Source organism: Pseudomonas sp. UBA5706, assembly GCF_002419965.1.
In the GTDB taxonomy this organism is placed as follows: domain Bacteria; phylum Pseudomonadota; class Gammaproteobacteria; order Pseudomonadales; family Pseudomonadaceae; genus Aquipseudomonas.
This window is the reverse complement of sequence record NZ_DIHC01000029.1, coordinates 1-56813: the sequence shown is the minus strand read 5'-3', so window position 1 is coordinate 56813 and position 56813 is coordinate 1. Positions and strand designations below refer to the sequence as shown.

The following is a 56813-nucleotide window of genomic DNA, read 5'->3' as shown; positions in this document are numbered from 1 at the left end:
ATGGTGCTGAACAAGAACGTGGATAACTTCTTCCAGGAAACCGAACAGGTGGCCATGGCACCTGCCAACGTCGTGCCGGGCATCGAGCCTTCCGAGGACAGGCTGTTGCAAGGTCGGGTGTTCTCCTACGCCGATACGCAGATGTATCGCCTGGGCGCCAACGGCTTGAGCCTGCCTGTTAACCGGCCGCTGGTGACGGTCAACAATGGTAATCAGGACGGTGCGCTCAATAGCGGCCACACCAGCGGAAGCGTGAATTACGAGCCAAGTCGCCTGAATCAGCGGCCGGCCGATGACAACGCGCGCTATAGCCAGATGGCCGTGAGTGGCAAGACCCAGCAGGCGAAGATCCAGCGCGAGCAGAACTTCAAGCAGGCCGGTGACCTGTACCGCTCCTACTCGCCCAAGGAGCAGCAGGACCTGATCAACAGCTTTGGTGAGTCCTTGGCCGATACGGATACTGAAAGCAAGAACATCATGCTTTCGTACCTCTACAAAGCCGACCCCGCCTACGGGACGGGCGTGACCAAAGTCGCCAAAGGTGATTTGGCCAAGGTCAAGCAATTGGCCGCCAACCTTCAGGATTGATCCCTGCGCTCACCGGCCGTGTAGCCACGGCTGGTGATCTTCTACAAGGAAATGGCTATGCGAAATCTCATCCTTGGGATGCTGTCAGCCCTGTTGGCTTCAACCGCCATGGCGGATGACATGCCTGCTCCCGATACCCGCCAGCAACTCCAGGCGTTGTATTTCGAAGCTGCTCGTGAGGGCAGCACCGATCGGCTGGGCGCTTTTATCGATGCTCACTATGACTTGGACACCCGCGATGAAAACGGCTACACCGCGTTGATCCTCGCTGCCTATCACGGCCAACAGGCTGCCGTGGAGCAACTGTTGCAAGCCGGTGCCAACGCGTGTAGTCAGGACAAGCGTGGCAACACTGCGCTGATGGGCGCCATTTTCAAAGGTGAAGTCAGCATCGCGCGCCGGTTGCTCAACGCCGACTGCGCCACCGATGAACGCAATCATTCAGGCCAGACGGCGGCCATGTATGCCGCGCTGTTTCAGCGCAAGGACATTCTTGATGCGTTGGCCGCCAAGGGCGCAGACCTGAACGCACGCGATGCGATGGGCAACGATGTGCGCTCTCTGGAGCAAGGTCGTTTCAGTCCGCCGCCCGTGCGTTGATACACCTACAACGGCCATCGATTTCGCGACTAGCGCCCAGCGTTCCAGGTGAGCGATTGGCTGTGTTTAGAGCCCCAGCTCAGACAAACCTGGATGCTCATCGGGACGGCGCCCCAGCGGCCAGTGGAATTTGCGCTCCGATTCCTTGATCGGCAGGTCGTTGATGCAGGCGAATCGGCGGTGCATCAGACCGTCTTCGGTGAATTCCCAGTTTTCGTTGCCGTACGAGCGGAACCAGTTGCCTGAATTGTCATGCCATTCGTAGGCGTAGCGCACGGCAATGCGGTTGTCGGTGAAGGCCCACAGCTCTTTGATCAAGCGATAGTCGAGTTCCTTTTTCCATTTGCGAGTCAGAAATTCCTTGGCATCTTCGCGGTTGCTGGCGAACTCGGCGCGGTTGCGCCATCGGGTGTCGAGGGTATAGGCCAGGGATACTTTTTCCGGGTCTCGGCTGTTCCAGCCATCTTCGGCCAGGCGGATCTTTTCGATGGCCGTTTCGCGAGTGAAGGGGGGCAGTGGCGGGCGAGTCTGAGCATTGGACATGGCGGAGCCTCCAAGGAAGTTGGATCGTTAAGTAAAGCGTTCTTGAAACTCAGGCTTTTAAAGCGGTGCCTGTTGCAGCAACAACTGTGCAACGTCCCTTGCGCTGTCGGCGGCGCTGTAGTCGCCCATTACGCGGGCGGTGGTGATCGCGCCTTCCATCAGAATCAGCAACTGTCTGGCCAGTGCTGTCGGTTGCTCGATGTCCAGTTGCTCGGTCAGCTCAACGGTGTAGTCGAACAACTTCTGTTTGTGCCGTTTGGCGATCAGCCGGATCGGGTCATCCGGATCGCCAACCTCCCCGGCTGTATTGATGAAGACACAGCCGCGAAAGCCTTCTGATTCGAACCAACTCTTGAGCACGGCGAACATATTCAGGATGCGCGCGTGAGGCGTATCGGCCTTGTTGGATTCGGTCCTGAACCACTGCATCCAGCGCACATCCCGGGCATTGAGCGCCGCGGCAGCGATTTCGTCTTTGGTCGCGAAGTGGCGATAAATGCTTTTTCTGGCGACGCCCGAAGTCTTCACCAACAGGTCCATACCCGTGGCATGAATCCCATTCTGATAGATCAGTTGCTCGGCGGTTGCGAGAATTTTTTCGCGGGTATCGTGGGTTTGTGTGCTCATGGCGCTTACGGTAGAACGATCGTTCTACCGCGTCAAGCGGCATCCAAAAACAGCCGTGTACGTCGGTCGGGGCGCATCGATATGCATTCAGCTTTGCCTTACAGGCGAACTTGCGGGGCGAATATCGATCAGTTTCTCTGGGCCTTGATTCCGCCGTCCCTCATGACTGAAAGGAGTGACCTGCGTTTTGTCGAACTTCAAATCTGTCCTGCTGCTGTGTGTGATGCTCTGCTTCGGCAGCTTCACCGTCCAAGCGGCTGATGCGCCTGCGGCCAGTACCGCACAATCAAGCGCACCGGCTGATCCGCCACCGGCCACCGAGCCTGCCAAACCGGAGATTCTGGTCAAGGGAGGATTGCTCGGCGCCATCAGTTCCAGCATCGATAGCGTGCAAGACAAACTGGATCTGAACGGTCACTTGCTCGATTCCTGGCGCTTGCGTGCCGATCGCGCGGCCGACGAGTTGGGCGCCTTGGTCAACAAACCTTCCGCCCGCTCGCCTTGGGCCATCGCCGGAGATTTCCTGATTCTTTCGTTCGTCTGGATCGGCGCATTCCTGATCCTCAACCGGATTGGGGGATTCGTAGCCAAACGTTTGGCCGGCTATCACCTGTTCCAGAAGTACGGCCGTATCCAGGGCGTACTGGATTATGTGCTGCCATTCACCGTGCCGGCCTTGATCTGTCTGCCCCTGACCTTGTATGTCAGTCATTTCATACCGACATCGGTTGGCCGCGCATTAGCGCTGTGCCTGGCGTACTCCACCAGCAGCGGCATATTTTCTACGTCGGTGCTGATGTCACTGGTCATGCTGTTCAACTCCGGACACAAGCGGCCAGCGGTTCGCATCATTCGTGAGTACGCGCCCCATCCGCTGTTCATCGTGGGATTTTTCGCGGCCTTGAGTGATGCACTTACCAGCCCGCAGATCGTCCGGCAACTGGGTGGCAATGTGACCACCAGTGTCGCCGTGTTTACCGGATTGATGGCCTCCACCATGTTCTGCATGGTGGTGATCCGCATGCGTCGGCCGGTGGCGCACCTGATCCGCAATCGCCCGCTGGACGCTCGGCTGGCGCGACCGGCGGTGCAGCAGACGCTGAAGATTTTCTCGAGCCTGTGGCATCTGCCGATTCTGTTGATGATTCTGGTCTCGGCCGTCAACCTGATCGGGGCAGGCGAGGACAGCCAGGAGGCACTGCGCTGTGCCATTCTCACGACGGTGCTGCTGATCGGGGCGGTATTTCTCAGCACCCTGTTCCAGCACATGTTCAAACCTGCCGAAGCTCACAGCTCAAGTGTTTACAAAGAGCGCCTGCTCAGTCTGCTGCATGCGGTGCTGCGCATCGTGCTGGCGGTGGGTTTCATTGAGTTGCTGGGCAGGATCTGGGGCTTTTCGATGTTTGAGTTTGCCCAGCGCAATGCCTTGGGCAAGGTGATCAGCGATTCGCTGAGCAGCATCGGGATGATTTTCCTGGTGACCTGGCTGCTGTGGGTGGTGATGGATACCGCGATTCAGGAGGCTCTGAAACCCCCGACCAACCATCGCTCCTCACGCCAGCCCAGCACTCGGGTAAAGACCATCCTGCCGCTGCTGCGCAACGCGATGAAAATCGTTTTGGTGGTGATTTGTACGATCACCACCATGGCCAATCTCGGGATCAATGTAGCGCCGCTGTTGGCGGGTGCCGGTGTCGTCGGCCTGGCCATCGGTTTTGGTTCGCAGCAGTTGGTACAGGATGTCATCACCGGCCTGTTCATCATTATCGAGGACACGATTTCCATCGGCGATTGGGTGGTGCTCGATTCCGGCCATGCCGGTACGGTGGAAAGCCTGACCATTCGCACGCTGCGTCTGCGTGACGGTAAGGGTTTCGTGCATTCGGTGCCGTTCGGGCAGATCAAGGCGGTGACCAACCAGTCCCGGCAATTTGCCTATGCGTTCTTCTCGTTCCAGTTCACCTACGACTCGGACGTGGATGCGGCAACTTCGCTGATCCGCGAAGCCGGGCAGGCGATCAGTGACGATTTCCTGCTGGCGAGCAAGCTGCAAGGGCCGCTGGAAGTCTTCGGGCTCGATCGCATGGACATGAACGGGATAGTGATCACTGCTCAATTCCGTACATCGTCGGGCGGGCAGTACGCGGTGAGCCGTGCCTTCAATGACAAGCTCAAGCGCCTTGTGGATAAATCCGACAACGTGAGGTTCGCGCAGACTTATCCACAGTTGATCATGAGTCCTCACAACGGGCAGGCGCCGTTTATGGATGAAGGGGAAGCGCAGCAACCGGTTCCTGGAAAGGCAACCCTGGTCAATAAGGATGGGTCGGAAAGCCCGGTTCGAACGTAGGATTTATTGATCGCTTCGGGCATCTGTAGGCGCGAGCCTGCTCGCGAAAGCATGGGTTCAGACACGAAATCGATGACTGACCCAGCGCACTCGCTAGCAAGCCCGCTCTCACAGATTCGATATTGACTACAGGAGGCGGTTATCTGAACAACCGGTCTCGCACCTGCAACATCATCCCGGCATCCAGCTCGCCCCAATACTGGGGTTTGCCCGCCACGATTGCGGCAATGGGTACGCCGTCGCGGTACACCAACCGATTGCCCACCACTGCCGCGACCTTTGCGCCCGGCAGCAAAGTACCCGCCAGATTCAGCGGATCGACACCACTTACCGCGATCAGGCTGCCATCCAGAGGCCGTTTGCGGACCTCTCGCAAAACCGGAATCGCCTCTGGCAAGGCGAATTGCTCACCGGCAAGCCCGGCGATGAATCGCCCGCCACGAATGTCACCTCGCGCCTCCAGGCGATGGAAAGTGCGCAGCAACTCGCGCCAGCTCGGCAACCAGTCCGCTTCACGCTCCAGCAGGCGCCAGAACACCACGCCATAGCGGCGCAGCAATGTCATAGCGATATGCTCCAGCGTATCGCTGTCCAGCCTTCGCGGCGATGTGGTCTCGGCAGGAGGCGCTCGACGCAACAAGGCCCAACGTCCCGCGTCGTCCATTCCTCCGATGAACGCTCCGCGATTGCGCCGGCTGGTATGGGTAGCGCGCTTGCTGGCGGGGGTGATCAGGGCGCGCAGTCCGGCAAAGCTGTCGGCGTTCACCAGGCCTGCGCCGACCAGCTCCTGCAATGCGTTCTCCAGTTCGGCGCGTAGCAGATGGGCTTCGCTCGTCAGTTCATCGAAGAACATCGCGCCTTGTGTCGCCAGCACTTCGTGAACCCGTTGGGCGCGCAAAGACAATTCGGTGGGCGCCGGTTGTTCGGTCAGGCCGCTCCACAGGCGCACCTGCGAGCGGGGTAGCAAAACGATGGGCGTACTGCGTAATGCAGCGCTGCCCACCTTGCTGCGATTAGTCAGACGCATCCACACCACTTTGCCGGACCGGCACAGGTCATCCAGCCAGTTCTGGGAATAATCCTTCAGCCGCGCCGGCAGAATATCGCTGTCCCATGCGCCCGCTGCTGCCGAGAAGCCTTCCAGCTGATCGACGACTTGCGGCAATGCCGCTTTGCCCTGGCTCTGTGTCGAGGCAGACAGATGCTGCCAATCGAATAGAAAACGCATGAAATCCTGCAGGGAGACAGGCTCGATTTCCCGACGCAGGCGCTTGACCGTGTAGCGATGAATGCGCGACAGCAGATGCCGTTCACACCATTGTTCTTCGTTGGCGCCGGGGCTGAAACGCCCGCGCAGCACATAGCCTTCGCTTTCCAGTCGGGCCAATGCCTGTGCGACATCCAGGGGGGCCAGCCCCAGCGGCTGCGCGATGTCCGGCAAGGTCAAAGGCCCAAAGCCGCTTAGGCGGGCGCGGACGATTTCAACCTTGGCCTCGTCTTCGCTCCAGACTTCATCGAAGCCTGGCAACACGACCAGGGGCGGATGCATTTCAGCGGCGGGATAAACCGCCTGCAGGCAGGCCAGACGTTCCAGAGCGATCCACAGCGCCTGCTCGGGCGTGACTTGCAGGCGTGTGGCGCGCCCGGAACGGGCCAGGCTCTCCAGCCACTTCATCCACTCATTTTGGTCACGTGCCTCCGAGCCGCTGACACATCCCAGGCTCATCAGCGCTTCGTGCATTTCATCGATGTTCCGGGGTTGGGGCCAGGCTTCGTCGGCCACCGCAACGATGGCCTCCGCGTCCAGCGCGCCCAGATCGTCGGTCGACTCCGGATCGCTCCAGCGGCGATTAAGCACAGCTTGAGTGCGACGTTCTTCCAGCGGCGCATCGTCAAGGAAGGTGTAAGGTTTTGCGTTGAGAATTTCCGCCGCCAGCGGGGAGGGCGCGGGCAGGTCGCGGGCGATCAGGCGCACCTGGCCGGTTTCCATGCGCCGCAGCAGCGTCAGCCAGCCATCGGCGTCCATGGCTTCATGCAGACAGTCGTCCAGGGTCTGTTCGACCAGCGGGTGCTCCGGGATTTCGCGTTCCCCGACGAGGTTTTCCAGGCAGGCGATCTGATCCGGGAATACCGTCGCGATCAGGTCTTCGCTCTTCATGCGTTGCAGTTGGGGCGCGACCTTCCGCCCGCCCGCGTAGCGTGGCAGGGCCAGCGCGACGCCAGCGTTCCAACGCCAGCGCACGTTGAACAGCGGCGCATCCAGCACTGCTTGAATCAGGATGTGCTCGGCGCTGTTGGAATGCAGGTGACGCCAGACTTCATCCAGCGCAAAGCTGTGGCTGGTGGACAGCGAGAGCACGATAGCGTCTTCACTGGCGGCGGCCTGCAATTCGAAATTGAAGGTGCGACAGAAGCGCTTGCGCAGCGCCAGACCCCAGGCGCGGTTGATGCGACTGCCGAATGGCGTGTGGATCACCAATTGCGTGCCGCCGGACTCATCGAAGAAACGCTCCATGACCAGCGTGTCCTGCGAGGGCAAAGCGCCGAGGGCCGAGCGCGCTCGCGCCAGGTATTCGACCAATTGCTCGGCGCTGTCCAGCCCCAGGCCCAAGGTGGTCATCAGCCAGTCAACGCAGGGCCGCAGATTGCCAGGATGCTCGCCAAGCTGCTGATCGATGTCGGCCTGTAAACGAGCGACCGCAAACGAAAGCTCATCGCTGCGTCCTGGCGCTTCGCCCATCCAAAACGGGATATTTGGCGGGACACCTTGCGCATCCTCGACCCTCACCCGGCCTGATTCGATGCGCAGGATACGATAAGACGTATTGCCTAACTGGAAGACATCACCCGCGAGGCTTTCCACGGCAAAGTCTTCGTTGACCGTGCCGATGTTCAGCGCTTGCGGTTCAAGCACCACGCTGTAATCGGCATTGTCCGGAATCGTGCCACCGCTGGTGACGGCGGTGAGTTTGCTGCCGCGCCGCCCCCGCAGCGTACGGGTCACGGCGTCGCGATGCAGATAAGCCGCGCGCACGCCCTGACGCCCGCTGTAGCCTTCGGCAAGCATGCTCAACAGGGCCTGATAATGGCCTTCGTCGAGTTCGGCGTAGGGCGATGCCTTGCGAAACATCGCCAGCAGCGCCTGTTCTTCCCACTCCTGGCAACTGACCTCGGCAATGATCTGTTGCGCCACGACGTCCAGCGGCGCCTTGGGAATCACCAAGGTGTCGAGCTCGCCGCGGCGTACGCAATCGAGCAATGCGGCGCATTCGATCAGGTCATCACGCGAAATGGCGAATAATCGGCCTTTTGGCGTGCCGCCCACATGGTGGCCGGAGCGACCCACACGCTGCAGGAACGATGCGATGGAACGCGGTGAACTGATCTGACAAACCAGATCGACATCGCCGATGTCGATCCCCAGCTCCAACGAGGCAGTGGCGATCAGCACTTGGAGATCGCCGCGCTTTAGCCGCTGCTCCGCATCCAGCCGCTGTTCCTTGGCCATGCTGCCGTGGTGCGCGGCCACAGCCTCTTTGCCCAAGCGCTCGCTGAGAAAGCGCGCCATGCGCTCGGCCAGACGCCGGGTGTTGACGAAGATCAGCGTGGTGCGGTGTTCGCGCGCCAGTTCCGCGAGACGATCGTAAACCAGTTGCCATACATCATTGGCCATGACCGCTGTCAGCGGCACGGGAGGAACCTCAATGGCCAAGTCCCGCGGTCGGGCATGGCCGATATCGACAATGGCGCAAGGCCGGCAGACCGGGTCACTGCCGACCAGAAAGCGCGACACCCGCTCAATGGGTTTTTGCGTGGCCGAAAGCCCGATGCGCAACAGCGGCGTGTCACACAATGCCTGCAACCGCTCCAGACTCAGCGCCAGATGACTGCCGCGTTTGCCGCCGGCGATGGCGTGGATTTCATCGATGATTACCGTTTGCGTACTCGACAGCATGCGACGACCGGAGTCCGAGCCCAGCAGCACGTACAGTGATTCGGGGGTGGTGACCAAAATGTGCGGCGCGACCTTGCGCATCGCATTGCGCTCTTTCTGCTGCGTGTCACCGGTGCGTACGGCAGTACTGATGCGCAACCCCGGCAGGCCCTGTTGCTCAAGCTGCGCGGTGATCCCTGCCAATGGGTTCTGCAGGTTGATCTGGATATCGTTGGACAGCGCCTTAAGGGGTGAAACATAGACCACGAAGGTCTGATCGGGCAGCTTGCCCTCCATTTCCAGACCCTGGTGCACCAGATCGTCGATCACCGCCAGGAACGCGGTCAGGGTTTTGCCAGAGCCGGTGGGCGCGGCGATCAGCGTGGACTGACGGCGCTTGATCAACGGCCACGCCTGCGCCTGGGCTGCGGTAACGGCCGGGAACGTCTGCTTGAACCAGGCACTGACGGCTGGATGAAAGTCGTCGAGCACTGGCGCGAGAGTTTGGGTAGGGTTCATGAGCCTGTTTATGAGGGTGAACGGTAAGGGATGCAAGGGCCGGTGATCGGCGGTGGTCTCAAGGGCGGGTTATTGGGCCAAACGCATACAACGTGTTATGTTTGCGACCGTTTTTCACCTATTTTTTCAATTGAATTCCAAGACCGAGCCTGCTGACTCTATGCGAATGCGCCTTATGTTGTTGGGCGGCGGGAATGCCCTTGGGCAGGCGTTGATCCGTCTGGGTGCCGAGGAGGACATTGGCTTCCTCGCACCGCGTCCACCGCAAGACGGGTGGGATGCGGCAAGCCTGACGCAACTGCTCGATGACACCCGCCCCGACGCCTTGATCAACCTTGCGTACTACTTCGACTGGTTTCAGGCACAGCGTGTGAGCGCTGAACGACTGGACTCCCAGGAACGCTCCGTCGAGCGTCTGGCCGAACTGTGCCAGCACCACAATATCGTTCTGGTTCAACCTTCCAGCTATCGCGTATTCGATGGCTCGCGGGCAACTGCCTACAGCGAGAAGGACGAACCCGTGCCCATGGGCTCTCGTGGTCAGGCGCTTTGGCGCATCGAACAGAGTGTGCGCGCCGCTTGCCCGCAACATGTGCTGTTGCGTTTCGGCTGGCTACTCGATGACAGCGCCGACGGTGTGCTAGGACGATTCCTGACCCGCGCAGAGACCACCAACGAATTGCTCCTGGCCGATGACCGTCGGGGCAATCCGACCCCCGTGGATGACGCCGCGCGGGTGATTATTTCAGTGCTCAAGCAGCTCGATTGTGCGGCGCCATTGTGGGGCACCTATCACTACGCAGGTCACGAGGCCACCACGCCGCTGGCGCTGGGCCAGGCGGTCCTCACGGAGGCGCGTCTGGCGCGCACCCTGGCCATCGAAGCGCCGACCGCGCAAGCGCACGCCGCCAGCCCCGATGCCGCCGAAGAGCCGCAAAACGCCGTGTTGGCCTGCAAGAAAATCCTCCATACCTTTGGTATCAAGCCCCGCGCATGGCGTGCCGGTTTGCCCAGCCTACTGGATCGCTATTACCGTCATGTCTGAAGCTCCTGTTCTCATCACCGGCGGCGCCGGTTTCATCGGTTCGCATCTGGTTGATGCGCTGCTTGCTAAAGGCTACGCAGTGCGCGTGCTCGATGACCTGTCTGCCGGTAAGCGCAGCAACCTGCCGCTGGACAATCCTCGGGTCGAACTGATTGTGGGTGATGTGGCCGATGCGGCATTGGTGGCGCGGACTGCGTTGGGGTGCCAGGCGGTGGCGCATCTGGCGGCCGTGGCCTCGGTGCAAGCCTCGGTGGATGACCCGGTCAAAACCCACCAGAGTAACTTCATCGGCACCTTGAATGTCTGCGAGGCCATGCGCCACGCCGGCATCAAGCGCGTGGTGTTCGCCTCCAGTGCCGCGGTGTACGGCAACAATGGCGAAGGTGAAGCCATTACCGAGGACACGCCCAAAGCGCCGCTGACGCCCTACGCGTCGGATAAACTGGCCAGTGAGCACTATCTGGACTTCTACCGCCGCCAGCATGGCCTGGAGCCGGTGATATTTCGCTTCTTCAACATTTTTGGGCCTCGTCAGGATCCTTCTTCGCCGTATTCCGGGGTGATCAGCATTTTCGCCGAACGTGCCGAGAAGGGCCTGCCGATTTGCGTGTTTGGCGATGGCGAGCAAACCCGGGATTTCTTTTACGTCGAAGATTTGGTCGATCTTGTCATGCAGGGATTCGAACTGCCCGTCGTCGAGGAGGGCGCGGTCAATGTTGGCCTGAACGCCACCACATCGTTGAATGAGTTGTTGGCAGCATTTGGCCGAGTGGTGGGAAGTGTGCCGCCGGTGACGTATCTGCCGGCGCGCTCGGGGGACATCAAGCATTCCCGTGCTGACAATCAGCGTTTGCTCACACGCTTCAAGGTGCCGGAGCCGACGCCCTTGGCCGTGGGCCTGGCGCGCCTGATGGGACGCTGAAACAAATTAATGGGCCCGACGCTGATCCCCTGGACCTCCCTTTTAGCGCCTCTTATCGACTGTCCGGCAACTGGGTGGCTTCCCCCGAATTGACAGTGGAAAGCAGCACCCCTGATTGTCGAGCGCTCTGGCTTCGGGCTGCCCGCCGCGCATGGGCTGAACTTCCCAAAGAGCCACAATGCCGCGCCTGAAAGGGACGCGGCAAGATCGTTGCAGCACACCTTGATCAACCGATGACCCATGGTTATCGACGCGGCTCTGGCTTTTACAAACCAGAAAGCCCGACATGCGTCGGGCTTTTGATGTTCACGCCACAGTGATCTGGCGTTGCGCCAGCTGCTGTTCGTTCAGGCTTTTAGAACTTGTAGCCAACGCCGACCATGTATACCCAAGGATCGATATCCACATCCACCTTGGTCTTGCCGACGCTCAGTGCCGACGGGCCGTCGACGCTGGCCTTGGTATCGATATCGACGTACCAGACCGAGGCGTTGAGCATGATGCGATCGGTCAGCATGTAGTCCATGCCAACCTGGCCGGCCAGACCGACTGAGTCCTTGAGCTTCAGGTTGCTGAAGCCCTGGTCCTTGCGCTCGCCGCTCAGGTCAGTGTCAAAGAACTTGGTGTAGTTCAGGCCGACACCGGCATAAGGCTGGAACTTCGACGAGGCGTCCATCGGGTAGTACTGCAGCGACAGGGTCGGCGGCAGCTGTTTGACGTCTGCGAGTTTGCCGTCGAGCCCTGGGCCAAGGCCCTTGACGCCGATGGTGTGGCTGAAAGGCGTGGCGGCCAGCAGTTCCAGGCCGACGTGATCGGTCAGCATGTAGGCGAAGGTCAGGCCCAATTGTGTCGAGTTGTCGGCAGTGGCTTTGGTGCCGGACACCTTGGTCCCGTCGAGCTTGATATTGCCGCTGTCTTCGTTGGGGTTCACCCGCGCCGCGCCTGCGCGCACGATAATGTCGCCAGCCGTGTGGGCTTGAGCGGCAATCGGTGTGCAGAGGGCCAGCGCAACGAGAGATGCACCAAGCAGGGACTTGTTCATGGAGGGCTCCGAAAGGGCGTTTAAAAGTGATGCCCTATGTTACGAAGCGTCTGGAACCAGGGTTTTGACTTGGCTCAATGAAAAGTCGATCAGATGGAGGTCTTTGGAACTTTGTCGACCGCAAGCTCGTCCCGATCCCGGTTGTGGCCGGACCATACGCATGATCGATCAACAGGCCTGTCGCCCTGCTGCTGCAGATCGGACATCCGATCCAGACGCTTGGCTACTGATCCGGTAGCTCATAGACCAGAATCTTGTCCGCCTCCATCTGATACCCGGCGTCGGCCAGTTCGCTGGTGCTGGATTTGACCTGCATCGGCCCTTCGATCCAGTACGGCTGGTACAACTCGTCCACCTTCACCCCAAGCCCGCTGGTGACGTGGACGATCTGGTTCGGCGGCGGAGGCGGCACGTGGATACACGCGCCGAAATACGGCACCAGCAAAAACTCGGTCACGCGGCCTTCTTCACTGACCTCCAGCGGGACGATATAGCCCGGCAGGCGCACCCTCTCACCGTCCAGGGATTTCACCACCGGAGCGTCAGGCGCCAGTTGATGGGCGGCAGGCGCCGATTCCACCGATAAAGCGTCGGCCATGTTCGACAGATCGTGGATAGGCGCGGTGATCAGCTTTACCGGCGGCGCGTCCGGCGGGATCATTTCCTGCCACGTCAGCACCCGTAAGTCCTGCCCCCAGGCGCTGGACGCAATCAGCAGGGACAGCATTACCCACAACCTGCGCATCACAACGCCCTCATAAGCGAATCGACAGACCATCGGCCAGCGACTGGCGATAGGCCCGCCAGGCAGGCACGACGCCCATCAGCAGCGCTGCGCAAAGAATGCCGCCGAGCAGCGTCCATTCGTAAGCGCTGGGCAGTGACAGTGGCAGGTACAGACCGTAATTGGCCTGCACGTAACCCTGCGCGGCAGCGATGCCGATGTACAGCAGCGCCAGACCGCTGACCGTACCCGCAAGCGCCAGGGCAAATGCTTCAAGGATCAGCAGGCTCGCAACATGCCAGGGCCGTGCGCCGACCGAACGCAGAATGGCCATTTCCCGACGCCGTTCGTTGAGGCTGGTGAGAATCGCGGTGAGCATGCCGATCAACCCTGTCAGTACCACGAACAGCGAAATCACCAACAGCGCGTTTTCCGCCGTGCCCATCAGGCTCCACAGCTCCTGCAAGGCCACTCCCGGAAGGATTGCCAGCATCGGCTCGCCGCGGAACTCGTTGATTTCGCGCTGCAAGGCGAACGTGGAAATCTTGCTATTCAACCCGAGCATGAAGGCCGTGATGGCGGTAGGCGTCAGGTCCATGTTGCGCGCCTGATCGGCGCTGATACGTCCGTCGCCCCAGGCCGGCACGCCGTTGTGCCAGTCGATATGAATCGCTTCCATGCCGCCGAGGCTGATATGCAGCGTGCGGTCTACCGGAGTGCCCGTGCGCTTGAGAATACCCACTACGGTAAATGGCTTGTCGTCGTGCTTGACCAGGCTCACCACGGCCACGCCATGGGCCAGCACCAGCTTGTCGCCGAGCTTGTAATGCAGGGCGTCGGCGACTTCGGCACCGAGTACCACTTCGAAAGGATCGCTAGCGAACGGGCGCCCATCGGCCAGCTCCAGATGCTGCTGGCGCCCGTACTGATAGTGCTCGAAATAGGCTTCGCTGGTGCCCATCACCCGATAGCCGCGATGGCTGTCGCCTAGGGAAATCGGAATCGCCCACTTCACCTGCTTGCTGCTGGCGAAGTGTTCGAAACTGTCCCAGCGGATATTGTTGGTGGCATTGCCGATGCGAAACACCGAGTACAGCAGCAGATTGACCGAGCCGGAGCGGGCGCCGACGATCAGGTCAGTGCCACTGATGGTGCTGGCAAAGCTGGCGCGGGCTTCGGTACGTACCCGCTCCACGGCCAGTAGCAGGCAGACAGACAGCGCGATGGCGAAGGCCGTGAGAAAGGCGGTAAAGCGGCGGTTAGCGAGACTGGCCAGTGCCAGGCGAAGAAGATACATGTCAAGCCTCGGTGGCGACGGCGGCGCGATTGAGTTCGGCCAGTGACAGGTTGCGGTCGAACCACGGCGCCAGGCTCTGATCATGGCTGACGAACAACAGGCTGGAGCCGGCCTCGCGACATTCGGCAAACAAGAGCTGAATGAAGGCTTCCCGGGCGTCGGCATCCAGCGCCGAGGTCGGTTCGTCGGCGATCACCAGCTCAGGTTGACCGATCAGTGCGCGAGCGGCGGCGACGCGCTGTTGCTGGCCGATGGAAAGCGCATCGGCGCGGCGGTCGAGCAATGTCGCATCTTTCAAACCCAGGTGCGCGAGCAAGGTAGCAGCGGCTTGGTTGACGCTGCCGTGACGCTGCGTCGCCCGTTGAGCACGCAGCTTCGAAAAGTGGCAGGGCAGTTCTACGTTTTCCCGCACGCAGAGGAACGGCAGCAGATTGAATTGCTGAAAGATGTAGCCGGTGTGATCGACGCGAAAGCGGTCGCGGGCACCGGCAGAGAGCTGTGCCAGCTCCTGACCGAGCAGACGGATGCTGCCACGATCGGGCTTTTGCACACCGCCAAGCAAGCCCAGCAGCGTGGTTTTGCCGCTGCCACTCGGGCCCTTGAGGAACAAGGTTTCGCCAGGCTCGAGGCGAAATGCCGGAATGTCCAATAACGGCGCGTGGCCCGGCCAGGTGAAGCCGAGGTCGGACAGCTCGATGAGTGCTTGAGTCATGGCCTGAGTCATTTCTAAAAAGTGAACGACCGGAAAAGTCCGGTCGTGCGTGCAGAGGTGGTGCTTAGAACTTGACTAAAGGGTTGCTCGGCCGCAGCTCGGCGCCCAGTTGGCGTTTCTGTGTCACCAGCTGTACCTCAATGGTCTGGAAAGCAGGGAAGCTTTTGAACAGTTGGGTCAGGTCCAGCTTGTTCAGTACGGCCGGCACGGCACAGGTCAACTGATAATGACCTTTGATATCGCTGTGTTCATGCGCGTCGGCATCGCCGTCAACATGGCCATGACCTTCGGCCTTGTCGCCGAACAGCGGGCCTTCCAGCGTCTGCTTGATCACCGTGCACTCGGCCGCTTCAGGAATGCTGAACAGGCCGTGGGGTTTGAGCAGGCTTTCCCGCGCGAGGGCCAGCGTCGCCTTGTCTGCGTCGGAGGTGGCGGGGTGTTCGAAGCCGACGACGTTCATGGCCGGGGTGTCCAGCTCCAGCTCCAGCGTGCGGCCTTCCAGCGCCATGTCCAGACGCGCTGCACCATGCACATGCGCGCCCAGGCTGCCGTGCCCATGATCGTGGTCATGCGCATCTGCGGCGCAGGCGATGGCAAAAGGAAGCAGCGCGAGAGGCAGGGCGAGTAGCAAACGGCGCATGAGGAAGGGCTCCAGGAAAGGGTCTAAAATTGTTATGTGATCTTATAACAGTACGTTACGCGGTTTCTTAACTTTTTTGTTTGTGGGTCGCGTGCTGTGGGACCATGCCACATCGCCAATCAGAGGAAACACATCATGCTGCGAATCCGTGGAACCGTTGGCGACCTGCCGGTGGATCTGACTGTGGAGATGGACGACAGCGATTGGGCAAAGCTGGGCGCGCAATTCGGGACCCCAATGCAAGACAGCAATCCGCACAGTACCGCGCCGGTCAAACCGTTGGCCACTCGCAACGATGCCGTCTGGGACATCGCTCAGGAGCTGCTGCGCAAGGCCGGGCACATGAGCGGCCCTGATCTGCTCGGACAGCTGGAAGGGCTGGCGGGGAGTACAGCGGCAGGCAAGCGCCTGATGGTGCGCATGCGTCACAGCGCCAACGTCAGAGTCGAAAGCCAAGGCGATGCGCCTGAGTATCACTGGGTGGAATGATTGTTTTCAGGACAGAACACACTCTCCTATGGGAGCCAATTCATTCGCGATGCATTCCAGACGACGCATTGTATCGGCTGCGCGATTTTTCGCGAATGGACTCGCTCCCACAGAGGGAGGAGGGGCAGTCTGCTGAGTCGCGACGTCAGTACAATGCCGCGAACAGCTTGCGGCGATAGGTCGTCACCAGCGGGTGATCGTTGCCCAGCAGGTCGAACACCTGCAGCAGCGTTTTGTGCGGCTGACCTTCGTTGTAGCTGCGGTTGCGGATGAACAGTTTGAGCAGGCCCTCCAGCGCAGCGTCGTATTGCTGACGGGACAGTTGCTGAATCGCCAGTTGATGGGCCGCTTCGTCGTCCTGCGGGTTTTGCGCCAGACGGGCCTTGAGGTCGGCGACATCCGGTAGCGCAGCCGCCTCTGCAAGGAAGGTCAACTGGGCTTTGGCGCCTGCCAGCGCCGCTTTATGATCATCGCCTTTAACCGCATCCAGCACGCTGCGGGCTTCAGTCAATTCACCACGCTCTGCCAGGCAACGCGCATACAGAATCAGTGCCGCTGCGTTGGTGTTGTCCTCGCTCAGAATGGTCTGCAGAACAGCTTGCGCTTCGGCGAAGTGGCTCTCGGCAAACATCGCCTGGGCCGTTTGCAAGGGATCGGCCGCAGCCGGAGGCGGCAGCTTCACATGCGGCTCAAGCAGTTTGCGGATTTCGGACTCCGGTTGCGCCCCGGCGAAACCATCGACGGGCTGGCCGTCCTTGAACAGCACCACGGTTGGCAGGCTGCGAATGCCGAAGCGCCCGACGATGTCCTGCTCGGCGTCACAATCGACCTTGGCCAACAGCAACTCGCCCTGATAACTCTCGGCTATCTGCTGCAGCAGTGGCATCAGCACCTTGCACGGCGCGCACCACTCGGCCCAGAAATCTACCAGCACGGGTTTGTGAAACGAATTCTCGATGACCAACTGATCGAACGTGGCAGTGGTCGCATCGAAGATGTACGGCGTGTCCTGGCTCATCGCAACTCTCGAAAAAAGACTCATTGGCGGCAACTATAAAGGGCCGGGGGCATTGTCGGAAGCGGGGCGCGAGATCTGCACGCAAATGGATGATGCGCATGGTTGCTTCTGATTCTGGCCGCAGGCCCTGAGAGCAAAGCGGAGTTCCACCGCCTGCGGTCAGAAGCAGTGCCTGTCGTGATCATCGCACTGCGTGATAAAGGCTCACTCGCCGAAACTCCCACGGCTCGGCCAGATCCGGCAGGGTCAGTGCTTCAACAATGCCCAATCGCTGATAAGCAGGATGCTGAAAATCCCGCACCCGCGAATCGGCCACCAGTGCCGCCTTGCCGCGAGTCAAAAACTGATCGAGCAACGGCAGGTTGGCGCGGTCATAGAGCACGTCTGCCACCAAAATCAGATCGAAGCGGTCTGCCTCGGCAAAGAAATCCGCACAATAGCCGAGCGTCACCCCGTTGAGCTGTGCATTCGCCTTACAGGACTCAATCGCCAGCGGATCAAGGTCGCACGCCACGACCTCCAGCGCGCCGGCCTTCATTGCCGCAATGCCCGCCACACCCGATCCAGCGCCAAAGTCCAGCACGCGCTTGCCTTGGACCCACTGCGGCTGCGCGGCAAAAAACCGCGCCAGTGCCAGCCCACTGGCCCAGCAGAAACTCCAGTAGGGGGGCTCGTGCAAAATGCGGCGGGTTTCTTGCGCGTTGAACGCGCGATCCATGTTCAGCGCGTCGATTAACCACAGCTTCAGATCAGTACCCGGCAGCGGCTCGGCGACCAGACGAGCATCGCCCAATAGCTCGCTCAACGCGGCTTGCAGCTGAGGCGGTGGTGTCATGGCATCTTGAAAAGTTGCAGTTGGCCCAGCGATTGGGTTTCAGGTTTGGAGATCAGTACCGATGGCAGATGCAGAATCAACTGTCCGGACTGACTGGCACGTCCGCGCAACTCTACCCTGGCGCCTATGGGGAAGGCCTCGGGGTTGAAGCGCAACTGGAACGGCAACGATTGATTATTGCCCGTGAGCTTGGTGCTGCTCAGCAGCTTCTGCGGACGATTGCGATCATCAATGACCAGCAGCGCCAATTCGACTTCAGCCCCCGCCGGGATGCCAAGCAGCTGACCGCTTATCTGCCGCTGGTAGGGCAGCAGTGGACCGGGGCCCTCGGGCAGCTTGATCGCGTTGGGCGCAGGCTTGGCAGGGGCTGCAGATTTGGGCGGCTCTGTGGAGCTACAGGCGGCGAGCAAACCGAGCAGGCTGATGACAGCAAGCGAACGTAGCGACATGAACAGCTCCAGCAAATCAGGAAGACGGGTGGGATGACGCAGTATCGCCGAGGGCGACGGATTTGGCTGCACCGGGTGCGCGTCTATATACCTCAAAGCCCGAGACTTGTCTTGCGGGCGGGATGCGCTACCATGGCCCTCCCTTTTTTTGTTGCCTGCCACCATGCACTGTCCCTTTTGCGGTGCCAACGACACCAAAGTCATTGACTCGCGCCTTGTCGCCGAAGGCGATCAAGTTCGCCGCCGTCGTGAATGCGTTGCCTGCGGCGAGCGGTTTACCACCTTCGAAACCGCCGAACTGGTTCTGCCCCGGCTGATCAAGCAGGACGGCAGCCGTCAGCCGTTCGATGAAGAAAAGCTGCGCGCCGGTATGCAACGCGCGCTGGAGAAACGTCCGGTCAGCGTTGAAAGGCTGGAAGCGGCGCTGGCGCACATCAAGAGCAAGCTGCGAGCGACCGGCGAGCGCGAGGTCAAGTCCTTGATCGTCGGCGAGCTGGTGATGGGCGAGCTGCAGAAACTCGACGAAGTGGCGTACATCCGCTTTGCTTCGGTGTATCGCCGGTTCCAGGACCTCAACGAATTTCGCGAAGAAATCGACCGACTGGCCCGCGAGCCGGTTAAAGAGTGAGCATGTTCACCACAGAGCAAAATGTGCTCGACGCCTTTTATATGGCGCGGGCGCTAGAGCTGGCGCGTAAGGGTGTCTACTCCACACACCCCAACCCTCGGGTCGGCTGCGTGATCGTGCGCGAGGGCGAAGTGGTGGGCGAGGGCTGGCACGTGCGCGCAGGCGAACCTCATGCCGAAGTCCATGCGCTGCGTCAGGCCGGCGAAAAAGCCAAAGGCGCCACGGCGTATGTGACGCTTGAGCCCTGCAGTCATCACGGGCGAACCCCCCCATGTGCCGACGCGCTGGTCAATGCCGGGGTCGGTCGCGTGGTCGCGGCGATGCAAGACCCCAATCCCGATGTCGCCGGGCGTGGCCTGCTGCGACTGATGAATGCCGGCATCGCCGTGCAGAGCGGCGTTCTGGAAAGCGAGGCGCGGGCGATCAACAAGGGTTTTCTCAAACGTATGGAACATGGCCTGCCGTATGTGCGGGTCAAGCTGGCGATGAGCCTCGACGGTCGCACGGCGATGGCCAGTGGCGAGAGCAAATGGATTACCGGCCCCCAAGCGCGATCGGCGGTCCAGCGTTTGCGGGCGCAATCGAGTGCGGTGCTGACTGGCGCCGACACCATTTTGGCTGATGATGCCCGTCTGACGGTGCGCCCCGATGAACTGGGCCTGGACGCGGAACTGACCGCGCTGGCCGTGACGCGTACGCCGTTGCGCGTGCTGGTCGATGGTCGCCTGCGTGTGCCTCTGGATGCGCCATTTTTCAGGGCTGGTAATGCATTGGTTGCGACCTGCGCGGCGGCGTCCGCCCGCGAGCGTTATCAGGCGCAGGGGCACGAATTGCTAGCGCTGCCCAGCAGCGGCGGGCATGTCGACCTGCGCAAACTGTTGGCCGAGCTGGCAACACGCGGCGTAAACGATGTTCTGGTCGAAGCCGGCCCCAAGCTTGCCGGTGCGTTCACCCGCCAGGCGCTGGTCGATGAATTCCAGATATTCGTGGCAGGCAAGTTCATGGGTTCATCCGCGCGTCCGTTGCTGGAGTTGCCGCTGGCGCAGATGAGCGAGGCACTGGCGTTGAAAATCATCGACATGCGCGCCGTGGGCAGTGACTGGCGAGTCACTGCAGTACCTGCCCTCGACCCGAGCGTATAATTCCGGCTTTCGCTTTTAGCGCTGGCCTTGTTCTCCCGGAGGACCCATGTTTACCGGCATTATCGAATCCATTGGCAGCATCCGCGCCCTGACCCCTAAAGGTGGCGACGTCCGCGTTTATGTAGAGACCGGCAAACTTGACCTTTCCGACGTCAAGCTCGGCGATAGCATTGCGGTCAACGGCGTGTGTCTGACCGCCGTCGAACTGCCTGGCGACGGTTTCTGGGCTGATGTGAGCCGCGAAACCCTGGACGTCACCGCGTTCGTCGATCTGAAGACCGGCAGCCGCGTGAATCTGGAAAAGGCCCTGACCCCGACCACTCGCCTGGGGGGGCATCTGGTCAGCGGTCACGTCGACGGCGTCGGCGAAGTGCTGTCCCGTGAAGAAAACGCGCGTGCGATCCAGTTCCGCATGCGCGCCCCTCGGGAGCTGGCCAGGTACATCTCGCATAAAGGCTCGATCACGGTCGACGGCACCAGTCTGACCGTGAATGCCGTCAACGGCGCCGAGTTTGAACTGACCATCGTGCCGCACACGCTGGCCGAGACCATCATGGGCGACTATCGCCCGGGCCGTAAGATCAATCTGGAAGTGGACCTGCTGGCGCGTTACCTGGAGCGTCTGCTGCTCGGTGACAAGGCTGCCGATCCGACTCCGGCACAGGGTGGCAACATCAGCGAAAGCTTTCTGGCCGCCAACGGCTACCTCAAATCCTGAATCGAAGGGGGTGCCGAGTGGCGCTCAATAGCATCGAAGAACTGGTTGAAGACATTCGCCAAGGCAAGATGGTTATCCTCATGGATGACGAAGATCGCGAAAATGAAGGCGATCTGATCATGGCCTCCGAGTGCGTCAGGGCCGAGCACATCAACTTCATGGCGCGTTATGCCCGTGGGTTGATCTGCATGCCCATGACCCGCGAGCGCTGCGAAACCCTGAAACTGCCACTCATGGCGCCGCGCAACGGCTCGGGTTTCGGCACCAAGTTCACTGTTTCCATCGAAGCCGCTGAAGGCGTGACCACCGGGATTTCCGCTGCCGACCGCGCGCGTACCGTGCAGGCCGCTGCTGGCAAGGACGCCAAGGCCGATGACATCGTCAGCCCTGGCCACATCTTCCCGCTGATGGCCCAGGCAGGCGGCACCTTATCCCGCGCAGGCCACACCGAAGCGGCGTGCGATCTGGCGCGCATGGCGGGCTTCGAGCCTACGGGTGTGATCTGTGAGGTAATGAACGACGACGGCACCATGTCCCGTCGCGCAGAACTCGAGGCGTTTGCTGCTGAACACAACATAAAGATTGGCACCATTGCCGACCTGATCCATTACCGAATGATCCACGAGCGTACCGTTCAGCGGATTGCCGAGCAGCCGCTGGATACCGAACAAGGCCAGTTCAACCTGGTGACCTTCCGCGATTCGGTCGAAGGCGACGTTCACCTGGCCCTGACCCTGGGCAAGATCTGCGCAGAAGAGCCAACCTTGGTTCGCGTGCATAACATGGACCCGCTGCGCGACCTGCTGTTGGTCAAACAGCCGGGCCGCTGGAGCCTGCGCGCCGCCATGACTGCGGTGGCAGAGGCGGGCAGTGGCGTGGTTCTGCTGCTCGGTCACCCCCTCGATGGCGACGCCGTCCTGGCCCATGTCCGGGAAACCGCAGGTGCTGCGCCGGTGAAGGTGCCGACCACTTACAGCACCGTCGGTGCCGGTTCGCAGATCCTTCGCGACCTGGGCGTACGAAAAATGCGCCTGATGAGTTCGCCAATGAAGTTCAACGCGATATCCGGTTTCGATCTGGAAGTTGTAGAATACGTGCCCTCCGAATAAAGACCGGCAGTCGATAGACCGTGCAAGCACCGATGCTTCCACGGTTTTTGTCCCTGCGGTCGCCGATTCGTGGCCTAAAATCCCTGCAAGCGCGCGCCTGATGCGCGCTTGCATGCTCTTTAATACGAGAACACGAGACTCAGCCGAATGACCCTGAAGACCATCGAAGGTACCTTCATCGCCCCCCAAGGTCGCTATGCCCTGGTGGTTGGCCGCTTCAACAGCTTCGTCGTCGAAAGCCTGGTGAGCGGTGCCGTTGATGCCCTGGTTCGCCATGGCGTGAGCGAAAGCGATATCACCATCATCCGCGCGCCGGGCGCGTTCGAAATCCCCCTGGTCGTGCAGAAGGTCGCTCAACGCAGCGAGTTCGCCGCGATCATTGCTTTGGGCGCAGTCATTCGTGGCGGCACCCCGCACTTCGAATACGTGGCTGGCGAGTGCACCAAGGGCCTGTCTCAGGTCTCCATGGAGTTCGGTGTGCCGGTTGCCTTCGGCGTGCTGACCGTTGACTCCATCGAACAAGCCATCGAGCGTTCCGGCACCAAGGCCGGTAACAAAGGAGCAGAAGCTGCCCTGTCCGCCATCGAGATGGTCAGCCTGTTGGCGCAGTTGGAGGCCAAGTGATTAACGACGATAGCGATCAGTTCAACCCGCGCGACCCTCGCCCGGCCGACGCTGGCAAGCCCTCAAAGAGTGAAAAACGCCGCGCTGCCCGCAAGCTCGCCATGCAGGCGCTCTATCAGTGGTACATGGCTAAGCAGTCGTTGAATGAAATCGAAGCGCAGTTTCGGGTCGACAACGACTTCAGTGATGTCGATGCGGCCTACTTCCGTGAAATCCTGCACGGGGTCCCGGCCAAGAAGGTCGAGATCGACGCGGCGCTGACACCTTGCCTGGACATCACCATCGAAGCGTTGGACCCGGTTGAACTGGCCGTACTGCGGCTGTCGACCTGGGAACTGATCGATCGCATTGACGTGCCGTACCGTGTGGTGATCAACGAAGGCATCGAGCTGGCGAAAGTCTACGGCTCCACCGACGGTCACAAGTTCGTCAACGGCGTGCTCGACAAGCTGGCTCCGCGTCTGCGCGAAGTCGAAGTCAAGGCTCACAAGCGCTAAGGCGTCTGGGCCTCCAGATCCTCCAGCGTTGATGCCATGGGCGAGTTCGAGCTGATCCGCAATTACTTTGCCGCTGCGCCGTGTGCGCAGCCAGGCATGGGCGTCGCATTGGGGATCGGCGACGACTGCGCCCTGTTGTCGATGAACCCCGGCGAACAGCTGGCAATCTCCACCGACACACTGGTCGCCGGGGTGCATTTCCCCGAGGTCTGTGATCCCTTCCTGCTGGGCCAGCGTGCCCTCGGCGTCTCTGCCAGTGATCTGGCAGCCATGGGCGCAAGTCCCCTCGCATTCACCCTTGCCCTGACCTTGCCGGAGGTTTGCGCCGATTGGCTCCAGGCATTCGCCCGCGGTTTGAACCAGATGGCCCAAGGCTGCTCCATGCGCCTGATTGGCGGCGACACCACGCGCGGCCCTTTGAGCCTGACCGTGACGGTTTTCGGTACGGTCCCGACGGGGCAGGCGCTGACCCGTAGCGGCGCCCGGCCGGGGGATCTGCTGTGTGTCGGGGGCGCCTTGGGTGACGGCGCTGGCGCGCTGCCGTTGGTGTTGAACCAGCGCAGCACCGAGGCGTCTACCACACAGGCGTTGCTGGCGCGCTACTGGTCGCCGCAACCTCAGTTGGCCCTGGGGCAGGCGTTGCGCGGCAAGGCGACATCGGCGCTGGACATCTCCGACGGGCTGCTCGCCGATTGCGGACACATCGCGTCGGCTTCCGGCGTACGCTTGTTGGTAGAGCGTGACAAGGTACCAATGTCTGACGCGCTGCTGGCATTTTTCAACGCCGACGAAGCGCTCAATGCCGCGCTCAGCGGCGGCGACGACTACAGACTCGCGTTCACGCTCCCGGCATCATTGCTGGCTGACCTGGTTGCCGCTGGCTGGCCGATTTTTGTGATCGGTCGGGTGGTCGAAGGGCAGGGCGTGGGATTAATCGACGATCGAGGGCAGGACGTCACTCCGTTGACTCGGGGTTATCAACATTTTCGGGAGACACGGTGACAGATCATCCTAATCAAGTCCCGGCGGAAAACGTTCCGCCATCGGTGTGGACCAACCCCTGGCACTTTCTGGCCTTTGGTTTTGGTTCAGGTACCTTGCCCAAGGCGCCAGGTACCTGGGGCTCCATGGTGGCCGTGCCGTTCATCCCGCTATGGCAGATGCTTCCTGACTGGGGTTACTGGCTGATGCTGGGCGTCACCATGCTGTTCGGCTTCTGGCTGTGTGGCAAGGTGGCCGACGATTTGCGTGTGCACGATCACGAAGGCATCGTATGGGACGAAATGGTCGGCATGTGGATCACCCTATGGCTGGTGCCCGAGGGCTGGGTCTGGCTGCTGGTGGGTTTCCTGATGTTCCGCTTCTTCGACATCCTCAAGCCTTGGCCTATCCACTGGATCGACAAGCACGTGCACGGCGGCGTCGGCATCATGCTGGACGACGTTCTGGCCGGGGTTTTCGCCTGGTTGGCGATGCAGGGTCTGGTCTGGGTGTGGGGCGTCATATAGGAAACGACTCATGGGTCGGGCGGGGATGAAATGGCTGTCAGGCCTATCGTGGCTGGCGATGGGACTGGCGATGGCCGTGATCCCGGTGCGGGCCGACTCCCAGCCTGACAGGCCTGACGATATCGTGCTCGTCAGCGAGCAGTGGAACGGTTATACCGAGGCCGACGGTACCGGCTTGGGGTGGGACCTGATGCGCGAGCTGTTCGAACCTGCCGGAGTGCAGGTCCAGGCGCGCGTCGAGCCATACACCCGAGCCGTCGGCCTGGTGCAACGTGGCGAAGCTGACGCCTGGGTGGGTGCCTACAAGAATGAAGTCGAAGGCACGCTGTATCCGCAATGGCATTACGATGTCGATGAAATCTACGCGCTGAGCCTGGCCTCCGAGCCCACTCCCACCTTGCATACCTTGGGCAGCTATCGCCTGGCTTGGGTTCGAGGGTATGAGTTTGAGCATTACCTGCCCGATATCGTGCACTTCAATGAAGTCGCTCGGCGTGAGCCTATCCTGAATATGCTCGACCACAGCCGTGCAGACCTCTACATCGATGCAAAACCGGAAATCAGCTTCATACTCCAGCAAACCAAGGAGCCGGAGCGTTTTCGCACGACATATCTTGCGGCGATTCCGTTGTACCTAAGCTTTGCCAATACTGCGAGGGGCCGCTCTCTGCGCATTCTGTTTGACCGACGCATGGCGCAACTGGTGCGTTCCGGCAAGCTGCGGCCTATCTTCGCCCGCTGGAAGCAACCTTACCCGTTTGATCTCATCGACATTCCTGTCAAGACAGGAATGAGGCAATGATCGAACGTGCTGATCTCAATGCCCGACAATTCAGCCTAAGCGTCTGCCGGAGCCTGCTGTTACAATGTCACCTTTCGCATTTTCAGCCCTCATACTGATCAGGAGCACACGGTGCCCGTCGTATTTGTCGCGGCTTCCAAGCTGCCTACCACTTTTGCCACTTTCACCATGAACGGCTTCCTGGAGCAGGAAACGGGTCGTGAACACGTCGTTCTCAGTCTTGGCGATGTAGCCGATGGCGCCCCGGTTCTGGGCCGCGTGCATTCCGAATGCCTGACCGGCGACGCTCTGTTCAGCCAGCGTTGCGATTGCGGTTCTCAGCTCGAAGCTGCCCTGCGAGCGATTGCGTCCGAAGGCCGGGGTGTTCTGCTGTACCTGCGCCAGGAAGGGCGCGGCATTGGCTTGATGAACAAGATCCGGGCGTATGAGCTGCAGGACGGCGGGGCGGACACCGTTGAAGCCAACGAACGCCTGGGGTTTGCCGCCGATCAACGCGAATATGCGATCTGCCTGCCCATGCTGGAGCACTTGGGCGTGAAGTCGCTGCGCCTGATGACCAACAATCCTCGCAAGGTCAAAGCCTTGACCGACATGGGCATCGCCGTTGCCGAGCGCGTGCCGTTGCATACCGGCCAGAACCCGCACAATAAGCTTTACCTGGCCACCAAGGCGGGCAAGCTGGGTCACATGATGGGCAATGAGCATCAGAGTGAGGTCGATCCGGCGTGACACTCGACTATGCGCGCTGTCAGCTGGTGCTTCCAGACATTCTCCTTCAACTAGGCTGATGCGTCGTCTCATTGCCTGTCTGCTCTCGCTCATGGTCTGGCCTGTCTGCGCCGCCGAGCGAGTGGTGAGTCTTGCACCTTCGCTGACTGAAATCGTCTCCGAGCTGGGCGCTACCGATCTATTGGTCGGGGTGCTGGACGGTGGTGACCGTCCTGCCTCTGTCGCGGCTTTGCCGTCGGTGGGACGATACGGACAATTGGAAACGGAGCGACTGCTCAGTCTCCAGCCTGATCTGTTGTTGCTATGGCCGGGCAGCGTCAGCGTCGCTCAGCGCGATCAGTTGCAGCGCTTGAATATCCCCACGTTCACCGCCGAACCGCACACTCTGGAGCAACTGGCCGATCAGATCGAGCAGATTGGCGAGCGCTTGGGCCGCGCTGAACGCGGGCGGCAAATGGCGGGTGAATTTCGTCAGCGACTGTCCGCATTGAGAGAGCGCTATCGCCGGGACGTCCCCCTGAGTGTGTTCTATCAGGTGTGGGACCAGCCGCTGTATACCGTTGGCGGCGGGCAGATCATCAGCGATGGGTTAAGTGTCTGCGGGGCGCGAAACGTGTTTGCCGATGTGAGCCAACCCGCACCGCAGGTCAGCCTTGAAGCCGTTTTGCAGCGAAATCCTCAAGTGATCGTTGCAGGTTCGACCTCACAGCTGAACCTCTGGAAAGCCTGGCCGTCGCTTAAGGCGCGGATGCGGGTAGTGCCGGATAAAGGCATCGAGCGGCCGAGCGGCCAGATGTTGGATGCTGTGGAAAAGTTGTGCGCGGCGTTATCGCCAGAGCGATGAACATCCGATTGTAGGCGCGCGCTCGCCTGCGATAGCGATCTTTACAACCGACGGAATGAATCAACGGCGAGCGCGTTCCTGCAGCGGACCCTGCGTCACAAGCTCGGCGTCCAGGTCACCCCGAACATCCATGTGCGTCCCTCTTCGCGGTACCCGTAATGACTGCCATCAAAGCTGTACAGCGTGCGGCTGTAGCGTTTGTCCAGCGCATTCTCTAGCTTGAATTCAAGCTTCACCTCATCACTGGCCTTCCAACTGCTGCGCAGGCCGAACAGCGCATAGCCGCCGATGTTTTGGGTATTCGCCTCGTCGTTGTAACTGTCGCTCACCGCCTGCCAGCTGGCGCCGATGCCGAGGCGGTCGAACTGGCGATCGATGTCCAGGTTCAAGGTTCGGCGCGCACGCCGGTTGAGTGTGTGGCCGGTGTCGCGGTCGCGAGGGTCGATGATTGATGCGCCCAGCTTGCCGGTCCAGCCGAACAGTCGTTGCTCAAGCGATGCCTCGAAGCCATTGATTCGCGCCGAAGCAATGTTCTGCGGGCGGAAGTCGCTGTCCAGTGCTATCGCGTCTTTCAGATCGGTACGGTACAGGGACGCTTCCAGTTTGCTGGTGTCGCTCAGGCGGCTACGCCATTGCAGCTCGTAGCTTTTCGAATGCTCAGGCTTGAGATTTTGGTTGCTGAAACCTGGGTAATACAGATCGTTGAATGTCGGCGCACGGAAGCCTTCGCTGTAGGACAGCAGCACGTCGTTAGCCTCATTGACCGGCAGGGCCAGGGTGCCGCTCCAGGTATTCTGGCTGCCGAACTGTTGGTTCTGGTCACGACGCAGCCCAAGCTCGGTGGAAAATCCTTCGCCCTTGAAACGGTGCTGAATGAACGCCGCCCGGTTCCAGCGGCTGTCTTCATCGAACGGCGTGCTGCTGTTGACCCGATCTTCATACCAGTCGCCACCGAGCATCACGTTGTTGCGCTCGTCCAGCGTCAGGTCGTTCTGCCAGGTAACCGAATCGCGGTAGGTGTTGAATACGGAGCGATCGTCGCTGAGCTTGTCGAAGGTTTTCTCACGGTTTTCGCTGTGGCCCACTTCGAGACGGGTTTTCCAGCGCTCGTTGATGCGGGCATCGATGTAAGTGCCTAGGCTGCTGAGTTCAAAATCACTGTACTGCTGCTGGCCATTGCTGTTGAAAGTGATCGGGTCAAACAGACCGAACGGGTTGTCAAACTCGGTCTTGCCCTTGTTATCCAGCGCATTGAAGCCGATTTCTACGTCATCGTTCAGCCAATGACTCAGGTTCAGGCTGTAGGACTTGTTTCGGTAGCCGTCGCGATCGGCGTCGCTGGCGAACGAAGGCCCCGTGCGGTCGATACCGGCGGTTTCGTTGAGGCTGGTGCTGAGGTTGAAGCGGGTCTGCTGGTCACCGCCCGACAGGCCAAGGCTGTTCTGCCAGGTGCCTCGGTTGCCAACGCCGCTGTGCAGGCGGGCCTGAAGGCCTTGTTCGGCGCCGCGCCGGGTGAAGATCTGGATCACCCCGCCGATGGCATCAGCGCCATACACGACCGAACGTGAACCTCGCAGCACTTCGACCCGCTCGATCTGCTCGACATTGAGGTATTGAAGGGCGCTGTCGGCGGACGTGGCGTTAGCGATGCGCTGGCCATCGACCAGCACCAGGCTTTGTGCGGACTTGGTCCCGCGAATGTAGATCCCCGGCAAGCTGCCACGGCCACCGCTCGGCGCAACCTGCACCCCTGGCACGCGGTTGAGCAGGTCAGTCACGCTGCTCGGTTGCAGACGCTCGATATCGGCGCGAGTGAATACCGTATTCGCGGCCACACTGGCGTCGCGCTGTTCGACTTGGCGATTGGCGCTGACCAACACATCGGACAGCTTCAAAGCGGCGTCGCGATCGGGTAGATCGGCAAAGGCTTGCGCAGCGGGCAGAAGCGAAAGGGCAAAGGCGAGACGGGGCAGGGTCATATTTTTATCTTGTCGCTATGCCCTGTGGCAGTCCGGCTTGCCAGCGGTGGCATCATCGAACTGGCTACTGCCGGCAAGCCGGACTGCTACAGGGCGTGTGTGGGCCGCTTGATCGTATCGCTCCCACGCTCTGCGTGGTGAGCCGTTGTAGAAGCTCTGCGTCAATGGCCCGCAGCGGTAGATGCCCACGCGGAGCGTGGGAGCGATCAAATGTCAGACAGCTGGGCGGCCTCAGAGCTTTTTCAGGCGCTCGCTGATCGACGCTTCGATCCCGTCCGCATCCAGCCCGCATTCTGCAAGCATCTGCGCCGGCTTGGCGTGTTCGACGTAGAGGTCCGGCAAGCCCAGGTGCAACACTGACTTGAGAATGTTTTCCCGCGCCAGGAACTCGCTGACCGCCGCACCGGCGCCACCCATGATGGCGTTTTCTTCGATGGTGACCAGCAGTTCGTGGTTGGAGGCGATTTCGCGGACCAGTGCCTCGTCCAACGGTTTGACGAAGCGCATATCGACTACCGTGGCATCGAGCTTCTCGGCGACTTTCAGTGCCTCGGCCAACTGCACGCCGAACACCAGCATCGCGACCTTGCTGCCGTGACGACGAACGATACCCTTGCCGATGTCCAACGGCTCCAGCCCGCTGTCGATCACAGCATTCGGGCCAGTGCCACGCGGGTAGCGCACAGCCGCCGGGCCATTGAACAGGTGACCGGTGCTGAGCATTCGACGGAGTTCGTTCTCGTCGCTGGGCGTCATCACCAACATGTTAGGAATGCAGCGCAGGAAGGACAGATCGAAACTGCCGGCGTGGGTCGGGCCGTCTTCGCCGACTAGCCCTGCGCGGTCAATGGCAAACAGCACGTCCAGATTCTGTACCGCGACGTCGTGAATCAGTTGGTCATAGCCGCGTTGCAGGAAGGTCGAATAGATCGCCACAACAGGCTTGGCGCCTTCGCAAGCCATGCCGGCAGCCAGTGTGACCGCATGCTGCTCGGCGATCGCCACGTCGAAGTAACGCTCAGGGAACCGTTCGCTGAACGCCACCAGGTCAGAGCCTTCTTTCATTGCCGGGGTGATACCGACCAAGCGTTCGTCAGCCTTGGCCATGTCGCACAGCCACTGGCCGAACACGCCGGAGTATTTCGGACCGCTGGCCTTTTTCGGCGCAGCAGGCGCGTCCAGCGGGTCGAGCTTGGTGATCGCGTGATAGCCGATCGGGTCGACCTCGGCCGGGGCGAAACCCTTGCCCTTCTTGGTGACCACATGCAGGAACTGGGGCCCCTTCAGGTCACGCATGTTGCGCAAGGTGGCGATTAGCGTAGGCAGATCGTGGCCGTCGATAGGGCCGATGTAGTTCCAGCCCAGCTCCTCGAACAGGGTGCCCGGGACCAGCATGCCTTTGGCGTACTCCTCGGTGCGCCGGGCGATTTCCCAAGCGCCGGGCAGACGCGACAGCACCTTCTTGCTGCCTTCGCGCATGCTCGCGTAGGTACGGCTGGAAAGGATCTTCGCCAGATAGTTCGACAAGCCGCCGACGTTGCGCGAGATCGACATGTCATTGTCGTTAAGGATCACCAGCATGTCGGCGTTGACTTCCGGGGCGTGATTCAACGCCTCGAACGCCATGCCCGCCGTCAACGCACCGTCGCCGATGACGGCGATGGATTTGCGCTCGCTGCCCTGCAGCCGGGCGGCGATGGCCATGCCCAGCGCAGCGCTGATCGAGGTGCTTGAGTGACCGACGCCAAAGGTGTCGTACTCGCTTTCGCCGCGGCGGGGGAAAGCGGCCACACCGCCTTTCTGGCGCAGGGTCGACATCTGTTCACGCCGACCCGTGAGAATCTTGTGGGGATACGCTTGATGACCGACGTCCCAGACCAGCCGGTCGTCGGGGGTATCGAAGACATAATGCAGCGCCACGGTCAGCTCGATGACCCCAAGCCCGGCACCGAAGTGCCCGCCGGTCTGGCCAACGGTATAGAGCAGCTCCAGGCGCAGTTCATCAGCCAGAGCTTCGAGCTCGGCTTCACCTAACCGGCGCAGTCCGTCCGGCGTCGCTGCCTTGTCGAGCAGTGGCGTGGACGGGCGCTCGCGGGGAATCTCTTGGAACGTCGTGGGCATCAGGCGAATCGTTATAGTGAAAGAGGCGGCAGTTTACCTGATGCATCGCGGGCTGCCCATGAACTGAAGTCGATGATGTTCAAATGCAAGCAGCGAGAGCAGAAGCAACGGCGTGTCATTTTGTAGGAGCGCGCTTGCCCGCGATAAGTCCATCCGATTACGAAAATACCTGTGATGCACCCAGGTTTCGTCACACGCCCCCGGACGTCGCCGCTCCTAAACAGCCGTTCGGGGTCGTATGCGCTAATTGCGGCGTTCGACGATATAACGCGCCAGCGCGCGCAAAGGCTCGGCGGCCGCGTCGAAAGGTCGCAATGCTACCAGCGCCTGATCGCGCAGTTCCAGGGCGTAGTGCTTGGCTTCTTCCAGGCCCAGCAAGGCCGGGTACGTGGGCTTGTCGCGAGCAATATCGGCGCCCTGGCGTTTGCCCAGCGTGGCGGTATCGCTTTCGACATCGAGGATGTCGTCCTGGACTTGAAACGCCAGGCCGACGGCGCGCGCGTAGATCTGCAGCGAGTCCAGCTGGACCTGGCTGGCTTGGCCGCTGGCCAGGGCTCCCAGCCGTACACTGGCCTCGATCAGGGCGCCAGTCTTGTGCCGATGCATGAACTCCAGCGCGGTCTGGTCGAGCTTCAGGCCCACCGACCCCAGATCGATCGCCTGCCCGCCAACCATGCCGGCAGGGCCGGCGGCGTGGGCCAGGGTAGCGACCATTTTCAACAGAGTTTGTGCGTCTTGCGGGTTCAGCACTCGGTCGCTCAGTACGCTGAACGCCAGGGTTTGCAGGCCGTCGCCGGCGAGGATCGCGCAGGCTTCGTCAAACGCCTTGTGCGTGGTCGGCAGGCCGCGACGCAGGTCATCGTCGTCCATTGCCGGCAGATCGTCATGAACCAGCGAATAGGCGTGGATCAGCTCGACCGCGCAGGCTGCCCCATTGGCTCGCTCGGCATCGCCGCCCAAGGCTTCGCAGGCGCCATACACCAGCAACGGGCGCACGCGCTTGCCGCCGTTGGTGACGCTGTAGCGCATGGCCTGGTAAAGGCGGGTCAGTTCGGGAGAGGGAACAGTGAACAGGGTTTCCAGGGCCGCATTGACGCGCGCCTGACTGAGCGCCTGATACTCGGCGATCATTCTGGCTCTTCCGCTTCGAAGGGTTCCTCGGCCAGCTCGCCATCGCGTTCCAGCAACACCTGGACCTTCTGTTCAGCCTGCGCCAGTGCGCTTTGGCACTCGCGCGTCAGCCGGATGCCTTGTTCGAAGGCGGTCAATGAATCTTCCAGCGACAGCTCGCCGTTCTCCAGACGCTCGACCAGCGTTTGCAGATCCGTGAGGGATTGTTCGAAATCCAGTGCAGCTTTCTTGCGGGCCATGGCGGCTATCCCGGTAGACGTTAAACCGGCGCGACACTAGCAGAGCGACGGCAATGGGGCAAATGAGAGGTGCCGGGCAGGGCGCGATGGCGGCGCATGCAAGACCGTTTGTGGCCGCAGGGCGGAGGCGTTCAGCTTGCTGACGATGGGTGCAAAGCCCCCCACGCCCTGTCAACGCGGTGCGACGGCGACACCGCATTCAGCCGATCTTCACGACCGGCCGGCGGGAGGACGATTGCTCAGAAACCTTCGAGAACGATCTTGCCTCGGGCCTTGCCGCTTTCGATCACGGCGTGGGCGCGGCGCAGATTTTCGGCATTGATAATGCCCAGGTGTTCACCTAGCGTGGTCTTCAATACACCCTGATCGATCAAGCCCGAAACGCGGTTGAGCAGTTGGTGTTGGGCAATCATGTCAGGGGTTTCATACAGCGAACGCGTGAACATCAGTTCCCAGTGCAGCGACAGCGCCTTGCGCTTCATCGGGACCACATCGAGGCTTTTCGGGTCGTCGATCAGTGCCAGCTTGCCTTGTGGGCGCAGCGCCTCGATCAGCTGCGTGAAGTAGCTGTCGGTGTGCGTGAGGCTCGCGACGTGGCTGACCTGGCCGACGCCGATTTTCTCCAGTTGCGCCACCAGCGGCTGGCTGTGGTCGATGACATGGTGTGCCCCCAGATCTTTGACCCAGCTCTGGGTCTGCGGGCGCGATGCCGTACCGATGACGGTCAACTGGGTCAACTGACGCGCCAACTGGACCAGCATCGACCCCACGCCGCCACCTGCACCGATAATCAGCAGGCTATCGCCTTTGCCACTACCTTCCTGCACGCCCAGGCGGTCGAACAGCAGCTCCCATGCGGTGATTGACGTCAGCGGCAGTGCGGCAGCGTGGGCGTTGTCGATGGATGTCGGCTTGTGACCGACGATGCGCTCGTCCACCAGATGGAATTCGCTGTAGTTGCCCGGGCGTGCGATGGAACCGGCGTAGAACACCTCGTCGCCAGCCTTGAACAGCGTGACCTCGCTGCCGGTTTCGCGCACCACACCGACGGCATCCCAGCCCACTACCCTGGGATCGGTAGCCGCCGAACCTGCACGGATTTTGGTGTCCACCGGGTTGACGGAAATGGCACGTACTTCCACGAGCAGGTCGCGCGGGCCGGGAGTCGGCTTGGGCAGGTCCATGTCGATCAGCGATTTCGGATCTTCAATAGGCAAACCGTGTTGGGTGAAGGCAATGGCTTTCATGGCGTTTTCTCTAAAGGGATGAAGTCGGGTGGGCCGCTAATGGGTGCTGCAACGTGGGCCTATCTTGTTCTTCGCCACCCATAAGAAAAACCCGCACAATGCGCCAACACTTTCACAGCTGGAGTGAAAATGATCCGTATCGATGATCTGGCTCTTTTTGTTCGGACAGCAGCACTGGGCAGTTTTTCAAACGCGGCTCGGGAGGTTGATTTGCTGCCGGGTCAAGTGGCTGCGGCAATCAAGCGCCTGGAGCGCGAACTGGACATCCGCTTGTTCGCCCGTTCGACGCGCAGCCTGCGCCTGACCGCCGAGGGCGAGCAATACCTGCCAACTGCACAGACCGTGCTCGATGCGCTGCGCGATGGTCGCGAAAAATTGCACCGCGAAAGCGCCGAGCTGCAAGGCACGTTGCAAGTGGCGATGCCTTCGGACCTGGGACGCAACGTGATGCTGGAGTGGCTGACCGGCTTTCGTCGACAGCACCCGGCATTGAACTTGCGCCTGTTCGTCTCCGATCAACTGGCCGATATGTTTCGCGATCCGGTCGATGTGGCGATTCGCAGCGGGGTGATTGAGGACGCCAATTACATTGCCATGCCGCTCGCACCCTGGAATCGCCGTGTGCTGGTGGCTTCGCCGGATTATCTGGCGCGCAAAGGGCGACCGTTGAACTCGGACGACCTGCTGCGCCATGACTGCCTGTTGTACATCCTCCATGGCCGCGTCTACGACAAGTGGGCGGTGGGCGGGCGGCTGCTTACGGTGTCCGGGCCTCTGCTGACCGATGACGCCGACCTGGTGCGGCGCTGGGCCGTGGCGGGCGAGGGTATTGCCTATAAATCGTGGGTCGATGTGCGCAATGACGTGATGGCCGGGCGCCTGGAGCTGCTGTTGCCGGACTACCGGGGCGAACCCGCGCCACTGAATCTGGTGTACCCGCACCGCAAACAGTTCTCGCCTGCGGTGCAACAACTGCATTCGCTACTCAAAAACCGATTTATGGAAATGGAGCAAGGATTGCCCAAGTTGTTGTGACGCCGATGATCATCATGCGGCAGCCTACGCGGCGCGTCCCGCAGCCGATTAACCCCTGATCCACCCCTGTTACTGCCTTCGTAAACTCCGGCGTCGGCTATAAGGGCCGGCCTCCCACGTCAATGCGAATGCCGCGGCTCGCCACTTCTGGCAATCACTCGCAAGTGCAAGGTCGCCGGTTCCAGGCAACCGCCTGTGGATAACTGCCCCACCAACTGCCGGTACAGCTCCTGCCATGGCGTCTGCGAGGCGGGCATTTTGGGTTCGAAGTGCGCGCGCCGTTCGGCCATTTCTTCGTCGCTGACCAGCACGTTTACGCTGCGGTTATTCAGGTCTACACGTAACCGGTCGTTGGTTTTCAGCAGCGCCAGGCCGCCTCCCACGGCCGCTTCCGGCGACATGTTGAGAATCGAAGGGCTGGCCGACGTTCCGCTTTGACGACCGTCCCCCAGGCAAGGCAACGAATCGATGCCACGCTTGATCAGCTCGGCCGGGGGCGCCATGTTCACCACCTCGGCGCTGCCGGGGTAGCCCACGGTCCCAGCCCCGCGAATCACCAGAATGCAGCGCTCGTCGATTTCAAGCGATGGGTCATTGATCCGCGCGTGATAATCCTCCGGCCCCTCGAAGACGATGGCCCGCGCCTCGAAGCTGTTTTCCGCACCGGGCTGGGACAAATAGGTCTTGCGAAACGCCTCGCCTACCACCGACATCTTCATGATCGCACTGTCGAAAAAATTGCCGCTGAGCACGATGAAACCGGCGCGATGTTTGAGCGGATCTTCATAAGGGCGGATCACATCGGCGTCGTGGGCCACTGCATTGCGCACGATTTGACCGATGGTTTTGCCCGACACCGAGCTGCAGTCTTCATGCAGCTTCCCGGCTTTTTGCAGCTCATGCATGACCGCGGGCACGCCGCCTGCGCGATGAAAGCCTTCGCCGAGGTATTTGCCGGCCGGCATGCAGTTGACCAGCAACGGTACATCCTCGCCGATGCGCTGCCAGTCGCTGAGACTCAACTCGACGCCCATGTGCCGCGCGATGGCGATCAAGTGCGGCGGACAATTGCTCGACGCCCCCAGCGCCGAGGCGACGGCAATGGCGTTTTCAAAGGCTTGGCGGGTCATGATCTGCGAGGGGCGAACGTCTTCACGCACCAGGTCACAGATACGTTTGCCGGTCATATAAGCCATCTGGCCGCGCTCGCGATAGGCCGCCGGAATGCTTGCACAGCCGGGCAGCGACATGCCGAGCGCTTCGGCCAGCGCGTTCATCGAAAGTGCCGTGCCCATGGTGTTGCAATGCCCCACCGATGGCGACGCGGCAGTGGTCATTTCCATGAAGCCTTCGTAATTGATCTCGCCTGCCGACAGCAGATTGCGCGCATGCCAGAGCACCGTGCCGGAACCGATCAGCTCACCCTTGTGCCGACCATCGAGCATCGGCCCGCCTGATAGCACGATCGCGGGCAGGTCCGTGGTGGCAGCGGCCATCAGGCAGGCGGGCGTGGTCTTGTCGCAACCGGTGGTCAGCACGACACCATCGAGCGGGTAGCCATGCAGGATCTCCACCAGGCCCAGATAGGCGAGGTTACGGTCCAGCGCCGCGGTCGGGCGACGGGTTTGCTCGGCCATCGGATGCACTGGAAACTCCATCGGAATCCCGCCCGCGTCGCGAATCCCGGCCTTGACCCGTTGCGCCAATTCAATGTGATGTCGATTGCACGGCGCCAGGTCGCTGCCCGTCTGTGCAATGCCGATGATCGGTCGGCCCGATTGCAGCTCTTCGCGAGTCAGGCCGTAGTTCATGTAACGCTCGACATAGAGCGCGGTCATGTCGGCGTGTTCGGGATCGTCGAACCATTGCTGGCTGCGCAGGGGGCGTTTGGGCGTGGTAGGCATGGTCCGGATCTCTCTTGTCATTGTGGATGCGGCAATGGGCTTGTCGGAAAACGGCGTTTAATGCGACAACAAGCCGCGCGCCACCAGATTGCGAAACAACGCGCCCACCCCGAACGTCCAGGGCGCCGCCTGGCTGCTATGGGTTACCTCGTTATGCAGGCTCCCCAACAAGCGGCTGCTGATGCTGACTTCATCCCCCAGCTTGTGGGTAAAGCCGCCGCCGACGTGATCGCGGTCTTCGGTGGGGGCGAAGAGGGTGCCCAGGTACAGCAGGAAACCGTCCGGGTATTGATGATTTTCGTTGAGCGTCTGGGCGGCGATGTCCTGCGGATCTCGACTGATCTGCGACATCGAACTCGACCCCTTCATCAGGTAGCCGTCGCTGCCTTTGACCTGCAAATCGACGACGCAATTGCGCACGTCATCCAGCGAAAAGGTCTCGTCGAACAGCCGAATGAACGGTCCGATCGCGCAGGAGGCGTTGTTGTCCTTGGCCTTGCTCAGCAGCAGCGCGCTGCGACCTTCGAAGTCTCGCAGGTTAACGTCGTTACCCAGGGTCGCGCCCTGAATCTGCCCGCGACTGTTAACCGCCAGCACCACTTCAGGCTCGGGGTTGTTCCACTCGGACTTCGGGTGAATGCCGATCTGGCTGCCGCTGCCAACCGCCGCCAGCACTGGCGCCTTGGTGAAAATTTCCGCATCAGGGCCGATGCCGACTTCCAGGTACTGCGACCACATCTTTTGCTCGATCAGCAGCGCCTTGAGTGTCGCCGCCTGTGCCGAGCCTGGCTTGATGCTGCGCAGGTTGTCGCCGATAGCGTTGTGCACGATAGCGCGCACGCTCTCGGCCTTGGCGGGATCGCCCGCGGCCTGCTCCTCGATCACCCGCTCGATCATGCTGGCCGCAAACGTTACGCCAGCAGCCTTGATCACCTGCAGGTCGGTAGGCGCCAGCAGGAATGCCCTGCTCAGGTCGGGGCTGGCATTCGAGTTGGCCAGCAACGCTTCGACGCTGGCAATCAACCTGCCTTGGGTTTCTCGTATGGCTTTGAGCGGTGACTCGGATTCCAGCAGTTCGCTCAAGGTGGCAAAGCGCTCGGACAGGTCGAACACCCCATCGCTGCGCAGCACCACCGGCGATGGCCCGCCAACCTTGCCGGGCACCCAGGCGCGGCCGATCAAGGTTCCACTCAGGCCATCGGCAGGCAGGGTGTTTTCGGCGGTGAGCTGGATGGGCATAGGGCAATCCTCGAGGTTCTTGTGCTTTGCTACCGACCCTAATCAGCGCAAGCGATAAACTCCAATGACATCTGCTCAATTATCGATAACACTGAGTTATCGCGATTCGAGGCTGTCCCATGTCAGATATTTCCTTTTCGACGGTCTGCAATTGGCTCAGATTCAAGCATCTGGTGCTCATCGATACGTTGTCGCGAACCCGCAACATGCACGCTGCCGCACTGCACATGAACCTCAGTCAGCCTGCCGTCAGCAAGATGTTGCGCGAGATCGAGCGGCTGCTGGGTTTCGATTTGTTCGAGCGCTTGCCGCGCAACATGCCGCCCACCGCGCTCGGTGAACACGTGGTGCGCTATGCGCAGATCGCCCTGAACGACGCGAACAAGTTCGTCGATCAGATCAGCAGCCTGCGTGAGGGCGGTCATGGTTTTCTCAAGGTCGGAGCGATCTTTGCAGCCACGGCCGTAGTGCTGCCGGACGCGATCGTGCAGTTGAAGCAACGCTGGCCGCTGTTGTCCATCGAGATCGTCGAACAGACCAGCGACCATTTGATGGACATGCTCGATGACAAGAAACTCGACCTTGCCGTGGCGCGCTTTACCGATGAAAGCCAGCAGCAGGTGTATGACTTTCACGCGCTGGCGCCGGAGCCTTTCTGCATGGTGGTCAACAGCCGCCACCCACTGACCGAGCGTGCGCAAACGCCGCTTAAGGAGCTGGGCAACTGGCCGTGGATTCTCTACCCGGTGGGCACGCCGATTCGCGCGCGAATGGAGCAGGCCTTCGCCAAGGCGGGCATTGCGACGCCGAAGAACACCATCGACACCATCTCGATGCAGACCTTCCTGCAGGTGCTGCAATCCGGCCCGATGATCGCCATGCTGCCCGCTTCGATGGCCCAGCCGCATCTGGAAAGCGGGCTATTGAAGGTGCTCAATACTTCGCTGGAACTGGCGCCCCAGGATTACGGAATCCTGACCCGCAAAGGTGAGCCATTGCTGGGAGCCGCGTCGGAATTTGCTGAGATACTGCTGGCGAATGGGCAGGCGTCTCGCGAGCAAACCGCGTCCCTTTAACGCCCTCGGCGTGTTGGCCGATCGCCGCCATCGGCATGCCGTGCTGCGACGAATATAGGTGGGCTTGCCATCGCCATCCGCGATGGCAAGCTCACCAATGCCTGATATACGCCCTTGATCACCCCTCCTAACATCGCTCACGCATGCCCCCATTGCTGCCCGCGAAATGACAGGAGAACCCATGAAACACTTCCGCATCGGCCAGATCGTCCCCAGCTCCAACACCACCATGGAAACCGAAATCCCGGCGATGCTGACCTCGCGTTATTCGCTGTTCCCGGATGAGCGCTTCACCTTTCATTCCTCGCGCATGCGCATGATGCACGTCAGCCCCGAAGAGCTGAAAAAGATGGACATCGACAGCGACCGCTGCGCGCTGGAACTGAGCGACGCACGAGTAGATGTCATGGCCTATGCCTGCCTGGTGGCAATCATGTGCCAGGGCGCGGGTTACCACACAGTTTCGCAGGAGCGGTTGGGCAAAACCGTCCTCGGCAACAACTCCAATGCCCCGGTCCTCAGCTCCGCCGGTGCGCTCATCGACAGTCTGCAGATGCTCGACTACAAGAAGGTCTCGATCATCACCCCGTATATGAAGCCGCTGACTCAACAGGTCATCGACTACATCGAAGCGGCCGGTATCGAAGTCGTCGACTCCATCAGCCTGGAAGTGTCCGACAACCTTGAAGTCGGTCGTCTGGACCCGATGAATCTCGTGGCCCACGCCGACAAGCTCAATATCGGACAAGCCGATGGCGTGGTGCTGTCGTGCTGCGTGCAAATGCCGTCACTGCCTGCGATCCAGGTCGTACAGGATCGTCTCGACAAACCGGTGCTTTCAGCTTCCGTCGCCACCGTCTACCAGATGCTCAAAACCCTCGGCCTCAAGGCCCAGGTGCCGAATGCCGGCCATCTGCTGTCCGGCAAGTTCTGAGTACACCCGTGACGAGGTACTATGGCCGCCACGCAGGCCCACGCCCGGTACCTCCCATGAAGCTCGATCCCGTTTCGCTGCGCCTTTTCGTCAGTGTCGTCGAAGAAGGCACCATCGCCGCAGCTGCCAAACGCGAACACATTGCGGCGGCGGCGGTCAGCAAGCGGCTCAGCGAACTGGAACAAGTGCTCGACTCCAGGCTGCTCAACCGCACCAACAAGGGCATCACCCCGACCGACGCCGGGTTATCGCTGCTGTTCATGGCCCGCAGCGCGCTGAACAACCTCAACGAAATCGTCGTGCAAATGCGTGACTACTCCCACGGCGGTCGCGGCTCGGTCAACATTCTGGCCAACATCTCGGCCATCACCCAATTCATGCCCAGCCTGCTCACCTCGTTCATGGCGCAATACCCGCTGATCAACGTCAGCCTCGAAGAACAGCCAAGCCTGGCAATCACCAAAGCCGTCGCTGAAAACCGCGCCGACATCGGCATCTTCACCCGCTTGCCACACGGCGCCGACATCGAAGTCTTCCCGTTTCGCACCGATCAATTGGTCCTGCTCGTGCCCAACGACCACCCGCTGGCCGCGCGCGCAAGCGTCACCTTCAACGAAACCCTCGACCATCAATACGTCACCCTGCGCAGCGGCACCCACCTCAACTTCCAGCTGATCAAAGCCGCCAATGACTTGGGCCGCGCCCTGAAAATCCGCATGGAAGTCGCCAGCTACGACGCCCTGTGTCTAATGGTTCAAGCAGGCGTCGGGCTCGGCATCATGCCCGAAGGCAGCGCGGCGATTTACAAGCTGGAGGGTGTCAAAGTCGTGCGATTGAATGAGGAATGGGCCAGCCGCGAACTCAGCGTCTGCGTGAGATCGCGGGAAGGGTTATCGACGGCGGCGGGGTTGTTTCTTGAGCATGTATTGGCGGGGTGATGGGCTGCGTTATTGATGCTCCGGGGCTACAAAACCACGCTTTAATGCCGAAATTGATGCTTGCGGGCTACAATTTATTTCCGCGAGCCTGCGATTTTAAGGCTGTATGAACATTGTGGTTTTGTGGCTTATAAGCTACAAAAACTCACTTTGATCGGATTTTTGATGCCCGAGGGTTACAAATTGTCAACGCTTACCGATGTTTGCGAAATGCTGAAACAAGCTCGCGGCGAGGCCAGACTGAGTCAAGAGGCTATAGCCACTCGCGCAGGGGTTTCGCGCTCCACCGTCGCACGCATGGAGACCATGGCCAAAGGCGACATGAGCGTCTCTGCCCTCGTCCGTTTACTGGAGGCCGCTGGCTATGATTTGAAGCTGGTCAAAGCCGGTCATCAGAGAACGGTGGAAGACATCCTCGCAGAGCAACGTTCGGGAGCGTCCGAATGATGCTGCTTGATGTGCACGTGGGCCCAAACAAGGTTGCCCAGCTCTACCGAGAGCGTGATGAATACGTTTTGAAATATCTACCTGGCGTCCCGCTTCAAGACTTTGTGAGCCTGGCACTGCCCGTCCGTGAAGAACCCTGGCGCTGGCCGCGAGATCTCTTCCCCTTTTTCCGGCAAAACCTTCCCGAAGGGTACTTGCTGGGAGTGATCCGCGAAGAATTTGGTTCGCTGCTCGATGGCACAGACCTCTCGCTGCTAGCCGTGATTGGTGGCGCCGGTATTGGGCGCGTCACCGTGACCCCCGAGGGCATCGCTCCTGGCGTGGAAATGGCTCCTCTGGAAATCGAGCAGTTGTTGAAAGCGCAGAACACGGCAGAGCATTTCGCATCGCTCGTTAGACGCTATGCGCGTGCTGCGGTATCTGGCGTCGTGCCTAAATTCATCGCTAATGATGTGGGGCATGCTGACTTGCCACTCGGTAAACCCACGATTCGCACCGGTTTTCACATTATCAAAGGGTCGGATGAAACCACACCCTATCTGGGCTTCAACGAGTTTTACACGATGAGGGTGCTTGAGCGTCTACAGGTTACGCCGGTGGCCAAATGCCGGATGTCCGAAGATGGACGGGTACTGATAGTGGATCGCTTCGACGTCGATGAACAAGGTCGGCCGCTCTATGGCGTTGAGGACGCTTGTGGCTTGTTGGGTTTGCCCCCCCATGAGAAATACGCAACCACCACCGAACGGGTGTGGAACGCCACTCGCCCGTATATCCCGGCGGATCGGTTGCGCGCGCAGCGAGAGCACTTCGGCTGGCAGATTCTGGCGAATTACGTGGTACGCAATGCTGACTGTCACGCTAAAAACATCGCGCTTTTTTACACCTCGCGAACGGACGTCACCTTCACTCCGGTGTATGACCTGGTGACCACCCAGGCTTACCCTCGGTTCGCCGCTAATCCTCCGGGGCTGCCTGTCGGCGGAAGGCAAACCTGGACGCCGGGTCGTACTCTGGAGGTCTTTTTCAACGGTGTCCTGGGAATCCCTGCGCGTCAGTACGCGGCGATGGTGGAGCAACTCTGCCAGTCTGCCGTCGAGGTCGGAAAAGAGGTGATAGAAGCGTCGAAGAATGAGCCTGCCTGGCGGGACGTTGCCAAGCACATGGTGCACGCATGGAACCAAGGGATGGAAACGTTGCGCAGTGCGAAAACGGCAGTCCACTTCAGAGGGCTGGACGAAGCCATTACCGAAGCGGGTTTCTCTGGTCCCCGGTCAGCGGAGAGTGGACGCGTCCAGATCGGGCGTTCTGAACTGCTGGCGCCGAGAAGGCCTAAGTAGGCTCGTGCGCGCCGCGTGTATGACGCTGGAATTTGGCGGCTATGATTAGCCGTCAGCATAACCTCTGTTTCACCTGAGTAAGGACCCGGATCTTGCCGATTAAAACGGATATTTGGACTGTCGATGCTTTCCCGACAAAGCTCGCTCCCAGCAGGTTGATAAGCGAGCAACTGCTCGAAGACATGATCGTAAACGCCCCAAGTATTCTCTCGGATGAGTGGATGCTTATCGGCCGACAGGAAGTCACCGGTATGGGTGGCCGGATTGATCTGCTTGCCATCGCCCCTGACGGCGCGCTGGTGCTAATCGAGCTCAAACGTGATCGCACCCCGCGTGAGGTCGTTGCCCAGGCGCTGGATTACGCCGTTTGGGTGCAAGGTTTGAACAACGACGAAGTCAGCGCCATCTATAAGCGCTTCCGCCCAGGTCATAGCCTCGATGAGGACTTCCGCTCTCGCTTTGGTCGCTTGCTTGTCGATGAGGAATTGAACAAGAGCCATCAACTCATCATCGTGGCGACCGAACTCGACGCCAGCAGCGAGCGCATCGTTTCCTACCTCAGCGCGCGCGACATCCCCATCAACGTTCTCTGCTTTCAAATCTTTCAAGCGGGCGACCGGCAGTTGCTCAGTCGTTCGTGGTTGCTCGATCCGGCTCAAACCCAGGTCAATGCCGTATCAGCCGCAGCGACCCACAACGAGCCATGGAATGGCGAGTTTTATTGTTCATTTGGCGATTCCCTTGCCCGTTCTTGGGAGGATGCCGTTGACTACGGCTTCATCTCCGGCGGAGGCGGTACCTGGTACAGCAGAACACTGCAGGTGCTGGAGGCAGGAGACCGAGTGTGGGTCAATGTTCCACAGCAGGGCTACGTGGGTGTCTGCCGCGTACTCGCACCCGCCGCACCGGCGAATGGGTTCACCGTCATGAAAAATGGTGTGGAGGTGCCCGTGCTGGAGGCCGCCAACCGTGGCAGCTATCACGTTGAGTTCGTCGATGATCCAGAGCGATGCGAGTACTTTGTCGCAGTTGAATGGCTGCACACCGTTGCGCTTTCGCAGGCTGTGCGTGAGGTGGGGTTGTTTGGCAATCAAAACACCATTTGTCGCCCAAGCACCCCAAAATGGCGTTGGACAATTGAGCGATTGAAGGCGGTTTTTTTGGGGGCTGATAGCGGGGAGTGATGTCCTTCCACACACTCGGGTCTGTACGAAAAGTCGGCGAGCGAAGGTCAGGCAAGGCAAAAACAGGCGAGGAAGCGGAGTCTACGTGTTGTAATTGAGCATTCTGAGCCTGTTTTTAACGCAGCATCACCGAACGTAGCCACTCTTCGTACAGAGCCTAGTCACGGCTTGACTTACGACCGATGGCTTTGGGTCGCAGCCCAAGTCCCAAGGCTGTTCTTACAGGCGATTCTTGCGCAATTAATGTCGCCTTCCGACAGCGCACTGTTCGCGCAGGCGCTATCATCCCCCACTTTTTCAGCGCCTGCCCAATGGGCGCGTGTGCTATGGAGCAACTGACGGTGATCACCGGCGAACTCAAGAGCAAGATTGACGCTATCTGGAATGCGTTCTGGTCGGGTGGCATTTCCAACCCGATGGAAGTCATGGAGCAACTGACGTACCTGCTGTTCCTGCGTCGTCTTGATGAGTTGCACATCCTGGAAGAGAACAAGGCCAATCGCCTGAAGCAGCCGATGGAGCGTCGTATCTTCCCTGAAGGGCTGGACCCACGGGGGTGCAATTACAACGACTATCGCTGGTCGTGCTTCAAACACCTGCCCCCGGAGACGATGTTCGAAGTGGTGGGCGAGCATGTGTTCCCTTTCCTGAAAACCATCGGCAGTGACGGCTCTACTTACAGCCATCACATGCGCGATGCACGCTTCACCATTCCCAAGCCCGCCTTGTTGGCCAAAGTGGTGGACTTGCTTGACGACATCCCTATGGAGGATCGCGACACCAAGGGCGATGTCTACGAGTACATGCTGGGCAAGATCGCCAGCGCCGGGCAGAACGGGCAGTTCCGCACACCACGGCACATCATTCAGTTGATGGTCGAGCTGACGGCGCCCAAGCCCAACGATGTCATTTGTGACCCGGCCAGCGGCACCTGTGGCTTTCTGGTCGCCGCGGGTGAGTACCTGCGCGAACAAAATCCGGGTTTGCTGCTGGACGCTACCCAGCGTCAGCACTTTCACCACGGCATGTTCCACGGCTTCGACTTTGATAACACCATGTTGCGCATCGGCAGCATGAACATGTTGCTGCACGGGGTGGAAAACCCGGACATCCGTTATCGCGATTCCCTGGCCGAAGACACCGCAGGCGAGGCCGAGCACTACAGCCTGATCCTGGCCAACCCGCCGTTTGCGGGCAGCCTGGATTACGAAAGCACCGCCAAAGACCTGCAGCGCATCGTTAAAACCAAAAAGACCGAACTGCTGTTTCTGGCCTTGTTCCTGCGCTTGCTCAAACCGGGTGGTCGTGCGGCGGTGATCGTGCCGGACGGCGTGATGTTTGGTTCGAGCAAGGCGCACAAAGAGCTGCGCAGGACGATCATTGAAGACCACAAGCTCGATGGCGTGGTGAAGTTGCCGAGTGGTGTGTTCAAGCCGTATGCAGGTGTAGCCACTTCGATTCTGCTGTTCACCAAAACCAATTCCGGCGGTACTGACAACGTCTGGTTCTACGACGTGCAGGCGGATGGTATGAGTTTGGACGACAAGCGCACGCCGCTGCTCAGTGACGATAAGTTGGGGGTTGCGCCCAAGGTTGCGCTGAGTGATGAGGAGCATGCGAAGAATAATTTGCCGGATGTAGTTTCGCGGTGGAAAGAGCGAAACGGTAAAGAGCGGGAGCGTTCTCGTACGGAGCAGAGTTTTTGTGTGTCAAAAAACGAAATAGCGGCGCAGGGTTATGATCTTAGCTTGGGTCGATATAAAGCTACGGTACGTGAGAATGTAGAGTATGACTCGCTTCAAGTGATTCTAGCGGAGCTGGAGGCGCTGGAAGTTGAGATCAGTGAGGGCATGCAGAGTGTCCGGGAATTACTGAAATGACGCCCGCATCCGGCGAACTTATCCGCGCAGATATATTGCCCCCAGATTGGAAGTTAGTCACTCTCTCCCAAGTTGCGGAATATTCACTTGGGAAAATGCTAGACGCTGCAAAAAATAAAGGCTGTCCATTTTTTTATCTTGGAAATGTCAATGTTAAATGGTTTGGATTTGATCTTTCTGATTTAAGATCCATGCAGTTCGAGGGGCATGAGCTAGAGCGCTTTGGGCTGAAAAAAGGGGATGTGCTCATTTGCGAGGGTGGCGAAGCTGGACGTGCTGCGATTTGGGACGAGCAACTGCCGAATATCAAGTTTCAGAAGGCGATTCACCGAGTTAGGCCAGGCCCCGAACTGCTCAACAGGTTTTTGGTTCATAGGCTGTTGATGGATTCGCATTCGGGGCGGCTCGCAGAGTATTACACAGGCGCTACGATCAAGCATCTTACGAGTAAAGATCTCGGTCGCTATAGCTTTGGGCTACCACCGATAGATGAACAAAATAAAATTGTTTCGATATTGGATTGCGTCGAATCTGTTCGCGCGAAGCGACGATTAACGCTGAGCAAGCTCGGCGGACTTACCCAAGCGATTTTCGTCCATATGTTCGGTGATCCAGAAATAAATCCAAAAGGCCTTCCCATGGCGAAGCTCAAAGACTTAGGAAGGTTGGAGCGGGGCGTATCTAAGCACAGGCCTAGAAATGCGCCAGAATTAATGGGAGGTCCTTACCCTCTTGTTCAAACCGGGGATGTCTCTCGGTGTGGGGGCTATTTGAGGACTTTTACCACGACTTATTCAGATGCTGGACTTCGTCAAAGTAAGATTTGGCCTGCCGGAACGTTATGTATAACCATCGCCGCTAATATTGCTAAAACAGGGGTGTTAATGTTTGATGCCTGTTTTCCGGACAGTGTTGTAGGTTTCTCTTCTGATCGGTCAGCAACTGTTGAATATGTTCGCGTCTGGTTGTCTTTTTTACAAAAAAAATTAGAGGAAAGCGCCCCGTCGTCTGCACAGAAAAATATAAATTTAGCTGTTTTACGTGATCTGGATATCCCCATTCCTTCCCCGACAGACCTAGAGATTTTTTTGAGAAGGATTACGTCATTGGAGAAACTCAAAGCCTCTCACAGCGAACATCTCGCCCGACTCGATAACCTTTTCGCCTCCCTCCAACACCGCGCCTTCCGAGGCGAGCTCTAACCCATGCGCGGCGCCGTACTCCCCGTCTGGTCCCGAACATGGCGCGAGGTCTGGAGCCCGTTGGCGCGTCATGCTTCTGCGCCAGCCGATCTGTTCTGCGAGTTGTACCGGGCATTGTTGCCCGCCCTGAAAACACCGCCGTCTATGGCGGTACTGGCCGAAATCATCGACGACCCGCCTCTGGCCCGCCGTGCTTTCAGGCGGATCAACGCCTCTGCCTTGATCGACGAGCCTGCGCTGCTGGCGTTTTTGCAAAACGCTCACGCGGTCCTTAATGATCTGGCGGGCGAGGCGCTGGCCAACGCGTACTTCAACCGGCTCGAACACTTCATCACCACCTACAATCTGCGGTACGAATTACGTCGCCCCTGCCGGCTTTATCCTACGCTGCCTGGTCTGTTCGCTGGCATGGTTCAAGGCCTGCGCGACACCCATGCCGAGCATCCCCACCTGCACACCCTGCAACGCGACTTCGACGACGCCTTCCGCGACCTGCACGACAAGGGTGGCGAAGGGCGCATCAAGACCTGCTTGCAAAAACACATCAACCTGCTGGAAGCACTCGGCCGGGTTCATCCGCAGGTTGATGAATATGCCTTGTCGAGCATCTGCGATCAGTTGCCTCACTGGCCGCACATCAAAGTGCGGCAGTCGCTGAAAAACCTCTACAGCTTCACCTGCGACTACCCGGGCATTCGCCATGGCGGCAAGCCCGGCAGCGTGGAGGGCAAGGTAGAGATGCGCGACATGCTGGCACTTTGTATTCTGTTCACCGGCTTTACCCCTTACCTGACCGATCGGCTGGACGCTGCCGCCCTATTTCAAGGACGTTGATATGAGTAACTTTGCCTTCCTGCGCACTGAATGGCCCGGTCTCTACGCCGAGGCGATCAACGCCGAAGCCAACGTTCTGGCGGACCCCAGATCCTCCTGTTTCTATGCCCGACGCACGCTGGAGCTGCTGGTGGCCTGGCTGTTCCAGGCCGACCGCAGTCTGAAGCTGCCTTACAAAAGCGACCTCTCGGCATTTCTCTTCGAGCCCACCTTCAAGGCGCTGACCGGACCGATGCTGCACGCCAAAATGGAAGTCATCCGCAAGCGCGGTAACGACGCCGTGCACAGCGCCCGGCAGGTTCGTGAGCAAGATGCTCAGGCAGTATTGAGTGAGCTGTTTCACGTGGCCTACTGGCTGGGCCGACGTTTCGCACGCAGCGCGGCCGGCAGACCCGACGCCGCGTTACGCTTTAATCCTGCGCTCATACCCAAGCCTGCGCACGCCGTGGCCACCCAGAGTCAGGCTCAACTGCAGGCGCTGGAAAAAGAGCTGGCGTTGCGCGATGCCGCGCTGGTGCAGGCGCAAAAGAAAAACGCAGACCTGGATCGCGAGCTTGCCGCGTTGCGTGTCGAGGTTGAGAAGGCCAAGGTGGCCAACGCGGCTCAGCCCGATACCCACGATTACGACGAAGCCCAGACCCGGGATCTGTTCATTGATCAGTTACTGCACGAAGCCGGTTGGTCGCTGGATGCAGGCCGTGATCGCGAGTATGAAGTCGCGGGTATGCCGAGCGGTCAGGGCAAGGGTTACGTTGATTACGTACTCTGGGGCGACGACGGCAAACCCATGGCCTTGATCGAAGCCAAGCGTACGCAACGCGATGCTCATCAAGGGCAGCAGCAAGCCAAGCTGTATGCCGATTGCCTGGAGCAGATGTACGGCCAGCGCCCGCTGATCTATTTCACCAATGGCTACGAGCACTGGCTGTGGGATGACGTGATGTACCCGCCGCGAATGATTCAGGGCTTTCACAAGAAGGCCGAGCTTGAACTGCTGATTCAACGCCGCACCCGCCGCAAGGCGCTGGGCATGGCAACCATCAATGAAGTGATCGTCGAGCGGCATTACCAGCATCGGGCGATCCGGCGAATCAGTGAAACCTTCGAGCGCGATCGTCAGCGCAAGGCCTTGGTGGTGATGGCGACCGGTGCAGGCAAGACCCGAACCGTCATCGCACTGAGCGATTTGCTGATGCGCTGCAATTGGGCCAAACGCATTCTGTTTCTCGCTGATCGGGTGGCGCTGGTCAATCAAGCAGCCAACGCGTTCAAGCGCTTTTTGCCCAGCGCGGCGCCGGTAAATCTGGTCACTGAAAAGCACACTGAAGGCCGCATTTACGTATCGACCTATCCGACGATGATGGGGCTGATCGATGAAAAGCAGGACGGACAGCGCCGGTTTGGCCCTGGCCATTTCGACCTGATCATCATCGATGAAGCTCACCGCTCGGTGTATCAGAAGTACCGGGCGATTTTTTCCTACTTTGACGCGCTATTGGTCGGGCTGACGGCTACCCCAAAAGACGAGATCGACCGCAACACCTACAGCCTCTTTAACCTGGAAAGCGGCGTGCCGACCGACGCCTACACCCTCGAAGACGCCATCGCCGAGGGCTATCTGGTTAGGCCCCGAGGGGTTTCTGTGCCGTTTAAGTTCCAGCGAGCGGGCATTCGCTACGATGATCTTTCCGAAGACGAGAAGGATCAGTGGGACGAGCTGGAGTGGGGTGAAGGGCAGGAGGTGCCGGACGAGGTGAACGCCGATGCGGTCAACCGTTGGTTGTTCAATACCGACACCGTCGACAAGATGCTGCAAGCGTTGATGGAACGCGGCCACACAGTCGCGGGTGGCGACCGACTGGGCAAAACCATTATTTTTGCCAAGAACAATGCTCACGCGCTGTTTATTGCCAAGCGTTTCGATGAGAACTACCCGGATAAGGCGGGTGCCTTTGCGCGGGTCATTACGTACGAGACGAAATACGCGCAAACGCTCATTGATGATTTCTCCATCAGAGACAAAGCACCGCACATTGCGGTTTCTGTCGACATGCTCGACACCGGGATCGACGTGCCGGAAGTGGTCAACCTGGTGTTCTTCAAGATCGTGCGTTCCAAGGCCAAGTTCTGGCAGATGGTCGGGCGCGGCACTCGCTTGTGCGAAAACCTCTTCGCGCCGGGCCAGGACAAAGAAGACTTCTTCATCTTCGATTTCTGTCAGAACCTGGAGTTTTTCAACCACAACCCTGAGCCCACCGAGGGCACGCTGAGCGAACCGCTAGGGCAGCGCCTGTTCAAGTCGCGTCTGGAGATGTTGGCGGCGCTGGATCGCAGACGCGCCAGTGTTCAGGTCGCAGAAATACCCATGCCTTATGAAGGCGCGTTCAGCGATGACCAGCTACGCGATGACATCGCGCAAAGCCTGCATGAGCGCGTCTCGTCGACGACGCTTGATAATTTTGTCGTCCGCCCGAAACGGCGCTGGGTCGAGCCATATGCCGCTGCTGGCGCGTGGAAGACGCTGAGTGACACGCAGTTGCAAGAAATAGCGGAGCACGTTTCCGGTTTGCCTTCCAGGGTCACCGAGGAAGACGAAGAGGCCAAGCGCTTCGACCTTCTGTTGCTGCGATTGCAGTTGTGCATTCTCAACGGGGAACCGGGTTTTGCGCGCTTGAGTGAAAAGGTTAGGGATTTGGCCGAATCGCTTTTAGGGCAGAAGAACATTCCGGATATTGCGAAACATGCACTGCTGATCGAGGCGGTCGCCGGGCAAGCGTGGTGGGAAGACGTTACGGTCTCAATGCTGGAGCAGGCACGCCGCAAGCTGCGTGGCTTGATCAAGCTGCTGGAGAAGGGCCGGGGCGTGGCGGTGTATACGGATTTTGAAGATGCCTTGGGCAGCATTGATGAAGTGGCGATGCCCTCAATGGTCAACCCGGCAAGTTTCGAGCGATTCCGAGAGAAAGCGCGTACGTTTTTGCGGGCGCATCTGGATCACCTGTCGCTCCAGAAGCTACGTCGCAATCAACCGCTGACACCTTTGGACCTTGAGGCGCTGGAACAGATGCTGATCGAAAGCGGCGGCGGCGCGGGTGAGATCAGCAGGGCAAAGGAGCAGGCCAAGGGGCTGGGGCTGTTCATCCGCTCTTTGGTGGGCATGGACCTGGGCGCGGCTGCGGACGCGCTCTCAGGATTTCTTGTTGGGAAATCATTCAACGCAAACCAGATCGAGTTCAGCAACCTGGTCATCCAGCATTTGACCGAGCATGGGGTCATGAGCGCCGCGCGTCTTTATGAGTCGCCATTTACGGATATCACCCCGAGTGGGCCGGACGGGTTGTTTGATTCCGAGCAGATCGACGCGTTGCTTTGCGCGTTGGGCAAGATTGAAGCGGGGGCGTTGGTGGCTTGAGCTGCGAATGGATCTAAGCATCACGATTAGGATGATCGGATCTTTGCGTCAGAGAGTTTCCCGATCGCGCAACTCAACGCAGTGGGCAAATCACAGGCAATTAAAAAGCCGGCTTGTGGCCGGCTTATTTTATTTCCTTGAAGTTCTGCTGAGTTATGCCTTTGTGCGTGTATGCCTGGATAAAATAAGGCTTTACGCCTAATATTCGTCCACTGTTTGCCAAGAGCGCCCATCAGAAGCTACTGCTTTTGGTATGGGCTAATGTATGGGCTGTGTGGGGAATGATGTGACGAAGCTGACCGTTGCAGGTGTTAACAAACTGGTCAAAGAACGCAAGCCGGGAATGACCAATGATGGTCAGGGCCTTTATTTTCGAATCACTCCGTCTGGTGGCGGTGGCTGGATCTTTCGATATCGCTTAGCTGGCAAGCTCCGGGATATGGGCCTGGGCTCATTTCCTGATGTCAGCTTGCAAAGCGCTCGCATTAAGGCCGCTGACGCTCGAAAGCTGATTGCAAATGGAATGGACCCTTTGCGCGAACGAGATCTGGTACGAGAGGCGGAGCGTAAAGCCCAGCGCGCCAGCGCAGCCAAGACATCCACCTTCGAAATACTTGTCGGTGATTACATCACTGCTCACGGCGAGGGGTGGTCGGAGAAGTGGCGTAAGGGATGGCTTTCCAAGATGGAGCGTTTCGCGTTCCCCAGCATCGGCAGCTTGCCCGCAGCTGAGATTGAAACTGAGCACGTGGTGGACGTGCTCAAACCAATCTGGCAGTCCAAGCCGCGCACCGGCGATGAGGTCAGAGGGCAGATTGAACAAGTTTTAGATGCAGCGAAGGCTCTTGGATTGCGTGAAGGCGAGAACCCGGCTCGTTGGCGCGGGCATTTGGACAATCTGCTATCAAGAGATTCCAAGAAGCATGGAAGAAAGCGCACGCATTTTGCAGCCATGAGATGGCAGGTGCTGCCAGCTCTGATTGCTGAACTTCAATTGCTTGAAACTTTCCCTTCATTCGCTGCCCAGCTGTTGATCCTAACTGGTGCTCGCGCCCGTATGGTGGGGTTCGCTCGCTGGGAGGAGTTTGATCTTGAGGCGCGCACTTGGTCACTTTCAGCTACGCGTATGAAGATGCGGAAGGAGTTTGTGGTCCCGCTTGCAGAGCCGGTGGTCGAGCTGTTGGGCAAGATTCCACGCGTCGCGGCCAGTCCTTACCTCTTCCCGGGGCGAGGTAAAAGTGGAGTGATGCATGCGAACGCTGTTCGTAACCTTTTACATGGCTTGAATCATGGCGACATTACTCGCCATGGATTTCGCTCGACTTTCCGTGATTGGGCTGCCGAGCGTACTAGCTACCCTCGGGAAATCTGCGAGATGGCGCTGGCGCATGATGAACGTGACCAGACTGAAGGAGCTTATTCGCGCACGGATTTTCTTGAGAAGCGTCGAAGCCTGATGTCCGACTGGGCTAGCTTCGCGGTCGGCAGTCCCTCTGATAACCTCATGTTAGGTGCGTTTGATAGACAAGCGCGGCGCAGTGGAGATTAATTATGAGGCATGACCATTTGTTGCTTCAGTGGCTTACCACCAGTCAGGCGCTCGAAAACCTGAGGAGTATGACGAACCAACCTATCTCCGAAGAGGACCTGATTAGCTATTGTGAGGAGAATCTCTGCTCCGTCTATATTGATGGCGGCGGACTCAAAGGAGACGAACAGGTGGGATCAAGCGATGAGGTCCCGAAATCGGTATATGGGGCCGGTTATCAGAGGATTCTTAATGCTGAGGCGTTGAGGGGGGTAAGCAGTGCGGGGGCGGTCCTTCTAAGGTTGGTCGGCCCGGTCTTCTCGGATCACGAGGATGACTTTCAGGAGCGAGTATGCGTATGGGATGGGCTGGTAGCGTGTGAACGTCTCATGGTGCGGTTCAGCACACCCGACATCCTGGGGCTTGCAGAGAGATTTGCAGCCAGCACCGGCAAGAAGTTGAAGCTCGATCCGCGAGAGAAAAAAAGCGTCGCTATGGTTATCGCAGTCCTCGCGAAAATGGCAGGTGTTGACATCTCGCACCCGTATGGGGACATCGCTGCAATCCGAGCATCTGCCGCTAGCTACGGCTTAGTTCTCCCCGAGCACGATGACACTATCGCAAAGTTTCTGGAGATGGCACAAAAAAAATAGGTGCAGCCACCCCATTATCTCTTAATAGGTTTTTGCTCAATCTATTGGGACAAAAGCCTGAGTTAATTCATTACCTTGCTTTTCGTCAACCACCCGAGGCCACAGCGGTCATTGGAGCAAAGTAATGGAAAGAAACACCTTCGAAAGCCAGGTCCAGCGCCGGATCCTCCGCCGCCCTGAAGTTGAAACTCGAACTGGGTTCAAACGCGCACATATCTACAGCCTAATGAAGCGAGGACTTTTTCCTAAGGCGGTTCCGATTGGGGCCCGAGCCGTCGGGTGGGATTCATATGCAATCGACGCATGGATAGAGCATCGCGTTTCCGGTAATCCTTCCAGTCGCAACTTGGCAGGAGGAGCACTCTGATGGCGACTCTCGGTTATATCGTTCTCAGCGGTAACACGGACAAGACTGTTAGCCAAGCTTGCGACATTGCTAGGGCTGTTACCCAGGCTTGCGACATTGGCAAGCTAGATGATGTGTTCGTAGAAGAAGCGTCGAACCGGTCGGTCAGCCTCCTTAAAAGACCGAAATTTCTAGAGGCGCGGAGGGCGCTTCGTAGTGGGGACACATTCGTCGTTGCCGCAACGGACATCCTAGGCACCAATCCAAAAGAGCTTCTGCAGGCTTTGCAATCACTTAGCAGAAAAGGTGTGTCAGTCGTCTTAGCGCGAGCACGCATAACCCTCGATAGCCCCGATGGAAAGGCGTATATGGCTTTGCTCAGATCTGTGGTGAAGATGCAGATGAGGCTCCAGAGCTTGCAGTGGTGACTTCACGCTCACTGCATGGTTGTGGATGGGGCTCGCGCCCCGTCCACGCAATTGTTGCTAGCTCAGAGAGTGTGCCTTTTTAGCCAGCAAGACCCGACTGGCGCACTCTTGAAGACATTGGGTGATGAGGTGGCTCAGAATTGTTGTTTTATTCTGAGCCATCCCGTATATTCTGAGCCATATTTTTGAGCCAGATAGCGGTGAGTTCTCATGACAGTCCTAGCCTATGTTCGAGTCAGTACCGACGACCAGAGCACGAACGCTCAGCGTCACGCAATCACTGAGCGGCACAACGTCGGTAAATGGTTCGAGGATCAAGCTGTCAGCGGCGCAACGAAAGCTCTTGATCGTCCAGGTTTCGCAGAGTTGTTCAAATATGCGCGAGAGGGCGACACCCTGGTTGTCGCTGCCATTGATCGCCTGGGACGCGATACCTTGGACTTGCTCACTACGGTTCAAGCGCTAGAAGGGAAACGTGTGGCAGTCGTTTCACTTCGAGAAGGCTTTGATCTGTCGACGCCCATCGGAAAAGCGATGCTTACGATGTTGGGCGCAGTAGCTGAGCTTGAGCGATCAAACATAAAAGCCCGTCAGTTGGCAGGTATTACACGAGCGAAGGCCTCTGGGCAGAAGCTGGGCGCTCCGAAGCGTATCGATGACGAGGCTGTCCGCATCTGGCGCGAAGCAAACAAGGCGACGATTCAAGAAACGGCTACACAATTTTCGATATCGATTGCGGCAGTGAAGCGGGCGTGCGCCGGCAGATCTTCCGCGACTGTGAGGGTGGAGGGAGCGTAATCATGTCAGGTAAGCAGAAGACTCCAGATCAAGAGACACAAGCAATCGTGCTCAGAGAAGCCGGTTGGACCGTATCGGCAATCGCTGACCGGCTCACTATAAGTGTTAGCACTGTGCAGCGTCTCTTGAAGAAGCATCATGTGATTGCCGGCGCCGGTACTCAGGCTTTGATTGATAAGGCCAGAGAGGAACTGTTGACTGCTGCGTTCTCTTTGGAGGCAGTTCAGCAAACAGCGGCATCATTGGTAGCCGACGAGCTGGCGCTAGTCCGGCAGATCCGACAAAAGATCGCCAGTTCGGTAGAGCATCTAGATCCGACGAACCCCATAGCCTTCCGTGGCCTCGCTGCTGCCTCGACGGCGCTGAAACTTACTCAAGACGTTACTCGTCGCGCGTTGCCTGTCGACAAGCTCGGTCAGGCGATGGAAATCGAGGAGCTACCGGAGCTTCGGATTCGGATCATGACGGAAGATGATGTTGCAGAGATGCGGATGCAGCAACGCATCGAAGAAGCTGAGCGAAACGGAGATCTTCAGAGCCTCAACGATGAGCATGAAAACTTGCGATGGATGGCATCCAGACGACTGGCACAGTTGAATCGCGCAGATGACGACATCGTGATCGAGGGCGATGACTCTCTTATGACCGGAACCTGACCGGTCAAGTGTCAAACCCTTAGAACGCAGTGTAAGCATCGACCACCATGGCTGTTCTGCCGGTATGGTCATTTTGAAAATCGGACCCGAGACCTGGCAGCAGCAAGCCATGAATGATCACACACGCTTTTTCGCCACTCCAACACCGCCCTGCGCTGGAGTAAATGCAAAAACAATCCGTCGGCGAGTGACTGCTAGAGCGCTTGTAACCTCAGGTCAGGCACAGCTTCTAGCTGGCTTTGCTGCCGGTATGGAAAAACGGGTAGCAGCTATTAGTCAATTGGACCCTCAGATAGATCAGACAGACATAGAGCGTATCCAGAAGATCGATTCCTATGTTCGAAGCCTTGCAAGGAGCTACCTCTCTACCGGCAAGCTCCCGGATTGGTCGAAGAGCCTCAGTAAAGACATCAAGCAGTTCTTCCGGCTGCGTCATCTTCTCTCACAGCCTCACGCTCAAGTAATCAGTATTCGCTTAGGGCACAAGGTCGCGGAGGCGGCCCTGAGTGCTCCAAGAGGTCCTGCTGACTACCTAGCCGGCGTGATCATGAGAACGCTCAAGGCGTTGGATGTTAATACCGAATTGGCATTCAACCTTGAGTTTGTGCACGGTGCCTGTCGTGAGAACCATCCACTGCACATTCACGGTGTGCTGTGTGTGCCGGATGACCAGTTATCTGCCGTCATAGATGCGCTCACCCGGGCGCTTGCTACCGGGTATAGGGCTCGATGGAAAAATGTAGCTGTGTTGCTTGAGAGGCCGCAGAGTCCAGGCTTTTGGGCCACCTACTGCATTAAAGAGTCGGACGTGACGTCCGAGATACTGTCTAGGAACTCTGGCCGGACGGATTCGGCGTCTTATGCCACTCGGGCACAGACCCGCAACGCGAGAGCGTTCTATGCCAAGATCGACAAATGGTTTGGTATGGGGCTCGCAAAAAACTTGCCCACCTGAGTTTGCACAAATGGCAAGGTTTGCACCTACTTCTGGGTTGCTGGTCTAGACGAATGCGGCCAATTGGCCAGATGGAAAGCGCGCGGTCATTTTTAGCGACTGCGCACCAACGTTGTCATTGAGTTGGATCGCGACCCTCGCTGGGCCGGAATAACTGAAGGCAGTGCGAACTGCCTGTTGGAAACTAGCGGCAAGAGCCAGTGTTGAGAAAGTGCTCGATTTCATCGATGAAATCGCTTTGAGGGGTGTAGCTCTGGTCTCTGATGGAGACTGTCACTGAGTCACCGCTCTTCTTGCCATAGGCTCCATCCCAAATGTAGCTGTGCCCGATGAAGTGCTCCCCAAAGTACATGGACTTGCCCCTACAAAACC

53 protein-coding genes and 1 pseudogene (1 of these 54 running past the window's edge) are annotated in these 56813 nt (G+C 59.4%); 35 read left to right on the top strand and 19 right to left on the bottom strand.

Features of this window, described 5'->3' with window-relative positions:
* Together katB and B3I26_RS13550 are read left to right on the top strand one after the other, a co-directional pair.
* Positions 1–588 carry the final stretch of a catalase KatB gene (katB, locus tag B3I26_RS13555; RefSeq protein ID WP_296258339.1) on the top strand. Its footprint begins 888 nt before the window's first position, so 588 of the gene's 1476 nt are visible here — the last part of the coding sequence; its start codon lies beyond the left edge, outside the window; the stop codon is at positions 586–588.
* A gap of 57 nt (positions 589–645) precedes the next feature.
* Entirely contained in the window at positions 646–1188 is a 543-nt protein-coding gene (locus B3I26_RS13550; RefSeq protein ID WP_296258303.1) for an ankyrin repeat domain-containing protein, read from the top strand.
* 66 nt (positions 1189–1254) lie between these two features.
* Here the strand turns inward: B3I26_RS13550 and B3I26_RS13545 are convergent, their stop codons facing one another.
* Positions 1255–1731, bottom strand: a complete 477-nt coding sequence (locus B3I26_RS13545; RefSeq protein WP_296258301.1) for a nuclear transport factor 2 family protein — start codon at positions 1729–1731, stop codon at positions 1255–1257.
* 57 nt (positions 1732–1788) lie between these two features.
* Positions 1789–2358, bottom strand: a complete 570-nt coding sequence (locus tag B3I26_RS13540; RefSeq protein WP_296258299.1) for a TetR/AcrR family transcriptional regulator — start codon at positions 2356–2358, stop codon at positions 1789–1791.
* Positions 2359–2581: 223 nt separating this feature from the next.
* Here B3I26_RS13540 and B3I26_RS13535 point away from each other — a divergent pair, with 223 nt between their 5' ends.
* Complete coding sequence (locus B3I26_RS13535) at positions 2582–4708, top strand: mechanosensitive ion channel family protein (RefSeq protein ID WP_296258337.1); 2127 nt, start codon at positions 2582–2584, stop codon at positions 4706–4708.
* Positions 4709–4847: 139 nt separating this feature from the next.
* Here the strand turns inward: B3I26_RS13535 and B3I26_RS13530 are convergent, their stop codons facing one another.
* A complete protein-coding gene (locus B3I26_RS13530) occupies positions 4848–9161 on the bottom strand; it encodes a DNA glycosylase AlkZ-like family protein (protein WP_296258298.1) in 4314 nt (1437 codons plus the stop codon).
* Between the two features lie 160 nt (positions 9162–9321).
* Here B3I26_RS13530 and B3I26_RS13525 point away from each other — a divergent pair, with 160 nt between their 5' ends.
* Both B3I26_RS13525 and B3I26_RS13520 read left to right on the top strand, forming a co-directional pair.
* A complete protein-coding gene (locus B3I26_RS13525) occupies positions 9322–10206 on the top strand; it encodes a sugar nucleotide-binding protein (RefSeq protein WP_296258296.1) in 885 nt (294 codons plus the stop codon).
* A complete protein-coding gene (locus tag B3I26_RS13520; protein ID WP_296258295.1) occupies positions 10199–11128 on the top strand; it encodes an NAD-dependent epimerase/dehydratase family protein in 930 nt (309 codons plus the stop codon). The genes B3I26_RS13525 and B3I26_RS13520 overlap by 8 nt, the downstream gene beginning before the upstream one ends.
* A 355-nt stretch (positions 11129–11483) precedes the next feature.
* Here B3I26_RS13520 and B3I26_RS13515 read toward each other — a convergent pair whose 3' ends face one another.
* The 5 genes from B3I26_RS13515 to B3I26_RS13495 all read right to left on the bottom strand — a co-directional run bounded on the left by B3I26_RS13515 (position 11484) and on the right by B3I26_RS13495 (position 15543).
* Positions 11484–12170, bottom strand: coding sequence for an OmpW/AlkL family protein (locus tag B3I26_RS13515; protein WP_296258294.1), 687 nt, complete (start codon positions 12168–12170; stop codon positions 11484–11486).
* A gap of 223 nt (positions 12171–12393) precedes the next feature.
* A complete protein-coding gene (locus B3I26_RS13510) occupies positions 12394–12897 on the bottom strand; it encodes a DUF3299 domain-containing protein (RefSeq protein ID WP_409522069.1) in 504 nt (167 codons plus the stop codon).
* Between the two features lie 28 nt (positions 12898–12925).
* Complete coding sequence (locus B3I26_RS13505) at positions 12926–14191, bottom strand: ABC transporter permease (RefSeq protein WP_296258292.1); 1266 nt, start codon at positions 14189–14191, stop codon at positions 12926–12928.
* Position 14192: 1 nt separating this feature from the next.
* Positions 14193–14903, bottom strand: a complete 711-nt coding sequence (locus B3I26_RS13500) for an ABC transporter ATP-binding protein (RefSeq protein ID WP_296258291.1) — start codon at positions 14901–14903, stop codon at positions 14193–14195.
* Positions 14904–14967: 64 nt separating this feature from the next.
* Positions 14968–15543, bottom strand: coding sequence for a DUF2796 domain-containing protein (locus B3I26_RS13495; RefSeq protein WP_296258290.1), 576 nt, complete (start codon positions 15541–15543; stop codon positions 14968–14970).
* Between the two features lie 135 nt (positions 15544–15678).
* Here B3I26_RS13495 and B3I26_RS13490 point away from each other — a divergent pair, with 135 nt between their 5' ends.
* The gene (locus B3I26_RS13490) at positions 15679–16032 is read left to right on the top strand and encodes a hypothetical protein (protein WP_296258289.1); all 354 of its coding nucleotides are present in this window, start codon (positions 15679–15681) and stop codon (positions 16030–16032) included.
* Positions 16033–16177: 145 nt separating this feature from the next.
* On the opposite strand, the gene trxA is transcribed toward B3I26_RS13490, so the two are convergent.
* The 3 genes from trxA to B3I26_RS13475 form a co-directional block, all read right to left on the bottom strand.
* Positions 16178–17050 (bottom strand): thioredoxin, encoded by an 873-nt coding sequence (gene trxA, locus B3I26_RS13485; RefSeq protein WP_296258288.1) that lies wholly within the window; start codon positions 17048–17050, stop codon positions 16178–16180.
* 181 nt (positions 17051–17231) lie between these two features.
* Complete coding sequence (locus B3I26_RS13480) at positions 17232–17885, bottom strand: class I SAM-dependent methyltransferase (protein ID WP_296258287.1); 654 nt, start codon at positions 17883–17885, stop codon at positions 17232–17234.
* Entirely contained in the window at positions 17882–18334 is a 453-nt protein-coding gene (locus B3I26_RS13475) for a YbaY family lipoprotein (RefSeq protein WP_296258286.1), read from the bottom strand. Before B3I26_RS13475 ends, B3I26_RS13480 begins: the two co-directional genes overlap by 4 nt.
* Positions 18335–18497: 163 nt before the next feature.
* Here B3I26_RS13475 and nrdR point away from each other — a divergent pair, with 163 nt between their 5' ends.
* The 11 genes from nrdR (at position 18498) to B3I26_RS13420 (ending at position 26935) form a co-directional block, all read left to right on the top strand.
* Positions 18498–18962: a transcriptional regulator NrdR gene (gene nrdR, locus B3I26_RS13470; protein WP_165869747.1), complete on the top strand. Its 465-nt coding sequence runs from the start codon at positions 18498–18500 to the stop codon at positions 18960–18962.
* A 2-nt stretch (positions 18963–18964) separates the two neighbouring features.
* Entirely contained in the window at positions 18965–20104 is a 1140-nt protein-coding gene (ribD, locus tag B3I26_RS13465; RefSeq protein WP_296258284.1) for a bifunctional diaminohydroxyphosphoribosylaminopyrimidine deaminase/5-amino-6-(5-phosphoribosylamino)uracil reductase RibD, read from the top strand.
* Positions 20105–20150: 46 nt separating this feature from the next.
* Positions 20151–20822, top strand: coding sequence for a riboflavin synthase (locus B3I26_RS13460; protein ID WP_296258283.1), 672 nt, complete (start codon positions 20151–20153; stop codon positions 20820–20822).
* Positions 20823–20839: 17 nt separating this feature from the next.
* Positions 20840–21931, top strand: coding sequence for a bifunctional 3,4-dihydroxy-2-butanone-4-phosphate synthase/GTP cyclohydrolase II (gene ribBA / locus B3I26_RS13455; protein ID WP_296258282.1), 1092 nt, complete (start codon positions 20840–20842; stop codon positions 21929–21931).
* Positions 21932–22078: 147 nt separating this feature from the next.
* Positions 22079–22555 (top strand): 6,7-dimethyl-8-ribityllumazine synthase, encoded by a 477-nt coding sequence (ribE, locus tag B3I26_RS13450; RefSeq protein WP_037017809.1) that lies wholly within the window; start codon positions 22079–22081, stop codon positions 22553–22555.
* Positions 22552–23052: a transcription antitermination factor NusB gene (gene nusB, locus B3I26_RS13445; protein ID WP_296258281.1), complete on the top strand. Its 501-nt coding sequence runs from the start codon at positions 22552–22554 to the stop codon at positions 23050–23052. Before ribE ends, nusB begins: the two co-directional genes overlap by 4 nt.
* Before the next feature lie 36 nt (positions 23053–23088).
* Complete coding sequence (thiL, locus tag B3I26_RS13440; RefSeq protein WP_296258279.1) at positions 23089–24054, top strand: thiamine-phosphate kinase; 966 nt, start codon at positions 23089–23091, stop codon at positions 24052–24054.
* Positions 24051–24560 carry a phosphatidylglycerophosphatase A family protein gene (locus tag B3I26_RS13435; protein ID WP_296258278.1) on the top strand — a complete coding sequence of 170 codons (510 nt, stop codon included), beginning with the start codon at positions 24051–24053 and terminating at the stop codon, positions 24558–24560. The genes thiL and B3I26_RS13435 overlap by 4 nt, the downstream gene beginning before the upstream one ends.
* Before the next feature lie 25 nt (positions 24561–24585).
* The gene (locus B3I26_RS13430; RefSeq protein ID WP_409522070.1) at positions 24586–25362 is read left to right on the top strand and encodes an ABC transporter substrate-binding protein; all 777 of its coding nucleotides are present in this window, start codon (positions 24586–24588) and stop codon (positions 25360–25362) included.
* Between the two features lie 111 nt (positions 25363–25473).
* A complete protein-coding gene (gene ribA / locus B3I26_RS13425) occupies positions 25474–26091 on the top strand; it encodes a GTP cyclohydrolase II (protein ID WP_296258277.1) in 618 nt (205 codons plus the stop codon).
* Positions 26092–26149: 58 nt separating this feature from the next.
* The gene (locus B3I26_RS13420; RefSeq protein ID WP_296258275.1) at positions 26150–26935 is read left to right on the top strand and encodes a cobalamin-binding protein; all 786 of its coding nucleotides are present in this window, start codon (positions 26150–26152) and stop codon (positions 26933–26935) included.
* Between the two features lie 95 nt (positions 26936–27030).
* Here the strand turns inward: B3I26_RS13420 and B3I26_RS13415 are convergent, their stop codons facing one another.
* The 5 genes from B3I26_RS13415 to B3I26_RS13395 all read right to left on the bottom strand — a co-directional run bounded on the left by B3I26_RS13415 (position 27031) and on the right by B3I26_RS13395 (position 33652).
* Complete coding sequence (locus B3I26_RS13415; RefSeq protein WP_296258273.1) at positions 27031–28914, bottom strand: TonB-dependent receptor domain-containing protein; 1884 nt, start codon at positions 28912–28914, stop codon at positions 27031–27033.
* 231 nt (positions 28915–29145) lie between these two features.
* Positions 29146–31035 (bottom strand): 1-deoxy-D-xylulose-5-phosphate synthase, encoded by a 1890-nt coding sequence (gene dxs / locus B3I26_RS13410; protein WP_296258272.1) that lies wholly within the window; start codon positions 31033–31035, stop codon positions 29146–29148.
* 243 nt (positions 31036–31278) lie between these two features.
* Complete coding sequence (ispA, locus tag B3I26_RS13405; RefSeq protein WP_296258271.1) at positions 31279–32166, bottom strand: (2E,6E)-farnesyl diphosphate synthase; 888 nt, start codon at positions 32164–32166, stop codon at positions 31279–31281.
* Positions 32163–32405: an exodeoxyribonuclease VII small subunit gene (locus B3I26_RS13400; RefSeq protein WP_296258270.1), complete on the bottom strand. Its 243-nt coding sequence runs from the start codon at positions 32403–32405 to the stop codon at positions 32163–32165. The genes ispA and B3I26_RS13400 overlap by 4 nt, the downstream gene beginning before the upstream one ends.
* Before the next feature lie 239 nt (positions 32406–32644).
* Positions 32645–33652 (bottom strand): zinc-binding alcohol dehydrogenase family protein, encoded by a 1008-nt coding sequence (locus tag B3I26_RS13395; RefSeq protein WP_296258269.1) that lies wholly within the window; start codon positions 33650–33652, stop codon positions 32645–32647.
* 129 nt (positions 33653–33781) lie between these two features.
* Between B3I26_RS13395 and B3I26_RS13390 the strand changes: the two genes are divergently transcribed.
* On the top strand, positions 33782–34687 hold the full coding sequence (locus B3I26_RS13390; protein WP_296258267.1) for a LysR family transcriptional regulator: 906 nt from the start codon (positions 33782–33784) through the stop codon (positions 34685–34687).
* A gap of 119 nt (positions 34688–34806) precedes the next feature.
* Here the strand turns inward: B3I26_RS13390 and B3I26_RS13385 are convergent, their stop codons facing one another.
* Positions 34807–36591 (bottom strand): IlvD/Edd family dehydratase, encoded by a 1785-nt coding sequence (locus B3I26_RS13385; protein WP_296258266.1) that lies wholly within the window; start codon positions 36589–36591, stop codon positions 34807–34809.
* A 57-nt stretch (positions 36592–36648) separates the two neighbouring features.
* Complete coding sequence (locus B3I26_RS13380) at positions 36649–37830, bottom strand: fumarylacetoacetate hydrolase family protein (RefSeq protein ID WP_296258265.1); 1182 nt, start codon at positions 37828–37830, stop codon at positions 36649–36651.
* Between the two features lie 119 nt (positions 37831–37949).
* Between B3I26_RS13380 and B3I26_RS13375 the strand changes: the two genes are divergently transcribed.
* From B3I26_RS13375 to B3I26_RS13295, 17 genes are all read left to right on the top strand, one after another.
* Positions 37950–38906 carry a LysR family transcriptional regulator gene (locus B3I26_RS13375; protein ID WP_296258264.1) on the top strand — a complete coding sequence of 319 codons (957 nt, stop codon included), beginning with the start codon at positions 37950–37952 and terminating at the stop codon, positions 38904–38906.
* A gap of 181 nt (positions 38907–39087) precedes the next feature.
* A complete protein-coding gene (locus B3I26_RS13370) occupies positions 39088–39840 on the top strand; it encodes a maleate cis-trans isomerase family protein (RefSeq protein WP_296258263.1) in 753 nt (250 codons plus the stop codon).
* 56 nt (positions 39841–39896) lie between these two features.
* Positions 39897–40778, top strand: coding sequence for a LysR family transcriptional regulator (locus B3I26_RS13365; protein WP_296258262.1), 882 nt, complete (start codon positions 39897–39899; stop codon positions 40776–40778).
* A gap of 60 nt (positions 40779–40838) precedes the next feature.
* Positions 40839–41225 (top strand): helix-turn-helix domain-containing protein, encoded by a 387-nt coding sequence (locus tag B3I26_RS13360; RefSeq protein WP_296258261.1) that lies wholly within the window; start codon positions 40839–40841, stop codon positions 41223–41225.
* Positions 41222–42565, top strand: a complete 1344-nt coding sequence (locus tag B3I26_RS13355) for a type II toxin-antitoxin system HipA family toxin (protein ID WP_296258260.1) — start codon at positions 41222–41224, stop codon at positions 42563–42565. Before B3I26_RS13360 ends, B3I26_RS13355 begins: the two co-directional genes overlap by 4 nt.
* Positions 42566–42657: 92 nt before the next feature.
* Positions 42658–43749: an endonuclease NucS domain-containing protein gene (locus B3I26_RS13350; RefSeq protein WP_296258259.1), complete on the top strand. Its 1092-nt coding sequence runs from the start codon at positions 42658–42660 to the stop codon at positions 43747–43749.
* 326 nt (positions 43750–44075) lie between these two features.
* Positions 44076–45629, top strand: a complete 1554-nt coding sequence (locus tag B3I26_RS13345; protein WP_296258258.1) for a type I restriction-modification system subunit M — start codon at positions 44076–44078, stop codon at positions 45627–45629.
* Complete coding sequence (locus B3I26_RS13340; RefSeq protein ID WP_296258257.1) at positions 45626–46831, top strand: restriction endonuclease subunit S; 1206 nt, start codon at positions 45626–45628, stop codon at positions 46829–46831. Before B3I26_RS13345 ends, B3I26_RS13340 begins: the two co-directional genes overlap by 4 nt.
* A gap of 3 nt (positions 46832–46834) precedes the next feature.
* On the top strand, positions 46835–47665 hold the full coding sequence (locus tag B3I26_RS13335) for a hypothetical protein (protein ID WP_296258254.1): 831 nt from the start codon (positions 46835–46837) through the stop codon (positions 47663–47665).
* A 1-nt stretch (position 47666) separates the two neighbouring features.
* Positions 47667–51077, top strand: coding sequence for a DEAD/DEAH box helicase family protein (locus tag B3I26_RS13330; protein WP_296258252.1), 3411 nt, complete (start codon positions 47667–47669; stop codon positions 51075–51077).
* A 286-nt stretch (positions 51078–51363) separates the two neighbouring features.
* Positions 51364–52626, top strand: coding sequence for a tyrosine-type recombinase/integrase (locus B3I26_RS13325; protein ID WP_296258251.1), 1263 nt, complete (start codon positions 51364–51366; stop codon positions 52624–52626).
* Between the two features lie 2 nt (positions 52627–52628).
* Entirely contained in the window at positions 52629–53258 is a 630-nt protein-coding gene (locus tag B3I26_RS13320) for a hypothetical protein (RefSeq protein WP_296258250.1), read from the top strand.
* A 124-nt stretch (positions 53259–53382) separates the two neighbouring features.
* Positions 53383–53625 (top strand): AlpA family transcriptional regulator, encoded by a 243-nt coding sequence (locus B3I26_RS13315; RefSeq protein WP_296258249.1) that lies wholly within the window; start codon positions 53383–53385, stop codon positions 53623–53625.
* Positions 53625–54032 carry a recombinase family protein gene (locus B3I26_RS13310; protein ID WP_296258248.1) on the top strand — a complete coding sequence of 136 codons (408 nt, stop codon included), beginning with the start codon at positions 53625–53627 and terminating at the stop codon, positions 54030–54032. The genes B3I26_RS13315 and B3I26_RS13310 overlap by 1 nt, the downstream gene beginning before the upstream one ends.
* A gap of 210 nt (positions 54033–54242) precedes the next feature.
* Positions 54243–54830 (top strand): recombinase family protein, encoded by a 588-nt coding sequence (locus B3I26_RS13305; protein WP_296258247.1) that lies wholly within the window; start codon positions 54243–54245, stop codon positions 54828–54830.
* A 2-nt stretch (positions 54831–54832) separates the two neighbouring features.
* On the top strand, positions 54833–55486 hold the full coding sequence (locus tag B3I26_RS13300) for a helix-turn-helix domain-containing protein (RefSeq protein ID WP_296258246.1): 654 nt from the start codon (positions 54833–54835) through the stop codon (positions 55484–55486).
* A 109-nt stretch (positions 55487–55595) separates the two neighbouring features.
* Positions 55596–56441, top strand: coding sequence for a hypothetical protein (locus B3I26_RS13295; protein ID WP_296258245.1), 846 nt, complete (start codon positions 55596–55598; stop codon positions 56439–56441).
* A gap of 184 nt (positions 56442–56625) precedes the next feature.
* Here B3I26_RS13295 and B3I26_RS13290 read toward each other — a convergent pair.
* A pseudogene (locus tag B3I26_RS13290) lies at positions 56626–56813 on the bottom strand (hypothetical protein); the annotation flags it as partial.

Bases quoted from the DNA above. Each gene is read 5' to 3' on its own strand.
- B3I26_RS13500 (WP_296258291.1), bottom strand. From the start codon at position 14,903: ATGACTCAAGCACTCATCGAGCTGTCCGACCTCGGCTTCACCTGGCCG.
- B3I26_RS13295 (WP_296258245.1), top strand. From the start codon at position 55,596: ATGAATGATCACACACGCTTTTTCGCCACTCCAACACCGCCCTGCGCT.
- B3I26_RS13420 (WP_296258275.1), top strand. From the start codon at position 26,150: ATGCGTCGTCTCATTGCCTGTCTGCTCTCGCTCATGGTCTGGCCTGTC.
- B3I26_RS13340 (WP_296258257.1), top strand. From the start codon at position 45,626: ATGACGCCCGCATCCGGCGAACTTATCCGCGCAGATATATTGCCCCCA.
- nrdR (WP_165869747.1), top strand. From the start codon at position 18,498: ATGCACTGTCCCTTTTGCGGTGCCAACGACACCAAAGTCATTGACTCG.
- B3I26_RS13330 (WP_296258252.1), top strand. From the start codon at position 47,667: ATGAGTAACTTTGCCTTCCTGCGCACTGAATGGCCCGGTCTCTACGCC.
- B3I26_RS13460 (WP_296258283.1), top strand. From the start codon at position 20,151: ATGTTTACCGGCATTATCGAATCCATTGGCAGCATCCGCGCCCTGACC.
- B3I26_RS13530 (WP_296258298.1), bottom strand. From the start codon at position 9,161: ATGAACCCTACCCAAACTCTCGCGCCAGTGCTCGACGACTTTCATCCA.
- B3I26_RS13535 (WP_296258337.1), top strand. From the start codon at position 2,582: ATGCTCTGCTTCGGCAGCTTCACCGTCCAAGCGGCTGATGCGCCTGCG.
- B3I26_RS13375 (WP_296258264.1), top strand. From the start codon at position 37,950: ATGTCAGATATTTCCTTTTCGACGGTCTGCAATTGGCTCAGATTCAAG.
- B3I26_RS13475 (WP_296258286.1), bottom strand. From the start codon at position 18,334: ATGTCGCTACGTTCGCTTGCTGTCATCAGCCTGCTCGGTTTGCTCGCC.
- B3I26_RS13335 (WP_296258254.1), top strand. From the start codon at position 46,835: ATGCGCGGCGCCGTACTCCCCGTCTGGTCCCGAACATGGCGCGAGGTC.
- ispA (WP_296258271.1), bottom strand. From the start codon at position 32,166: ATGATCGCCGAGTATCAGGCGCTCAGTCAGGCGCGCGTCAATGCGGCC.
- ribD (WP_296258284.1), top strand. From the start codon at position 18,965: ATGTTCACCACAGAGCAAAATGTGCTCGACGCCTTTTATATGGCGCGG.
- B3I26_RS13305 (WP_296258247.1), top strand. From the start codon at position 54,243: ATGACAGTCCTAGCCTATGTTCGAGTCAGTACCGACGACCAGAGCACG.
- B3I26_RS13525 (WP_296258296.1), top strand. From the start codon at position 9,322: ATGCGAATGCGCCTTATGTTGTTGGGCGGCGGGAATGCCCTTGGGCAG.
- B3I26_RS13390 (WP_296258267.1), top strand. From the start codon at position 33,782: ATGATCCGTATCGATGATCTGGCTCTTTTTGTTCGGACAGCAGCACTG.
- B3I26_RS13315 (WP_296258249.1), top strand. From the start codon at position 53,383: ATGGAAAGAAACACCTTCGAAAGCCAGGTCCAGCGCCGGATCCTCCGC.
- B3I26_RS13545 (WP_296258301.1), bottom strand. From the start codon at position 1,731: ATGTCCAATGCTCAGACTCGCCCGCCACTGCCCCCCTTCACTCGCGAA.
- B3I26_RS13495 (WP_296258290.1), bottom strand. From the start codon at position 15,543: ATGCGCCGTTTGCTACTCGCCCTGCCTCTCGCGCTGCTTCCTTTTGCC.
- B3I26_RS13395 (WP_296258269.1), bottom strand. From the start codon at position 33,652: ATGAAAGCCATTGCCTTCACCCAACACGGTTTGCCTATTGAAGATCCG.
- B3I26_RS13370 (WP_296258263.1), top strand. From the start codon at position 39,088: ATGAAACACTTCCGCATCGGCCAGATCGTCCCCAGCTCCAACACCACC.
- B3I26_RS13310 (WP_296258248.1), top strand. From the start codon at position 53,625: ATGGCGACTCTCGGTTATATCGTTCTCAGCGGTAACACGGACAAGACT.
- B3I26_RS13300 (WP_296258246.1), top strand. From the start codon at position 54,833: ATGTCAGGTAAGCAGAAGACTCCAGATCAAGAGACACAAGCAATCGTG.
- B3I26_RS13550 (WP_296258303.1), top strand. From the start codon at position 646: ATGCGAAATCTCATCCTTGGGATGCTGTCAGCCCTGTTGGCTTCAACC.
- B3I26_RS13510 (WP_409522069.1), bottom strand. From the start codon at position 12,897: ATGCTGTCCCTGCTGATTGCGTCCAGCGCCTGGGGGCAGGACTTACGG.
- B3I26_RS13540 (WP_296258299.1), bottom strand. From the start codon at position 2,358: ATGAGCACACAAACCCACGATACCCGCGAAAAAATTCTCGCAACCGCC.
- B3I26_RS13345 (WP_296258258.1), top strand. From the start codon at position 44,076: ATGGAGCAACTGACGGTGATCACCGGCGAACTCAAGAGCAAGATTGAC.
- B3I26_RS13380 (WP_296258265.1), bottom strand. From the start codon at position 37,830: ATGCCCATCCAGCTCACCGCCGAAAACACCCTGCCTGCCGATGGCCTG.
- dxs (WP_296258272.1), bottom strand. From the start codon at position 31,035: ATGCCCACGACGTTCCAAGAGATTCCCCGCGAGCGCCCGTCCACGCCA.
- B3I26_RS13355 (WP_296258260.1), top strand. From the start codon at position 41,222: ATGATGCTGCTTGATGTGCACGTGGGCCCAAACAAGGTTGCCCAGCTC.
- B3I26_RS13430 (WP_409522070.1), top strand. From the start codon at position 24,586: ATGAAATGGCTGTCAGGCCTATCGTGGCTGGCGATGGGACTGGCGATG.
- B3I26_RS13505 (WP_296258292.1), bottom strand. From the start codon at position 14,191: ATGTATCTTCTTCGCCTGGCACTGGCCAGTCTCGCTAACCGCCGCTTT.
- B3I26_RS13515 (WP_296258294.1), bottom strand. From the start codon at position 12,170: ATGAACAAGTCCCTGCTTGGTGCATCTCTCGTTGCGCTGGCCCTCTGC.
- B3I26_RS13320 (WP_296258250.1), top strand. From the start codon at position 52,629: ATGAGGCATGACCATTTGTTGCTTCAGTGGCTTACCACCAGTCAGGCG.
- B3I26_RS13490 (WP_296258289.1), top strand. From the start codon at position 15,679: ATGCTGCGAATCCGTGGAACCGTTGGCGACCTGCCGGTGGATCTGACT.
- B3I26_RS13480 (WP_296258287.1), bottom strand. From the start codon at position 17,885: ATGACACCACCGCCTCAGCTGCAAGCCGCGTTGAGCGAGCTATTGGGC.
- B3I26_RS13365 (WP_296258262.1), top strand. From the start codon at position 39,897: ATGAAGCTCGATCCCGTTTCGCTGCGCCTTTTCGTCAGTGTCGTCGAA.
- B3I26_RS13520 (WP_296258295.1), top strand. From the start codon at position 10,199: ATGTCTGAAGCTCCTGTTCTCATCACCGGCGGCGCCGGTTTCATCGGT.
- ribE (WP_037017809.1), top strand. From the start codon at position 22,079: ATGACCCTGAAGACCATCGAAGGTACCTTCATCGCCCCCCAAGGTCGC.
- B3I26_RS13385 (WP_296258266.1), bottom strand. From the start codon at position 36,591: ATGCCTACCACGCCCAAACGCCCCCTGCGCAGCCAGCAATGGTTCGAC.
- trxA (WP_296258288.1), bottom strand. From the start codon at position 17,050: ATGAGCCAGGACACGCCGTACATCTTCGATGCGACCACTGCCACGTTC.
- B3I26_RS13400 (WP_296258270.1), bottom strand. From the start codon at position 32,405: ATGGCCCGCAAGAAAGCTGCACTGGATTTCGAACAATCCCTCACGGAT.
- thiL (WP_296258279.1), top strand. From the start codon at position 23,089: ATGGGCGAGTTCGAGCTGATCCGCAATTACTTTGCCGCTGCGCCGTGT.
- B3I26_RS13415 (WP_296258273.1), bottom strand. From the start codon at position 28,914: ATGACCCTGCCCCGTCTCGCCTTTGCCCTTTCGCTTCTGCCCGCTGCG.